This is a genomic window from Collinsella sp. CLA-AP-H1 (assembly GCF_040092945.1).
Classification (GTDB): domain Bacteria; phylum Actinomycetota; class Coriobacteriia; order Coriobacteriales; family Coriobacteriaceae; genus Collinsella.
Genome location: NZ_JBBNKO010000005.1, coordinates 55,251 through 111,857 on the forward strand (window position 1 = coordinate 55,251; position 56,607 = coordinate 111,857).

53 protein-coding genes (2 of these 53 running past the window's edge) are annotated in these 56,607 nt (G+C 58.8%); 27 read left to right on the plus strand and 26 right to left on the minus strand.

Annotated elements, in window-relative coordinates; all coding sequences use genetic code 11:
- The 5 genes in view from AAAV44_RS04195 to AAAV44_RS04215 are tightly spaced (at most 45 nt apart) and all read right to left on the minus strand, a layout consistent with a single transcriptional unit that may run on beyond the window.
- Positions 1 to 554 carry the 5' portion of a response regulator transcription factor gene (locus AAAV44_RS04195; protein ID WP_349114702.1) on the minus strand. Its footprint begins 109 nt before the window's first position, so 554 of the gene's 663 nt are visible here — the first part of the coding sequence; the start codon lies at positions 552 to 554; its stop codon lies off the left edge, out of view.
- A 45-nt stretch (positions 555 to 599) separates the two neighbouring features.
- Positions 600 to 788: a hypothetical protein gene (locus AAAV44_RS04200; RefSeq protein WP_349114704.1), complete on the minus strand. Its 189-nt coding sequence runs from the start codon at positions 786 to 788 to the stop codon at positions 600 to 602.
- Positions 781 to 1,596, minus strand: coding sequence for a lantibiotic ABC transporter permease (locus AAAV44_RS04205; protein WP_349114706.1), 816 nt, complete (start codon positions 1,594 to 1,596; stop codon positions 781 to 783). Before AAAV44_RS04205 ends, AAAV44_RS04200 begins: the two co-directional genes overlap by 8 nt.
- Complete coding sequence (locus tag AAAV44_RS04210; RefSeq protein ID WP_055309960.1) at positions 1,596 to 2,366, minus strand: hypothetical protein; 771 nt, start codon at positions 2,364 to 2,366, stop codon at positions 1,596 to 1,598. Before AAAV44_RS04210 ends, AAAV44_RS04205 begins: the two co-directional genes overlap by 1 nt.
- Positions 2,363 to 3,091, minus strand: a complete 729-nt coding sequence (locus tag AAAV44_RS04215; protein ID WP_349114708.1) for a lantibiotic protection ABC transporter ATP-binding protein — start codon at positions 3,089 to 3,091, stop codon at positions 2,363 to 2,365. Before AAAV44_RS04215 ends, AAAV44_RS04210 begins: the two co-directional genes overlap by 4 nt.
- A 194-nt stretch (positions 3,092 to 3,285) precedes the next feature.
- Here AAAV44_RS04215 and AAAV44_RS04220 point away from each other — a divergent pair, with 194 nt between their 5' ends.
- Entirely contained in the window at positions 3,286 to 3,387 is a 102-nt protein-coding gene (locus AAAV44_RS04220; RefSeq protein WP_216596234.1) for a TetR/AcrR family transcriptional regulator, read from the plus strand.
- A gap of 435 nt (positions 3,388 to 3,822) precedes the next feature.
- Here the strand turns inward: AAAV44_RS04220 and AAAV44_RS04225 are convergent, their stop codons facing one another.
- Positions 3,823 to 4,290 (minus strand): MerR family transcriptional regulator, encoded by a 468-nt coding sequence (locus AAAV44_RS04225; protein ID WP_349114710.1) that lies wholly within the window; start codon positions 4,288 to 4,290, stop codon positions 3,823 to 3,825.
- Positions 4,291 to 4,423: 133 nt separating this feature from the next.
- Between AAAV44_RS04225 and AAAV44_RS04230 the strand changes: the two genes are divergently transcribed.
- From AAAV44_RS04230 to AAAV44_RS04250, 5 genes are read left to right on the plus strand one after another with little or no spacing between them, the layout of a single operon-like run.
- Positions 4,424 to 5,146: a RibD family protein gene (locus AAAV44_RS04230; protein ID WP_349114711.1), complete on the plus strand. Its 723-nt coding sequence runs from the start codon at positions 4,424 to 4,426 to the stop codon at positions 5,144 to 5,146.
- Positions 5,147 to 5,168: 22 nt separating this feature from the next.
- Positions 5,169 to 5,600, plus strand: a complete 432-nt coding sequence (locus AAAV44_RS04235; RefSeq protein ID WP_349114713.1) for a cupin domain-containing protein — start codon at positions 5,169 to 5,171, stop codon at positions 5,598 to 5,600.
- 13 nt (positions 5,601 to 5,613) lie between these two features.
- Complete coding sequence (locus AAAV44_RS04240) at positions 5,614 to 5,940, plus strand: carboxymuconolactone decarboxylase family protein (RefSeq protein WP_349114715.1); 327 nt, start codon at positions 5,614 to 5,616, stop codon at positions 5,938 to 5,940.
- Between the two features lie 4 nt (positions 5,941 to 5,944).
- Positions 5,945 to 6,814, plus strand: coding sequence for an aldo/keto reductase (locus AAAV44_RS04245; RefSeq protein WP_349114716.1), 870 nt, complete (start codon positions 5,945 to 5,947; stop codon positions 6,812 to 6,814).
- Positions 6,815 to 6,828: 14 nt separating this feature from the next.
- The gene (locus AAAV44_RS04250) at positions 6,829 to 7,305 is read left to right on the plus strand and encodes a flavodoxin (protein WP_349114717.1); all 477 of its coding nucleotides are present in this window, start codon (positions 6,829 to 6,831) and stop codon (positions 7,303 to 7,305) included.
- Between the two features lie 246 nt (positions 7,306 to 7,551).
- Here the strand turns inward: AAAV44_RS04250 and AAAV44_RS04255 are convergent, their stop codons facing one another.
- A complete protein-coding gene (locus AAAV44_RS04255; RefSeq protein WP_349114718.1) occupies positions 7,552 to 7,905 on the minus strand; it encodes a cupin domain-containing protein in 354 nt (117 codons plus the stop codon).
- Positions 7,906 to 8,056: 151 nt separating this feature from the next.
- Between AAAV44_RS04255 and AAAV44_RS04260 the strand changes: the two genes are divergently transcribed.
- Complete coding sequence (locus tag AAAV44_RS04260; RefSeq protein WP_349114719.1) at positions 8,057 to 8,383, plus strand: helix-turn-helix domain-containing protein; 327 nt, start codon at positions 8,057 to 8,059, stop codon at positions 8,381 to 8,383.
- 616 nt (positions 8,384 to 8,999) lie between these two features.
- Here AAAV44_RS04260 and AAAV44_RS04265 read toward each other — a convergent pair.
- Positions 9,000 to 9,920: an LPXTG cell wall anchor domain-containing protein gene (locus AAAV44_RS04265; RefSeq protein ID WP_349114720.1), complete on the minus strand. Its 921-nt coding sequence runs from the start codon at positions 9,918 to 9,920 to the stop codon at positions 9,000 to 9,002.
- A gap of 321 nt (positions 9,921 to 10,241) precedes the next feature.
- On the opposite strand from AAAV44_RS04265, the gene AAAV44_RS04270 reads away from it, so the two are divergent.
- Positions 10,242 to 10,772, plus strand: a complete 531-nt coding sequence (locus AAAV44_RS04270) for a flavodoxin family protein (protein WP_349114722.1) — start codon at positions 10,242 to 10,244, stop codon at positions 10,770 to 10,772.
- 107 nt (positions 10,773 to 10,879) lie between these two features.
- Here the strand turns inward: AAAV44_RS04270 and AAAV44_RS04275 are convergent, their stop codons facing one another.
- The 4 genes from AAAV44_RS04275 to AAAV44_RS04290 all read right to left on the minus strand — a co-directional run bounded on the left by AAAV44_RS04275 (position 10,880) and on the right by AAAV44_RS04290 (position 18,046).
- Positions 10,880 to 11,974 carry an ATP-binding protein gene (locus AAAV44_RS04275; protein WP_349114724.1) on the minus strand — a complete coding sequence of 365 codons (1,095 nt, stop codon included), beginning with the start codon at positions 11,972 to 11,974 and terminating at the stop codon, positions 10,880 to 10,882.
- Between the two features lie 248 nt (positions 11,975 to 12,222).
- The gene (locus AAAV44_RS04280) at positions 12,223 to 14,463 is read right to left on the minus strand and encodes a DNA gyrase subunit A (RefSeq protein WP_349114725.1); all 2,241 of its coding nucleotides are present in this window, start codon (positions 14,461 to 14,463) and stop codon (positions 12,223 to 12,225) included.
- A gap of 45 nt (positions 14,464 to 14,508) precedes the next feature.
- A complete protein-coding gene (locus AAAV44_RS04285; protein WP_349114726.1) occupies positions 14,509 to 16,506 on the minus strand; it encodes a toprim domain-containing protein in 1,998 nt (665 codons plus the stop codon).
- A 157-nt stretch (positions 16,507 to 16,663) separates the two neighbouring features.
- A complete protein-coding gene (locus AAAV44_RS04290; protein ID WP_349114727.1) occupies positions 16,664 to 18,046 on the minus strand; it encodes an ATP-binding protein in 1,383 nt (460 codons plus the stop codon).
- A gap of 256 nt (positions 18,047 to 18,302) precedes the next feature.
- On the opposite strand from AAAV44_RS04290, the gene AAAV44_RS04295 reads away from it, so the two are divergent.
- Together AAAV44_RS04295 and AAAV44_RS04300 are read left to right on the plus strand one after the other, a co-directional pair.
- Positions 18,303 to 18,533 (plus strand): helix-turn-helix transcriptional regulator, encoded by a 231-nt coding sequence (locus AAAV44_RS04295; RefSeq protein WP_055286736.1) that lies wholly within the window; start codon positions 18,303 to 18,305, stop codon positions 18,531 to 18,533.
- Between the two features lie 9 nt (positions 18,534 to 18,542).
- A complete protein-coding gene (locus tag AAAV44_RS04300; RefSeq protein WP_349114728.1) occupies positions 18,543 to 19,127 on the plus strand; it encodes a hypothetical protein in 585 nt (194 codons plus the stop codon).
- Positions 19,128 to 19,216: 89 nt separating this feature from the next.
- On the opposite strand, the gene AAAV44_RS04305 is transcribed toward AAAV44_RS04300, so the two are convergent.
- From AAAV44_RS04305 to AAAV44_RS04320, 4 genes are all read right to left on the minus strand, one after another.
- Positions 19,217 to 23,584: a hypothetical protein gene (locus AAAV44_RS04305; protein WP_349114729.1), complete on the minus strand. Its 4,368-nt coding sequence runs from the start codon at positions 23,582 to 23,584 to the stop codon at positions 19,217 to 19,219.
- 155 nt (positions 23,585 to 23,739) lie between these two features.
- Complete coding sequence (locus AAAV44_RS04310) at positions 23,740 to 24,744, minus strand: LuxR C-terminal-related transcriptional regulator (protein ID WP_349114730.1); 1,005 nt, start codon at positions 24,742 to 24,744, stop codon at positions 23,740 to 23,742.
- Positions 24,745 to 24,811: 67 nt separating this feature from the next.
- Positions 24,812 to 25,963: an ATP-binding protein gene (locus tag AAAV44_RS04315; protein WP_349114731.1), complete on the minus strand. Its 1,152-nt coding sequence runs from the start codon at positions 25,961 to 25,963 to the stop codon at positions 24,812 to 24,814.
- On the minus strand, positions 25,960 to 26,634 hold the full coding sequence (locus tag AAAV44_RS04320) for a response regulator transcription factor (protein WP_349114732.1): 675 nt from the start codon (positions 26,632 to 26,634) through the stop codon (positions 25,960 to 25,962). The genes AAAV44_RS04315 and AAAV44_RS04320 overlap by 4 nt, the downstream gene beginning before the upstream one ends.
- A gap of 90 nt (positions 26,635 to 26,724) precedes the next feature.
- Here AAAV44_RS04320 and AAAV44_RS04325 point away from each other — a divergent pair, with 90 nt between their 5' ends.
- From AAAV44_RS04325 to AAAV44_RS04345, 5 genes are all read left to right on the plus strand, one after another.
- Entirely contained in the window at positions 26,725 to 26,871 is a 147-nt protein-coding gene (locus tag AAAV44_RS04325; protein WP_040219972.1) for a CD1871A family CXXC motif-containing protein, read from the plus strand.
- Entirely contained in the window at positions 26,864 to 27,766 is a 903-nt protein-coding gene (locus tag AAAV44_RS04330; protein WP_349114733.1) for a 4Fe-4S binding protein, read from the plus strand. The genes AAAV44_RS04325 and AAAV44_RS04330 overlap by 8 nt, the downstream gene beginning before the upstream one ends.
- Positions 27,767 to 27,795: 29 nt before the next feature.
- Positions 27,796 to 28,767, plus strand: coding sequence for a TlpA disulfide reductase family protein (locus AAAV44_RS04335; RefSeq protein WP_349114734.1), 972 nt, complete (start codon positions 27,796 to 27,798; stop codon positions 28,765 to 28,767).
- Between the two features lie 254 nt (positions 28,768 to 29,021).
- The gene (locus AAAV44_RS04340; RefSeq protein ID WP_349114735.1) at positions 29,022 to 32,276 is read left to right on the plus strand and encodes an ABC transporter ATP-binding protein/permease; all 3,255 of its coding nucleotides are present in this window, start codon (positions 29,022 to 29,024) and stop codon (positions 32,274 to 32,276) included.
- A gap of 53 nt (positions 32,277 to 32,329) precedes the next feature.
- Positions 32,330 to 33,283, plus strand: a complete 954-nt coding sequence (locus AAAV44_RS04345) for a tRNA-dihydrouridine synthase family protein (RefSeq protein ID WP_271746895.1) — start codon at positions 32,330 to 32,332, stop codon at positions 33,281 to 33,283.
- A 64-nt stretch (positions 33,284 to 33,347) separates the two neighbouring features.
- Here AAAV44_RS04345 and AAAV44_RS04350 read toward each other — a convergent pair whose 3' ends face one another.
- Both AAAV44_RS04350 and AAAV44_RS04355 read right to left on the minus strand, forming a co-directional pair.
- Complete coding sequence (locus AAAV44_RS04350; RefSeq protein ID WP_227790181.1) at positions 33,348 to 33,593, minus strand: glutaredoxin; 246 nt, start codon at positions 33,591 to 33,593, stop codon at positions 33,348 to 33,350.
- A gap of 51 nt (positions 33,594 to 33,644) precedes the next feature.
- Positions 33,645 to 34,472, minus strand: a complete 828-nt coding sequence (locus AAAV44_RS04355; RefSeq protein WP_349114736.1) for a TipAS antibiotic-recognition domain-containing protein — start codon at positions 34,470 to 34,472, stop codon at positions 33,645 to 33,647.
- A gap of 141 nt (positions 34,473 to 34,613) precedes the next feature.
- Between AAAV44_RS04355 and AAAV44_RS04360 the strand changes: the two genes are divergently transcribed.
- The 4 genes from AAAV44_RS04360 (at position 34,614) to AAAV44_RS04375 (ending at position 39,888) form a co-directional block, all read left to right on the plus strand.
- A complete protein-coding gene (locus AAAV44_RS04360; RefSeq protein WP_349114737.1) occupies positions 34,614 to 35,351 on the plus strand; it encodes a TrmO family methyltransferase in 738 nt (245 codons plus the stop codon).
- Between the two features lie 111 nt (positions 35,352 to 35,462).
- A complete protein-coding gene (locus AAAV44_RS04365; protein WP_349114738.1) occupies positions 35,463 to 36,677 on the plus strand; it encodes an aminotransferase class I/II-fold pyridoxal phosphate-dependent enzyme in 1,215 nt (404 codons plus the stop codon).
- A gap of 152 nt (positions 36,678 to 36,829) precedes the next feature.
- Entirely contained in the window at positions 36,830 to 37,699 is an 870-nt protein-coding gene (locus AAAV44_RS04370; protein ID WP_349114739.1) for a transporter substrate-binding domain-containing protein, read from the plus strand.
- Positions 37,696 to 39,888, plus strand: a complete 2,193-nt coding sequence (locus AAAV44_RS04375; RefSeq protein ID WP_349114740.1) for a response regulator — start codon at positions 37,696 to 37,698, stop codon at positions 39,886 to 39,888. Before AAAV44_RS04370 ends, AAAV44_RS04375 begins: the two co-directional genes overlap by 4 nt.
- A 70-nt stretch (positions 39,889 to 39,958) precedes the next feature.
- Here AAAV44_RS04375 and AAAV44_RS04380 read toward each other — a convergent pair whose 3' ends face one another.
- On the minus strand, positions 39,959 to 40,438 hold the full coding sequence (locus AAAV44_RS04380) for a pyridoxamine 5'-phosphate oxidase family protein (RefSeq protein WP_349114741.1): 480 nt from the start codon (positions 40,436 to 40,438) through the stop codon (positions 39,959 to 39,961).
- Between the two features lie 41 nt (positions 40,439 to 40,479).
- Positions 40,480 to 43,284 carry a transporter substrate-binding domain-containing protein gene (locus AAAV44_RS04385; protein WP_349114742.1) on the minus strand — a complete coding sequence of 935 codons (2,805 nt, stop codon included), beginning with the start codon at positions 43,282 to 43,284 and terminating at the stop codon, positions 40,480 to 40,482.
- A 191-nt stretch (positions 43,285 to 43,475) separates the two neighbouring features.
- Between AAAV44_RS04385 and AAAV44_RS04390 the strand changes: the two genes are divergently transcribed.
- The 3 genes from AAAV44_RS04390 to AAAV44_RS04400 all read left to right on the plus strand — a co-directional run bounded on the left by AAAV44_RS04390 (position 43,476) and on the right by AAAV44_RS04400 (position 45,899).
- Positions 43,476 to 43,901: a potassium channel family protein gene (locus AAAV44_RS04390; protein WP_260699011.1), complete on the plus strand. Its 426-nt coding sequence runs from the start codon at positions 43,476 to 43,478 to the stop codon at positions 43,899 to 43,901.
- Positions 43,902 to 43,935: 34 nt separating this feature from the next.
- Positions 43,936 to 44,469 (plus strand): TIGR00730 family Rossman fold protein, encoded by a 534-nt coding sequence (locus AAAV44_RS04395; protein ID WP_349114743.1) that lies wholly within the window; start codon positions 43,936 to 43,938, stop codon positions 44,467 to 44,469.
- 125 nt (positions 44,470 to 44,594) lie between these two features.
- On the plus strand, positions 44,595 to 45,899 hold the full coding sequence (locus AAAV44_RS04400; protein WP_349114744.1) for a chloride channel protein: 1,305 nt from the start codon (positions 44,595 to 44,597) through the stop codon (positions 45,897 to 45,899).
- Positions 45,900 to 45,994: 95 nt separating this feature from the next.
- On the opposite strand, the gene AAAV44_RS04405 is transcribed toward AAAV44_RS04400, so the two are convergent.
- The 3 genes from AAAV44_RS04405 to AAAV44_RS04415 are packed head-to-tail and all read right to left on the minus strand — an operon-like array spanning position 45,995 to position 47,975.
- Positions 45,995 to 46,693, minus strand: a complete 699-nt coding sequence (locus AAAV44_RS04405; protein WP_349114745.1) for an ABC-2 transporter permease — start codon at positions 46,691 to 46,693, stop codon at positions 45,995 to 45,997.
- On the minus strand, positions 46,690 to 47,571 hold the full coding sequence (locus tag AAAV44_RS04410) for an ABC transporter ATP-binding protein (RefSeq protein ID WP_349114746.1): 882 nt from the start codon (positions 47,569 to 47,571) through the stop codon (positions 46,690 to 46,692). The genes AAAV44_RS04405 and AAAV44_RS04410 overlap by 4 nt, the downstream gene beginning before the upstream one ends.
- 23 nt (positions 47,572 to 47,594) lie before the next feature.
- The gene (locus tag AAAV44_RS04415; RefSeq protein ID WP_349114747.1) at positions 47,595 to 47,975 is read right to left on the minus strand and encodes a GntR family transcriptional regulator; all 381 of its coding nucleotides are present in this window, start codon (positions 47,973 to 47,975) and stop codon (positions 47,595 to 47,597) included.
- Between the two features lie 552 nt (positions 47,976 to 48,527).
- Here AAAV44_RS04415 and AAAV44_RS04420 point away from each other — a divergent pair.
- From AAAV44_RS04420 to AAAV44_RS04430, 3 genes are all read left to right on the plus strand, one after another.
- The gene (locus AAAV44_RS04420) at positions 48,528 to 50,141 is read left to right on the plus strand and encodes a peptide chain release factor 3 (RefSeq protein ID WP_055286676.1); all 1,614 of its coding nucleotides are present in this window, start codon (positions 48,528 to 48,530) and stop codon (positions 50,139 to 50,141) included.
- 156 nt (positions 50,142 to 50,297) lie between these two features.
- On the plus strand, positions 50,298 to 51,020 hold the full coding sequence (locus AAAV44_RS04425; RefSeq protein ID WP_349090899.1) for a VUT family protein: 723 nt from the start codon (positions 50,298 to 50,300) through the stop codon (positions 51,018 to 51,020).
- Between the two features lie 9 nt (positions 51,021 to 51,029).
- Positions 51,030 to 51,710, plus strand: a complete 681-nt coding sequence (locus tag AAAV44_RS04430) for an SDR family oxidoreductase (protein ID WP_349114749.1) — start codon at positions 51,030 to 51,032, stop codon at positions 51,708 to 51,710.
- Positions 51,711 to 51,760: 50 nt separating this feature from the next.
- Here AAAV44_RS04430 and AAAV44_RS04435 read toward each other — a convergent pair whose 3' ends face one another.
- On the minus strand, positions 51,761 to 52,486 hold the full coding sequence (locus tag AAAV44_RS04435) for a uracil-DNA glycosylase (protein WP_349114750.1): 726 nt from the start codon (positions 52,484 to 52,486) through the stop codon (positions 51,761 to 51,763).
- Between the two features lie 88 nt (positions 52,487 to 52,574).
- Positions 52,575 to 53,477 carry a DMT family transporter gene (locus AAAV44_RS04440; RefSeq protein WP_349114751.1) on the minus strand — a complete coding sequence of 301 codons (903 nt, stop codon included), beginning with the start codon at positions 53,475 to 53,477 and terminating at the stop codon, positions 52,575 to 52,577.
- A 158-nt stretch (positions 53,478 to 53,635) separates the two neighbouring features.
- Here AAAV44_RS04440 and AAAV44_RS04445 point away from each other — a divergent pair, with 158 nt between their 5' ends.
- Entirely contained in the window at positions 53,636 to 54,502 is an 867-nt protein-coding gene (locus tag AAAV44_RS04445) for a LysR family transcriptional regulator (protein ID WP_349114753.1), read from the plus strand.
- 27 nt (positions 54,503 to 54,529) lie between these two features.
- Here AAAV44_RS04445 and AAAV44_RS04450 read toward each other — a convergent pair whose 3' ends face one another.
- A complete protein-coding gene (locus AAAV44_RS04450; protein WP_349114754.1) occupies positions 54,530 to 55,912 on the minus strand; it encodes an MATE family efflux transporter in 1,383 nt (460 codons plus the stop codon).
- A gap of 178 nt (positions 55,913 to 56,090) precedes the next feature.
- Here AAAV44_RS04450 and AAAV44_RS04455 point away from each other — a divergent pair, with 178 nt between their 5' ends.
- Positions 56,091 to 56,607: the 5' portion of a putative RNA methyltransferase gene (locus tag AAAV44_RS04455; RefSeq protein WP_349114756.1), read on the plus strand. It continues 296 nt past the right edge of the window; the window shows 517 of its 813 coding nt (coding positions 1–517); it begins with the start codon at positions 56,091 to 56,093; its stop codon lies off the right edge, out of view.

Consider the following 56,607-nt stretch of genomic DNA (forward strand, 5'->3'; position numbering starts at 1 on the left):
TCGGCGTCGCTCTCCCAGCCGAGCACCGCCTCGCGTATCTGTGCGCGGCTCATGACCTGCCCGGGGTGGCGGGCGAGGTACTCGCAGATGGCGTACTCGGTGGGCGTGAGCGGCACGGCCTCGTCGCCCACGGCGAGGCCGCGCGCCCCGAGGTCGATCCGCACCTCCCCGAAGGAGAGGGCGTGCGAGCGCGGCCGGCGCTCACGGCGTAGATGGGCCGCGACCTTGGCGCGCAGCTCCGCGGCCCCGAAGGGCTTGCGGACGTAGTCGTCGGCGCCCAGGCCGTAGCCGGCCACGGCGTCCTCCTCGGCCACGCGCGCGGTCAGGAAGATGATGGGCCCGTCGAAGTCCGGGCGGATCTGCCGCACGAGCTCGAAGCCGTCGAGCCCCGGCATCATGACGTCGCAGAGCACGAGGTCGAAGCGCGAGAGGTCCATCTCCAGGACCGCCGTCGGGTCCGCTGCCTTGACGACCTCATGGCCGTCGCGGCCGAGGATGCGCGCGAGCGCGTCGAGGATCGCCCGTTCATCATCCACTGCCAGTATCCTCGCCATGTTCGACCTCCTGAAACTCCCGTCGGCATTGTACTTGCGCCGCGCTCAGCGGTCCAGAGCCCCGCGCGCAGCCGCGGGCGCGGGCGCCCACATGGCGATCTCAGGGTTGGGCAGCACGCGGTCGGCGATCGAGCGCAGCGCCGACCCCCAGCCGGCGACGAGCAGGGCATTCCTGCCCAGGACGAGCGCTGCGGAGAGGAGGGCGAGCACGGCGGCGAGCGGCTTCCTACGCATCTGCCCTCCCGTCCTCGAAGCGGCAGAACCAGGCGATAAGGACGGCGGCGGTTGCCAGGGTGAGCACGAGGCCAGCGAGCGCAGTCGTGAGGAGAGGGCCCGCCGCGCGTGCGGCGTCGATGAAGGCCTCTACCCCGAGCGACCCCAGGCGCGCGGGCCAGGCGAGCGGCACCCAGCTCAGGGGCGTCGCCAGGGCACCGGTGAGCTCGCCGGTCATGAGGCCGTGTGCAAGTCCGCCCACTGAGAAGAACGCGAGGAGCACCCCCGCCGCGCCGGCGCCGATGGTGGCGTTGCGGCCGAAGCGCAGAGCCACGCCGAGCCCCAGCGCGTAGAGGGGCAGGCTGCCCAGCACGATGCCCGCCCAAGTGGCCGCAAGTGGAGCGGGCCCGAGCGGCAGGCGCCCGGCAACGGCGAGCACGACCCCGAACACGCCGAGCGCCACGGCCAGCGCGCCCGCACCGAGCGCCGCAAGGGCGAGCAGCTTCGCCGCGACGGCGCGCCCGCGCGAGGGGACCGCCGTGAGGTTGGCGAGGCGCCCGGCAGCGCGCTCCTCGTCCACGGCGAGCCCGCAGACGATGGCGGACATGAGCGGCATGAGGGCGCCGAGGAACTGGGCGTAGGCGTCTGCGCCCAGCGCCGGGTCCCATCGGGCTATGGAGAAGTACTCGCCGCAGGCAAGACCGGCTGCCAGGCCGCAGACGAGGTGCACTGCCGTGAGCGGGGAGCGCACCAGGCGCAGGGCCTCGGAGAGCAGGGCCCGCGGGAGAGTCATGCGCGGCGTCGGGTCGGAGAGTCGTGTCATGGCCATCACCTCTCCTCGGAGCGTGCGAACCAGGCCGCGCCCGCCGCCGTGAGCGCGGCGAACGCGAGCGCGCAGACCGCAAGGCCCGCCAGTGTGAGCATGCCGTCCGCCGTGAGCGCCCCGCCGAGCGCCATGTCCGCCGCGAGTGGCTCGCCGCTCGGCAGCACGGGGATGAAGCTCGTGGGGATGACCATGCTCGCCGACGGCGGAAAGAGCTGCGGCAGCGGCATCAGCGACCAGGCGAACCCACCCACGAGCTGTGCGGCGAGCGGGCAGAAGATGCCCGCGAGCATGCCGAGCCGCGCCGTGAGGAAGAGCCCTGCGGGGATCATCCACGCCGCGGTCACCGTGTTGGTGAGCGCGCAGAGGAGCATCGTGAGCGTGCCCGCGGCCGTGAGGCCCTGCGAGGAGAACGCCGATCCCGCGAGGTAGATGCCGAAGACCACGAGGTTCGAGAGCATGCAGAGTGCGAGGCACCAGAGCGCCTTGGCCCACCAGGCGCGCCCGAGCGGGAAGCCCAGGCCCAGAAGCCCCCGCATCCGCGTACGAGCGTCCGCCCGCGCGACGCACGCCACCACGAGTGAGAGAGACACGGGCAGGAAGAGCGCGTACCAGTAGTTCCACGCGCTGAAGATCTGCACGCCCCGGTAGGGCATCGCGCCGAGCAGCGGCATCGGCAGCGCCATGAGCACGGCCAGGCGAACCGGTGCCGCGTGGCGCGACTTCAGGGCCTCGGCGCGCAGGCCCGCGAGCAGGCCGCCTTTCTCGCCCGTCATGCCGCCACCTCCCCGCGTGCTCGTCGCCCTTCCCGGCAGAAGCTCATGAAGAGTTCCTCGAGGTCCTGCCCGGGCCGAAGCGCATCCTCGTAGGCGAGGCGCCCTCCGCAGATGATGCCGATGGTGTCCGCCATCTGCTGCACCTCGGAGAGGATGTGGCTCGAGACGATCACCGTCGTGCCCGCCGTCGCGAAGCCGCGGATCTGGTCGCGCAGCTCCTCGATGCCGATGGGGTCGAGGCCGTTGGTGGGCTCGTCGAGCACGAGCAGGCGTGGCCGGGCGATCAGCGCCAGCGCGAGCCCCAGGCGCTGCCGCATGCCCATCGAGAAGCGTCCGGCGCGCTTCTTCCCGGTGTCCGCGAGGTCCACGGCGGCGAGCACCTCATCTACGCGGCTCTCGGGAAGGCCCAGCAGCGTGGTGCGCACGCGCAGGTTCTCGCGCGCGGTGAGGTTGGGGTAGAGCGGCGCCTCCTCGATGAGGCTGCCGATTGCGTAGAGGTCCTCGCGGCGCCAGGCGTGCCCGGCAAAGAGGATCTCCCCGGCCGTCGGCCGCAGCATCCCGCAGATCATCTTGAGCGTTGTCGACTTGCCGGCGCCGTTGGGGCCGAGCAGCCCGTACACCTCGCCCTCGCGGATATGAAGGCTCACGTCGGCCACGGCATCCTGCGCCTGGTCGCCGCGGCCGAAGCGCTTGGTGAGCCCGCGCGTCTCGAGCATGTAACCCATGGGTTCGTCCTTTCTCTTCCGGGCGCGCGGGCCGAGTCGCCGTGCCCGCGCGCCTTACCTTTCGGGTTCACCATCCATGGTGGGACGCGTTTCTAACGAAGCCGTAACGGCCGTTGGGCTCTTTTGACGCCAGCCCTTCTCGACCCGTACGCCACTCATGGTATGTTTACGCGATAACAAGGATGGAGGTGCCCGTGGCACGCAATAAGTACCTGGAGGAGACGGTCGAGAAGATTCTCGACGTTGCCGAGCGGCTCCTCGTGGAGCGCGGCTACGAGCACACCACGATGATCTGAAGAGCAATACGCTAAATCGAAAAAGGCAAACCCTGGAGACGCGATTTTCGCCAGAACGAGCAAGAATATCGAAGATGTCTGCACACCATTGGCGTAGGAAGGGGAACAACCGGCTGCAATCAGCGGACACTCTTGCGCGTATGCGACCGATAGCATTATCCCGAGATACCTAGCATATTTAATCAGGGCTGCCAGTGACAGCGTGAGGGTAATTTAGCGGTGGCGGTTCTGCCCGCTGCCGTCCCGTGCTGATTCTGGCTTGCGAGGCGATTCTGCTATCCTGCGAGTTGAAAAGGTTCCACTCCGGTGACAAGAGCTCCCCTGCTCTTCCGCGAACAGCGGACAGCCGGGGTGGTCGTTTGTTAGTAGTGCTTTTTGAACGATAAAGTTACCGTGATAATCAAGCGGTTGACTGCCGTTGCCTAAGCAGTTTTATCATATCGTTGCCGCAGTCCCCGGCGCAGTGCGCAGCTCCTGCCGAATCTTCCGAAAGCGTTCCGGGACTTCGGCAAGCTCCATCTTCTGCGGGGCATCGACCGTACCCGCTTCCTTCGCCGTTTCGTAATACCAGCACTTGTAATCCACCATCTCCATGGTGTGCTGCAATTCCTCCATCTGTTGTTTCAGAACTTCTTGTTGGCGCCGGAACATGGCAAGGCGCAGATCGATGGTGTCGTCTCCTTGCAGCGCCATCTCGATGTACTGCCGGATGTCCTTGATGGACATCCCGGCTTTCTTCATGCAGCCGATCACCTGCAGCCATTCGATATCCGATTCCCGGAACATGCGAATGCCACCGGAGGAGCGCTCCACGAAGGGCAGCAGCCCCTCCTTGTCGTAGTAGCGCAAGGTGGACGCCGCAACCCCCAGCAGCTTCGCCATCTCTCCCACCGTATAGACCATCTGAAAACCCCTCCGAATTATTCCAGAATCCCCTTGACTTAAAGTTAACTTTAAGTTCTAGGATGCACATGAAGTTCAAAGGAAGCATGCTTCCAAACAGAATGTTTGTCAATCATAAGGAGGGGAATCGAACGTGAACAGGCCGTATGTTTTCTGCCACATGATGTGCGCTTTGGACGGAAAGATCATGGGCGGTTACATGGGAACGCCGCAGGGCAGAGTGGCGGGCGATGCGTTCTATGACATCGCCTTCGGGAAAGAGCCCTTTTACCATCACCAGGGCTGGCTGTCCGGCAGGGTGACGACGGACGACAACTTCACCTTCTACAGGAAGCCGGACCTGGACGAAGATGCGCCGGCCGTTCCGGCGGGTGATTTCATCGCACAGCCGGACTTCGGAATGTTCTATGTCTCCGTGGACCCCCACGGCAAGCTGGGGTGGGAAAGCAGCACCCTGCGCTATGTGGACACCACCGCCCATGTCGTCGAGGTGCTGACAGAGCAGGTCGGCAACGCCTACAGGGCATTTTTGAGAAAGCTGGGAATCTCGTACATCATCGCGGGAGAAGCGGAGCTGGATCACGGTCTGGCCCTTTCCAAGCTGAAAGAAGAATTCAGCATCGAGACCCTGATGCTGGGCGGTGGCGGCGTGCTGAACTGGTCGTTCCTGCAAGCGGGGATGTGCGATGAGATCAGCATCGTGTTGGCGGCGGCAGCAGACGGGAGCCCGGATACGCCTCCGGTTTTCCGAGCCGCAGAAGGCATTTCGGAGAGCAAGGCCCTTGGCTTCACGCTGAAAGAGGCGAAGGCCATGGACGGCGGGGCGGTCTGGCTGCGCTATGGCGTGAATCGATAATCCTTAGCAGGAGGTTTAGATTATGAGGTATGAACAAAAAGAGCAGTTCGAGAAGGTCAACGCATTCGGCACGGGAACGGCGAACACTGCCTATGCCCCGTACTTCACCGGCGATTCGTTCCTGAATCCGCTGACCGATCCGGAAGGCGGCCTGTTCGCCGCCAACGTGACCTTCGAGCCGGGATGCCGCAACAACTGGCATATCCACCACGCGGACAAAGGAGGCGGTCAGCTCCTGCTCTGCACGGCTGGCGAGGGCTGGTACCAGGAGGAAGGCAAGGCCGCCGTCAGCCTGCACGAGGGCTGCGTCGTGATGATCCCCGCCAACGTCAAGCACTGGCACGGAGCGAAGAAGGACAGCTGGTTCAGCCATATCGCCGTGGAGGTTCCCGGCGAGAATTGCGAGAACGAGTGGTGCGAGCCGGTATCCCATGAAGAGTACGCAAGGCTGTAGGGAGGAACGAAACATGGCAGTCAAGCAGACGGCAGGCAGAGATGCCCTGGGCGAATTCGCTCCGAAATTCGCGGAACTGAACGATGACGTGCTCTTCGGAGAGGTCTGGAGCCGAGAGGAGCAGCTCAGCCTCCGCGACCGCTCCCTCGTGACCGTCGTCGCGCTGATGGCTCAGGGGCTTACCGATGAGAGCTTCCGCTATCACCTGACGACGGCAAAGAAGAACGGTATTACAAAAGAAGAAATCGCGGAGGTCGTGACCCATGCAGCCTTCTACTGCGGCTGGCCCAAGGCGTGGGCGGTTTTCCGCATGGCAAAGGATATCTGGGGCGAGGAGTAGAACGATGATCTTGAATGAAACCTACTCGTTGGCAAACGGAGTTCAGGTTCCCAAGCTGGGACTGGGCACCTGGTTCATCGACGATGCCGAGGCGGCGGAAGCCGTTCGCGAGGCGGTAAAGCTGGGCTATCGCCTGATCGACACCGCGCAGGCCTACGGAAACGAACGCGGCGTCGGCGAGGGCGTGCGCACCTGCGGCGTTCGCCGGGAAGAGCTTTTCGTCGCCAGCAAGATCGCGGCAGAGCTGAAGACCTACGAGGATGCGGCGAAGTCCATCGATGAGACGCTGGAGAGGATGGGGCTTGGCTACCTCGACCAGATGATCATCCACTCTCCCCAGCCGTGGAGCGAGTTCCGTGTGGAGAAGCGCTATTTCGAGGAGAACAAGGAGGTCTGGCGTGCGTTGGAGGATGCGCGGGCGGCGGGCAAGGTCAAGGTAATCGGCGTGTCCAACTTCCTGCAAGATGACCTTGAGAACCTCCTGAGCTCTTGCCGCGTGATGCCCATGGTCAATCAGATCATCCTGCACATCACCAACACCGATTCGGCATTGGTGGACTTCTGCAAGGCGCAGGGCATTCAAGTGGAGGCATACTCTCCCATCGCCCACGGCGAGGCGCTGAAGAATCCGGCGATCGTTAAGATGGCAGAGAAGTACGGCGTATCTGCCGCCCAGCTCTGCATCCGCTATGTCCTTCAGCTTGGAGCCGTCGCGCTTCCCAAGACGGCAGATCCCGCCCACATGGAAAGCAACGCGGGCGTGGATTTCGCAATCTCCGAGGAAGACATGGAAACTCTCAAGAACATGGAGCGCATCGCCAACTATGGTGAATTCAGCGCATTTCCCGTGTTCAGCGGAAAACCTCTTGCATGAGGAGAAAGCGTGAAATGAAAACCTTGATTCTGTACTACTCCTACGGAGGCAACACGAAGCGCATCGCCGAGATGATCCAGAGGGAAATCGGCGGGGATATTGCTCGTATGGATACGGTTGTTCCCTACGATGGCGATTATGATGCAGTCGTCAATCAGGGGCAGCGTGAGATTGCCGAGGGTTATTGCCCGGAACTGAAGCCGCTGCACATTGGCTGGAGAGATTACGACACCATCATCCTGGGTTCTCCTGTCTGGTGGTACACCTTTGCGCCCGCCATGCGCAGTTTCCTGGAGCGGGCTGACCTGACCGGGAAGATCGTGTATCCGTTTGTCACCAATGGCGGCTGGCTGGGACACGCGCTGAAGGACTTTGAGGAAGCCTGCAAAGGCGCAATCGTGAAGCCGGGCCTCGATGTGCAGTTCGATGAATCCATGCTCCGTACTTCTGAGAAAGATATTCAGGCATGGATTAATACAATCCGCAGATAATCGATCTGCAGCTTTCGGCATCCGCCACAGAGCTGGCAAGGGTTTGGGGCAAAACGAAAGCTCAACGCCCCGAGTTTGAAGTGATTTTATTGTAACTGTCTTGGCTTTTATTCCCGGAACCGACAAAGCGTGCCTCCGCCTCTTTTGCGTGAAGACGGCTGGGATGTGGGGTAGCTTTGCGTCAACAGATTAGCGTAAGGGGCCAACGGGCGGGGCTTCATTGGCCCCTTGCGCATCGATTGCGAATTAGAACATGATAGCGTCGTCGGCCGTGAAGGCATTAAGGGACCCCTGCTTGACCTGGATGCAGACGTATGTGATGCCCGAGTCGGACGCGGCGCGGAACTGGCGGTGTGCGGCGGGGGAAATGCGCAGCCAGTCGCCGGCTGCAAGCTCGATTTCCTCACCGTCGATCGTGACCGAGCCCGCGCCCTCGAGCACGCCATAAATCTCCTCTTTTTCCTTGTGTGCATGGACGAACGGAACGCCAGCGCCGGCGGGAAGATTGCTGACACTCACCTCTGCCCCGGTAAGCCCGAGCACCTCGTGCAGCTCGACACGGCTCTCATTTCCGATGTGGGTCTTTGCATAATTAGCCATAATGGTTCCTCTCTTTGGGTTGATTTACTTTGCAGGCATCTCCTGCGCGAGTTATATTCAACGCGAAGGCGCATGCAAATACGAGTACGCACATATTTGTAACTGCATACCTTTTTGTGAAACCGGTATGGTCGAGGAGGTTGGGTCTCCCGTGATGGCGAAAGAGGAGCTTCCGGAGTGTTCGGTCGCAACGGCGGTAGCGCTCATTGGCGGCAAGTGGAAGCTGCTCATTATCCGTAACTTGCGCGTACGCCCTTGGCGTTTCAACGAGTTGCGCCGCAACCTTGAGGGGATCTCTCAGAAGGTGCTTACCGACAGCCTGCGGCAGATGGAGGACGATGGGCTGGTCTTTCGCCATGACTATGGCGAGAATCCTCCCCGCGTTGAGTATGGCCTTACCGAGCTCGGCCGCCAGATGATGCCCATCATGGACTCGCTCGCAGACTTCGGCGCTTATTACAAGACGGTCGTTTCGTAGCGGACACGCTGCTTAGGGGGCGGAGAACCGCTACGAGTACGATAGCGATTCTCCTGCGGCTGCCGTCGATTCCGTAGTTATAGAGCGGAAGGAGACTGCAATGGGGTCGTCCGCCCTACAAGAAGGCCCTCCTTTCCCGGTATGGCGCCGACATGCGCACGCTGGCTCAAACTGATCGATGCACGAAGTGTTGTTATGGCTTCACTCAGCCTGCGGACGCCCAATCATCCGCGCACCACATTCTGCCCATGTGCATGGGCGGCTGCCCCCACTGCCATATGGTCTCCGGCGTGCGCCGTTGCCCCTGGTTCAAAGACGACCCCGATGCCTACGTCCTCGCCAAAACTCGCGCCGCCCGCAAGAGCCGCCAATAAAACCTCCGGCCCTGCTTGGCCCTGGGAATAAAAGTCAAACTTGCCCGATCCACGCCTCGCGCAAGGGCCGTTCTACTTCCCAAACCTGATCTGCCTGTCGCACAGCTCGAGGGCGACAAGGGAAGCTTGGGCCACCTCCTTGATATCCTCTGCGAACTACTGGAGTGCGGTACAGTCGGATGACTGGACTGTTTTCGTTGGACCTTGGTTGTTTGCCTGTGTGAATGGCGTATTTGTTTTAGCTAGCGGTTGCGACGCCTTGTTGCGGAAATACCAACTGCTGCAACTGCGCCACCGGCAACACTCAGGGCGACAGCCATCGCACCGTTGTCGCCCGTCGCGGGTAGGGTGGTCCTGGCTGGTTTAACCGCCGCTACTGCCTTAGTGGAAACGGGATTTGCCGCGGGCTTTTCTGCCTTGGGCTGCGGTGTGGGCTCGGGCTTGGTTTCTGGTTCTGGTTTGACCTCTGGGCTCGGTTTAACACTTGGATCGGGTTTGGAACCGCTCGCATCGGTTGCAATCAAGTGCACGTCGCTGTCGAAGACGTAGCGGATGTAGTAATCGTGCCGCGTCTCGTGCGTAATCCCCTGCCCGCTGTCGAAGTCGCGGTCAACGTGTGTGCCGAGGCGGGTTGAGCTGGTGAGGTTCAGTCTGTAAGGGATTTGGTCGTCGGCGTAGCCGCCTGTAAAGACAGCGGTTGCTCTAACGTGATTGTCGATCATGGTCAGGGCAATAGAGACGCTGGCCTCTTCGGGGTTCTCGGTTTTTATAAGGCCTTCGGTATCGGTGTCGATCTTGAAGAGATGGACGGTGTCGTTAAGCCCGTAGATGAAGTCCTCGGGTTTGTCGGGGAAATCGTATACAAACGCCTCATTCTGGACCAACATGAAGGCGGGAGGGAGCTCCAGGTCATAGTTATGGTCGACAACGGTGGTAGCTGTGAGGCTGCCTTCCGCGTTGGCTTCGTCGCAGGTAATGGGTGCTGCGACATCGGTTTCGGGCATTTCGGTCGCCAGTGCTGCGCAGGGTAGCAAAAGCAGTCCTGCCACAAGAATGCTTACTCCGAAGGCGGCGATTCTGGCGTCTGCATGATGCTTGACGTCGCGGATAGACAGGCCAGTCCGTTTGTTATGGGTCTGCGGTGCAACATGCTGTCCATACATAAGACGCTCCTTGTTCGTAGGCCGGTTTCCGCGGATCTATATTGCGCCTGGCCGATGCGGCTAGGCTCTTTCACGCGAACGCTTATGCGAGCAGGGAGAAAGCTCAAGCTAATTTTCTCACAGTCGATACTTTGCGAGCAACGATTTGCTGTTCAATTCTCGGAGAGAGAATCAAGGTGGCCGAGGAGTTATCAAGCAATGAGATTGTGTCTAGAGAACACGAACGAGAGATGCGATCTACAGACGACTGAATAGCTCCATCCGTTTTGGTTACAACGAAATGTATGCCGCGCGCCTGCGGCATGAAGAAGGGAGATTCTTATGAATATCGTTGTATTGAGCGGTAGCCCGCGCAAGGGCGCCAATACCGACACCATGGTCGAGGCGTTTGCTGAGACCGCGCGTGAGGGTGGCCATACGGTCGAGGTCATCCGCGTTGCCAGTAAGAAAATCGCTGGTTGTCTGGGGTGTCAGTATTGCTTCGCCCACGAGGGCACTTGCGTGCAGAAGGATGACATGGCCAACGTGATCGAGTCGCTGAAAGACGTCGACATGGCTGTCTTCGCTTCGCCTATCTACTGGTTTGATATCACTGCGCAGGAGAAGGCCGCCATCGATCGCCTATACGCCTTCGGTGCTACGGGCTTCCCGTTCACCAAGACGGCCCTTTTACTCGATAGCCACAGCGAGGGCGTCTATGATGCGGCGATCGCTATGTACAAGTCGACCTGTGCGTACTGCAAGTGGGAGGACCAGGGCATTGTCGCCATCAGCGGTATGACCGAGCGCGACAGCATGGCATCGTCGCCCAAGTTGAAAGAGGTGCGAGAGCTCGCTCGCAAGCTCGCCTAAGGACAAGAAGAACGCATGGCAATCAGCGTTGGCGGAAAGCCTACTTCCCTTACCAAGAGGATTACTGATTGCCATGCGTTGATGTCCTTATGGACAATCTCCGCGTGCTAGGAGACTTTCTCGCTCAGGAACTCCCTGAATGCGGGGATGTCAAAGCCAACGAGACCACGCCCACGTTCCCCGATGACGCCGTCCTCGAGAAGGCGGCGTTTGTATTGGCTTGCGTAGTTGCTGACGACGCCCATGCGTTTGGCTATCTCCGAGACCCTGCTGGGGCCAGAATCGGGCAGCATCGCGAGTAAAAACTCAATGTCTTTATCGGAAAGCTCTCGATAGGTCGTTTCGAGAATGCGATCACGCAGCTCCATGCGTGCGAGTAGGGAACCCTGCTGGACATCGGATGCACTGATTTGGGGCGAGTTCTCCGAAACATCCCAAGTGCGATATCCGACGAGCTGCATCATGTAGGGGAATCCGTCGACGGCCTTCACAGCATTCTCGAGCGCTTCTGGTGTGATTGAACGTCCTCCGGCCTCAACGGTTTTGCGAAACGCGTTTGCAATTTCAACGTCAGTGATTCGTCCTAACTGATGATATTGGGAACGCCTGAGGAACGAGACGGAATCGTTACGCAGCAACGCCGATACTTTGTAGGGCAGTCCTGCCATGAGTAGGGCAACTTTTTTACCTTCGCGTACAAAGTGCTGGTAAACAGAGGCAAATTGAAGCATTTCTTCGAGATCGACGGTGACTTCATCGATGGTAATGAGAAGTCCGATGTCATGTTTTTCGAGTTGCTTAAAGATGCCATTCATGCGTGTGCGCCAGTTGCCCTGGACCTCTTGAGCATATGTCCAATCGATGCCCACTGGACCAATTTGAACGCCGTTTATGCGCGCATGAGGCTGTGAGAGGTAGCTATCTGCGGCTTCTTTGGTTCGCTCGATAATATCTTCGAGCATGCCTGGCATGGCGGAGACATTTGCTGCGATCCAACCGTGTTCAAGCGCCGTTTCTGAAAGGAGCGAGAGAAGCGCCGTCTTGCCCGTTCCCCTTGCGCCCGTAAAAATAGTCGACAGGTTTGGATCTCCCGGGCCGTTGATAAAACCACGGTTGATGTCACGCAGAATATGCTCGCGACCCGCTAGAAAGGGAGGGATACTTCCGAACGTCGGGGTAAAGGGGTTCTTGCTGTACTCCATGGTGTCTCCTTTGCAAGTTTTGCTAATTTTTGCAAGTTTTGCTAATTTTTGCAAGTTTTGCTAACGACCGACCAAAGGGCATCGAAGCAGTGACGCTGACATTTTTTAACGCAGAAAAATAAGCAGAAATCAATTAATCTGCGTTAAGAAATAGTTGAGAAGAAAAACGACGAGTCCCGGGCGCAATGCCGTTGCGCTCCGGGCCTCGTCGCTTTGCGAAGTATCTAACGGTCTCGTTGCCGTGGTACCTAGTCAAACAGGCTCGGCATGTCGTTTTCCTTCATGAGGGCACCGGCGGAGGGGAGGCTCTGCGCGGTGAACTTCTCGGCCGAGACGCCGGCGCCAAGGATTTCCTCGGTCGTGCCGACGGTGGTGACCGAGCGGCCCTTCTTGGCCGTGAAAGCCTGGACGCCCTGCGTGTTGGTGGTCGTCTTGGTCTTGAGCAGCGACGTGTTGAAGTTCATCAGGCGGTAGTCGCTCGAGACCAGCGCGATGTCGCGATCTTCCTTGAGCACCTGGGCATACAGTAGCTTGCTGCCACCGTAGATGGCGTTCTTGAGGCGCTTGCGGTTGGTCTTGGTGACGTATCCAGAAAGCGCGATGCGCACCACGCGGCCGTTCTCAAAGACGAACAGCACGTCGGCCTTGTAGTCCTCGGGGTCGATGACCCAGATGACGCTCTCGTCGGGTTCCATCTCAAGATCGGTCGGCAGGTACGAGCCCAGCTGGGCCGACTTGGTGTCCTCAAACGCCGCAACCTTGCACTTGTACACCTGGCTCTTGTTGGTAAAGACCAGCAGCTCGTGGGTGTTGGAGGACGGGAACTCGATAAAGGGTTTGTCGCCGTCCTTGTACTTGAGCGTGGTGGCCTTCTTGAGCACGCGGTCCGTCATCTTCTTAAGGTAGCCATCGCGTGAGAGCATGATGGTCACCGGGTACTCCTCGACCTCGGGCTCCAGGCTCACCTCGACGACCTCGTGGGGCTCGATCCTGCCCGTGCGGCGCGGCATCACGTAATTCTTGTTGACCGCGGCCAGCTCGTTGCTGATGACCTTCTTGATGTTCTCCTCGCTGGAAAGGATCTCCTCAAGCTCGGCAATCTCGCCCTCAAGCTTGGCAATGTCCTTGGTGCGGTTGAGGATGTACTCCTCGTTGATGTTGCGGAGCTTGAGCTCGGCAACAAACTCGGCCTGGGTCTCGTCGATGTCGAAACCCTTCATAAGGTTGGGCACGACCTCGGCTTCGAGCTTGGTGCCGCGGATGATGGCGATGGCCTTGTCGATGTCGAGCAAGATCGCCTCAAGGCCGTGCAGCAGGTGGAGACGCTCGGACTTTTTGCCCAGGTCAAAGTTAATGCGGCGACGCGTGGACTCAATACGCCACTTGACCCACTCGTGCAGGATCTGACGCACGCCCATAACGCGAGGGTAACCATCGACCAACACGTTGAAGTTGCACGAGAACGAATCCTGCAGCGTGGTCGAGCGATAGAGCTTGGCCATGAGCTTGTCGGGGTCGACGCCGCGCTTAAGGTCGATGGCGATGCGCAAGCCCGAGAGGTCGGTTTCGTCGCGGATGTCAGCGATCTCCTTGACCTTGCCCTCTTTGGAGAGCTTGACGATGCGCTCGATGATGACATCGGTCTTGGTGGTGTAGGGGATCTCGTACACCTCGATGATGCGCTCTTCGGGAATCCAGCGCCAGCGGGAGCGGATCTGGAAGCTGCCAAGGCCGGTCTCGATAATCTTTTCCATCTCCTCGCGGCGGTAGATAATTTCACCGCCGGTCGAGAAGTCGGGCATGGGCATGTACTCGAGCAGGTCGCAGTCGGGATTCTGCAGGTAGTGCATCGTAGCGGTGCAGACCTCGTTGAGGTTGAAGCCGCAGATGTCGGACGCCATGGCGACGCCGATGCCCTTGTTGGCCGAGACGAGGATATTGGGGAACGTGGTGGGCAGCAGGCGCGGCTCCTTCATGGCGCCGTCGTAGCTGTCGACGAAGTCGACCGGGTCCTTGTCGATGTCCTTGAAGATCTCGGCGCTGATGGGGGAGAGCTTGGCCTCGGTATAACGCGAGGCGGCGTAGCTCAGATCGCCCGAATAATACTTGCCAAAGTTGCCCTTCGACTCAACGAACGGCGCGAGCAACGCCTCGTTGCCGGTTGCCAGACGCACCATCGTCTCGTAGATCGCGGCATCGCCGTGCGGGTTGAGCTTCATGGTCTGGCCCACAATGTTGGCGCTCTTCTGGCGCTCGCCCTTGAGCAGACCCATCTTGTACATGGTGTAGAGCAGCTTGCGGTGCGAGGGCTTAAAGCCGTCGATCTCGGGGAACGCGCGCGAGACGTTGACGCTCATGGCGTAGGGCATGTAGTTGACCTCGAGCGTCTGCGTGATCGGCTGGTCGGTGACCTCGGAGTGCAGGCCGATGACGTTCTCGGCGTTAACCTGCTTTTTCTTTGGCTGGTTCTTCGTCTTCTTCTTTGCCACGATATCCTCTTGAACTTCTTATGGGCCGTCGTTATCGATTTGCTGCTACTGCAGGTCCAGCTGGTCCAGGTATTCCTTGCCGTGCTCGGAGATATGGCGCTTGCGGCCTGCCTCGTCGTTGCCCAGCAACAGGTTGAACATAGTTTCCATCCTGGTGACGTCCTCGGGCTCTACCTTGATCAGACGACGCGTCTCGGGGTTCATGGTAGTGAGCCACATCATGTCCGGATCGTTCTCACCAAGACCCTTGGAGCGGTTGATGGAACACTTCTGGTCGCCGATCTCCTTGAGGATGCCGTTCTTCTCGAGCTCGGTGTAGGCAAAGTAGGTCTTCTCTTTGCAGTTGATCTCGTAGAGCGGCGACTCGGCGATATACACGTAGCCCTCGTCGATAAGCGTGGGCACCAGGCGGTAGAGCATGGTGAGTACGAGCGTGCGGATGTGGTAGCCATCGACGTCGGCATCCGTACAAATGATGACCTTGTTCCAGTTGAGGTTGTCCAGGTCAAAGGCACCGAGGTTCTTAATGCGTTTGTCTTTGATTTCCACACCGCAGCCCAGCACACGCATAAGGTCCATGATGATGTCGGACTTAAAGATGCGCGGGTAGTCCTCCTTTAGGCAGTTGAGGATCTTACCGCGGACGGGCATAACGCCCTGGAACTCGGCATCGCGCGAGGTGCGAATGGCGCCTGCTGCCGAGTCGCCCTCTACGATGTAGATCTCGCGGCGGCTCTTGTCCTTGGAGCGGCAGTCGATGAACTTCTGCACGCGGTTGGCCATGTCGGTCTTCTGCTGCAGGTTGGTCTTGATGCTCTGACGCGTCTTCTCGGCGTTCTCGCGCGAGCGCTTGTTGATGAGCACCTGCTCCATGATCTTGTTGGCGGCGTCTTTGTTCTCGATCAAGTAGGTCGAGAGGCGTTCCTTAAAGAATGCCGTCATGGCCTGCTGGATAAAGCGGTTATTGATGGCCTTCTTGGTCTGGTTTTCGTAAGACGTCTGGGTAGAGAAGCAGTTGGTCACCAGCACCAGGCAGTCTTGGACGTCCTGCCACTTAATGCCGCTCTCGTTTTTGTTGTACTTGCCCTGTTGCTTAATGTAAGCATCGATGGCGCTAGTGAGGGCGCTGCGGGCAGCCTTCTCGGGCGAGCCGCCGTTCTCGAGCCAGGAGGAGTTGTGGTAGTACTCCTGCATCGTGAAGGTGCGCGAGAAGCACATGCACGCGGTGATCTTTACATTGTAGTCGGGCAGGTCCTCGCGGTCGCGACCGCGGCGGTCGGCCTCGATAAAGAAGGGCTCGGTAAGGTAGTCGGTACCGACCTTCTCGAGCACGTAGTCCTCGATGCCCTTGGGATAGCAAAAGTCCTCTTCGGAAAACTCGCCATCGTCGCCCTCGATGCGCAGGCGGAAGGTCACGTTGGCGTTGACTACGGCCTGACGGCGCATGGTCTCGCGATACCAATCGTGGGGAATGCTAATCGAGGTAAAGACCTCAAGATCGGGGCGCCACTTGATAGTGGTGCCGGTGCGGTTCTCGTCGCTAGGCTCAATCTCGAGTGCCTTCTTTTTGGCGCCGACGACCTTGCCCTTCTTAAAGTGTAAGGAGTATTTGTTGCCGTCACGCCAGACGGTGACGTCCATGTACTCGGAAGCGTACTGGGTCGCGCACGAGCCCAGGCCGTTGGTGCCGAGCGAGAAATCGTAGTCGCCGCCCTGGTTGTTGTTATACTTGCCGCCGGCATAGAGCTCGCAAAAGACAAGTTCCCAGTTAAAGCGTTTCTCGGAGGGGTTCCAGTCGAGCGGGCAGCCGCGGCCGTTGTCCTCTACCTGAATGGAGCCATCGCGAAAGGCGGTAAGGGTGATGAGCTTGCCGTAGCCCTGGCGCGCTTCGTCAACGGCGTTGGACAGGATCTCGAAGGCGGCGTGTGCACAGCCATCGAGTCCGTCCGAGCCGAAGATGACGGCGGGGCGTAGACGTACGCGCTCCTCGTCCTTGAGCTGGCGGATACTGTCGTTACCATAGTTTGCGGTGTTTTTTGCCATACTCGCTCTCTCGGTGCTCCTTTGCTGCGTTTAAGTCATATAGATAGTCAAGGTAGCATAGCCCAGCCCATAGGCGATTCCAACCAACACGAAATCCATCGAACAATCGTTCGATTAGATAATGAATGCTTGGAATGCGGGAGGGACCTGTCCTGTCCTATCCAAACATCTGCGGCAGGTCGATGAAGACGGTTCGATCGCTTTCGCCAGCTTCGAAGCCCGAACGGGAGAAGAATCCATAGCGATGGCACTTGAGTCCCGTTGCCTCGACTTGGGCGATTTCCTCGTCGACCATTTTTTGCGTGATGGGGGATTTGCGGAACTTTGCTTCGTAGAATGCGTAGCCCTCGGGGTCTTGCGTTACCACATCGAATTCGCCGTTCGTTTTGTTTGCGGGGTCGTCGTACCAGTACTTGCCTATGGCGTCGAAAGCCGGTTCGATCTTGCCGGTCCTGTTCTGCCGCACGAGGTATTGACGGCAGATCTCCTCGAACATATGAGGAACGTAGTTTTCCTCGAAGTCTTGGGAGACGTGACGATCATAGAAGACTTCTGGGTCGAGCAGCTGACGCGCTGAGGCATTGCGGAAAACATAGCGATAGTAAAAGAGCGAAAGCGGATCCACTACAAAGTAGCCAGACTTGCGCTTGTTCGTAGGGTCGTTGATGGGTGCACGCTTTTGGACGATTTCGAGTGACATGAGCTTGTCGAGCACGTCTGCCATGGCCGGACCGCTCGAGACGTGCGACTGTGCCAGCACGTCCCCCCAACGGGAGTAGCCTTGTGCGAGAGCCCCGAAAACTTCGTTGGCGTTGGTCATCTTCGAGATCTCGGCGTTGAGATAGGACGGCACCTCGCTTTCTAAGCGGGCGCCAGGTTCCGTGACGAGTTCGATGATGTTGTCGCGTACGCTTTGGGATTGATCGATGAGGCGATTGTAAAAGGGGATACCGCCAAAAACGCTATAGAGCCGCACCTTGTCCTCGGGCGAGAACGCGGGATAGAACTTCGCAGCGTCAAAGTAATCCATGGGCTTAAGCTCAAGCGCGAGATCAATTCGCCCGTAGAGGGGGCTTTCATGCTCGATGAGGGATTTCATAATCTCAACGTAGGAGCCGCACAGGACAATGTTTAAACGTGAGTCTTCCCTGTGGGCGTCGATTGAGGTCTGAAGAATGCTGTCTAAGCCTTTAACCGCATCTCTCAAGTAGGGGTATTCGTCGAGAACGAGGGTAATGTTCTTGTCTTTAGCTTGGGCAAACAGAAATTCGATGAGCTCGCGGATGCCTGTGAAGGCGAGCGGAGGAAAGCTCAGCGCTTCAGCAACAAGGACGGACAGACTCTCGAGGTTGTCTGCCTCGGAGGTTTGGCGGCACTCGTAATAGACCGTTGCGACGTCCGACAAATCGGTTAGCGCCTGCTTGATGAGCTCACTTTTTCCGACGCGACGCCTGCCGTAAATGAGAACATTGCGCTGCTCGGGTGCTTTGAGCGTTTTCTTAATACGGGCGAGCTCACGCTCCCTGCCAATAAATTCCACTTACTCGGTTCCTTCCGACTCGGTTTTATCCGAGTTAATTATATCGCATGAATCAGATTATGCTCGAGATTACTCGGACAAAACCGAGTCGGTTCTGTCCGAGTAAGTTTGAATAGTGAACCGAAGTTGTAATGTCCGCATGGCGATGACGAATATGGTTTTCATAATGACAGATATAGTTGACATTGTCTGATATATGCAATATATTTCTGTCATGTTGCAACGGATATCTGTCCATTACTACGAAAGGAACTCCATGCCGGGCAAAAAGAACCTCCGCATGAAGGCGGCGCGCGCGGCGGTTGGCCTTTCGCAAGCTGACTTGGCCGAGGCCGTGGGCGTTACGCGCCAGACCATCGGCCTGATCGAGGCGGGCGGCTACAACCCCACGCTCAATTTGTGCGTGGCAATCTGTAAAGCGCTACGCGTTACGTTGAACGACTTGTTTTGGGAAGACGAGAGCGACGTCGACCCTGACGCTCTTTAGGAGTTTGCTATGAAATTTGAAGATTTAAAACTCGTGCAAAAGTGGCGTGAATATGCCGGCCCAAAGGATGAGCGCCTGGAGGCTGAGAGCGCGAAGATCTACAAGATTGGTTTCGTGCTGCTTTCGTTTGGCATGTTGATGATATTTTTCTACCAGTTTATAGCTCGACAGGTTGCGTGGGTTCACAGCGACGCCAGTGAAATGCCGCATTGCTTTGCAACGCCGTTCGAGGCAGCCATGTATTTGTGGCTCGTTCTCGTGATGTTGATTTGCGCAGGACTGCAAACGCGGAAGGGCTATGTCGATACCAATCGTTTTGGGCAAACCGAGCATCTTCCTGTTGGATATTTCCTGCTTCTCAGCGGTCTTAGCGGCGCCTCGTTCGCGCTTGTTATTGCCGCAATGCGCTGTATCGCTGAGGCGCAGATCGTACCGCTCGAAAGCGTCTTTTGGTTGGCGAACCTGGCCACGGGCGTGTTCTGCGGTGCGACGATTTTCGCGGCCACGTTTGCTGGCCTGTGCGCAACGTTTTTCACGGCGAAAAGACGCCGTGCCAAGCTCGAGGCAGAACTCGACTCCACTGACGATAACTAATGCGCAATGGGCTGGCTCTGGGTATCCAGAACCAGCCCATTTGATGTTCGACGAGCCGAGTTGGCGTCTCTCACAAAAGTAACTAGGAGCTAGCGAGGCTTATCAGAATTGACCTCATCGGCGGTGTCGTTTTCGAGGGCCGTGCGGCGGGCGCTGTAGGCGATGAGGCCGGCGCCTGCCGCGGCGAGTGCTGCAGCGGCTGCCGTCAGGGGAGCGTTGGCATCGCCCGTGCCCGCAAGCGCGCCCGCTTTTCCGGAGCGCTTGTTAGTGCCGTGGTCCTTGCCACTGCTGGAGCTGCTTCCGCCGGAGTCGCCGCCCTTGTCAGTACCGCCGCCACTCGAGCTGCCACCGCCGTCCGCCGTCATCGGTGCATCGTGAAGCCCCGTCGTATCCGCGTTGTCGCATACGCCGACCTGAACTTCTGAGCGTTCGCATGCCGCGTCGGGCACATGAAGCTCGTGCAGTACGGCACCCAGCGCCGAGTTTGCCCCCGGTCGAATTTCCTCGAGCGTTACGGGATCGAGCGCCACCAGATTACGCGCCTTCGCATACAGCGTTACGCGTTTGCCAACTTCGTCGCTCCAACTCTCGGGAATGGCGAAGCTCATGCGGAACTGTGCCGTGCAACCCGGTGCCAGCACGGCGTTGCCGTTGTCGGCTACCAGCGGGTGCGTTGCAAAACGTGCGCCCAGCGTCTCGAGCGCGTACTTCACGTGTGCCATGTCGTTGGCCGAAGCATCCTCGGCAAGCTCCGGATCGTAGATCGATGCCATGCGTGCGTTCGCTCCGAACCCGATGGATGCGCTGGAGAACGGCTGGCTGGAGCCCTCTCGGTACAGATCGATCGTGCCGGCGGTCAGCAAGGTGTTGCCGTCGTTTCGCACCGTGACCATGAAGGATTCGCCTGCTGCTCCGGGCACCACCGCGCCCGAGGTAGCGACCGCGCCCGTCGGAGTGGCACACGCCACCAAGGGCACTTCGATGCCGTGTAGTTCTGCCTCGCTCTTCTCCGCGCTCACAATGTGCGTGGCGAGCGCGGAGAGCATGCTCCCCGACGTCAAAAATGTCGTTATCTGATCGACGGGATGGTCCAGCTCGCACATCACGAACGGCTCCGTAAACAGATCGCCTGACAAGGTGCTGGCGAAGATGCGGAAGTGCTTGCCCATCACTGCTACCGGGTTGCCTTCTTCGTCGTAGGTTTGCCCCACCTTGCCATCGGTGTTCTCTACATAGAGCACGCACCTGCCGTTGTTGCTTACGCTAAACGATGCCGGGCCACAGCCTGCGGCACCCACGGGCTGCGTTGCAAATGCCGATGCGCCTCGCGTCCAAGTAATATGCTGCAGTTGCTCGTTGACGGTAGACAAAAAGCCCGTGTGCTGCGGCCACGGCACCGCGTGGGGTACTGTGGCATCTGGCGACATAACGCCCCAGCCCGCAATGGACTGGCCGATCACGGCGTACGATGCACAGCCACAACCGCCTGCGGTCTCGTATGCAACGGGCACCACCATTTTGCCGTTGATATTCTCGGGCGCGCCGAGCTCGATGCTCGACGGTGCCTGTGGAAAGCGGAGGACCTGACGGAACGTGAGACTGTCGCCCGAAACGTCCGACCACAGGGTAAAGCACTCCAGCGCAACCTCGGCCTCGCTGCCGAGCGCCTTTTCTGCGGTGGTTCCGCGGCGGTGGAGGTAGGCGCCCGACAGGCGCCCGTCGACAAGTGTCTTGCCCACCGTGATACGTGGGCACTGCAGGCAATGGTAGCCATCCTCCTGAAGGCGGCCGCGCGAGATGCTGCGCCACGACGTGTGCGATATCACGCGAACTCCGTCGTTGCTTATGCGCAGGCGCACAACGGACAGTATGCCGGATGTGCTCGCCGTATCGAAAAGGGTGTTGTCACCGGCGGGGCGCTCGCCCGAGACCAGCAGCACGTAGGCGTCCTGGTTTCCTCTTCCGTCCGTATATTCCACCACGTCGAAGTCGTAATCGTATATGCCGTCGCACTCCACGTCGCCCTCGCCAAACCCAAGGGGAAAGTCCACAGGCGTGGGAGCGGACCACGTTCCGTTTGCCTTTGTGTGTACCACCAGGCGCGAGCGACCATTGTCGCCGTATCGCACCGAGGCGATACGGAACAGGCATTCCACGCCGGCAATCATTGCCAGCTTCATGTGGGCTTCGCTGAGCACGCCAGCAAACAGCACGTTGTCGCTCGAGGGTTTTACGCCGCCACGCTCGTCCTCCGACACGCCGGCAGAATTGGCGTTCGGGTCGGCAACGGTGTTCGTTGCCTGACCGATGTAGGTGTACTCATACATCGGCGCGGCGTTTTCGTCGTTCTCCATCAGCACGTGGACGAAATGCTCAATCTGTCCCGTGTCGTCGCTTTCTGCATCCGCCTCGAGCTCAATGCGCGTGACCGCCCGCTCCCAATCGCGCACGACAGGCGCGGCGTTTACGGCAGTGGCCTTAACCTCGGCGCGTGCGAGCAGTTCGGCGTTGGTGACGATGGTGGCCGATGCGATAAATTGCGGCACGCCGCCCGCCTCAATGTTGCCGGCCGAGCCGAAGCAGACATCCAGCGTATAAGGCGTATCTCCACCCAATGCGAGCTCAGAGCGCTGGAGCACATACTGGTCGCCATTGTTCATCGACATATTCCACGAATCGATGAGTGTGGGCCACGACCCCGACCAAGCCTTGGTGGTCCACTTGAACATTACGAACTGGAGTATCACGTCGACATCGACGTCTGCACCTACGCGCAGTCGCGGAAGCTGGTGTCCATCTGCCTTCTCGTACCCAATGAACAGCGTGAGGGATGCGGCGCCGCGCACGGCAGACGAAGCGACGCCTGCAACGCCGGCGCCAAAGGTGACGGCAAGCCCGATCTGGATGGTGAACGAGCCCGACGTGTTGGAATAGTCGAGCGAAATGTTTTTAAAAAACGCCGCGCCGCTGCCGTGCGTGTGGGCACCCACGGCGAGCGCCAGTTTTGCCAGCACCCAGGGATTGACGTTTAGGAAAAATGGCACCGGTCCTAGGGTAAACTGCTCGGTCCAATTGAGGTCGGTTCTTACCTGGAAGAGGGCCTTAATATTGCCGTATGCGGGGTCGTTGTTGTTACCCCAGGTTTTGCCCACCCAATCGTAGGCGAGCGAGCCGTACAGCTGTGTGGCGATATCCATCGTGAACAGCGGCGTGCAATGGTGGCGAAGGAGCTTGGTGTTTCTTGGATCGGTGCCCGATCCGGCACTCATACTCTTGTACTGATTCCACTTCCCCTCCATCTCGTCGAGGTAGCGGTTTGCCTGCTTGGCGCCCGACTCGCGCGGCGATTTCTTCCAGTATTCCGGATCAGGGTTGCCCGAATCGTTCATATAGCTGGCTGGTTTGTATCCTCCGCCAAACAGTACGTACCCGGCAAACGAGAAATCGAACAAAATGGGGAACGAGGGCATCCAGCACGTGAACTTATTGCCGCCGATGCCGGGAAACGCCGCCGGAAAATCAAACGGAGTGATCTCTTGGTCCATGGTGGTGGGAATGATGGTGGTCGAGCCTGATTCCGCCTTTGCGGCCGGCGCGGTGACAACGGCCATGGGGGAGGAGAGCGTGTAGGTTTTGCCCTGATAGTCGAGGACAAAGCGCAGCTTGCACCCTTCTTCCAGAAGGCCCGATGCCGCATCGAGGAACTTGTCTTCGAGTGTGAACGTTGCCAGATTATCCGCGCCCGATGCGCTGGCCTTGACTTGGCCAATCTGCGTGACGGTTTCGGGTGAGTTGCCCGCGGCAGGTATTACCTTGTTGATGTGCAGCGTTGCCTGTCCACCCTGTGGCAGATGAGCCTGCACAGTGAAAGCGTGCGTGTCAGGCTGCTCGTTTGCAGTGTCGTCCTTCGGCATTGCCATGAATGTGGCGTCGGCGTACTGGATGTCCCAATCGTCGAATGTGAGCTGGCGAAAGTACGGCTCGCCGTCGGAAAGCGGACGCGTGGGCGCGGTTATGGCGGTGCCACCCTGGATACGCGCGAGGGGAATCTCGACATCGCGGTAGCCTGCCATGCTAATGGAGATGCCGCCGTTAAAGTCGTACGCGTCGAGAAGCGTTGCCTCGTCCACGTAGCCTTCTGAAAGAGGGGCGACCTCAAAGATGGCCGTGCCTTCGTCATCGGTCGTGGCGGTGAGCTGCTTGCCTGCGGCGTAGCGCGACGTGAGCGTGACCTTGGCGCCTGCGATGGGCGTATTCTTGTTGGCGACGTCGACCACGACCACACCAAACATGGTGCGCGAGAGAACGAGCACCCTGAAAGGGTCTTTTTCGTCGGCATAGGCTTCGGTGGGCGCGAACGGCAATATGAAGGCGTTTGCGCTTCCCGGCACGCGCGGCAACATAATGCTCGCCAGCGAGGACGCTCCGGCAACAAGTAACGAACGGCGATCAAGCATCTTTGGCTCCCATCCCGCAGGCATCGGTGGAAATAATCCAATTTTGCGAGAAGGCGTCACGTGGCGGTAGTGCCGTTCAAGGGTCAAAATGTCCAAATTAATCGAGCGAAGCGCCGGGTTCCGGAACGCGTTCGATGCGCTTGGCAGCCCGGTCGCTAACGCAACATATGCGCGACCAGCTCGGCGCGAGTTCCGATACCAAGCTTGGCATACACTCCTGATAGGCGGTTTTTGACAGTACCCGGCGATACTTCCATATGGCGAGCGATTTCGGCGTTGGTCCATCCGCGGCAGGCGAGCATGGCCATGGTGAACTCTGTGGTCGTCAGGTCGTCAGCCACGTCCTCGCCCGAATCGGGGTTGTGGATGCGCCGCCAGCCGTAGCTGAATCGATACGTAATCTCGATGATGCGTGCGAAATCGTTAGGGTATTGCGATTTTAGACATGCCTCGATGAGCCCCTGCAAAAGGCCGTGGTGCTCGCCAATGAGCTCGATAAGGCCGTCGGGGCGCGCAATGTCCCAAGCAGCTCCGAAGTGCGTTTTTGCGGCGTCGATGTCCTTGAGGCTCATGCATGCCATGGAAGCTGCCAGGTGCAGGAATAGTTCCGAGATCGGATAGCTTCCCTGTTTCATAATCAGGGCGTTTTCCGCCATGCCTAGGCTGCGGCCGTATTCGCCGCGCAGATACAAGGCGTGCGCCATCACGTAGCTGGCAAACAGGCGCAGGCCTTCGGGCAGATGCGCCGCAAGTGGATAAAACTCTTCGGCGGAATACGGGGAACGCAAGTGCAGCAGGACGCTCGCGGCCGAGGCGAACAGGATATGTGTGGCGTGGACGGAGGGCGACTCCTCGTCAGTTGGCGTATCGAGGATGCCCGCAAGGCACCGGCGGGTGTCGGCGATACGGTTGAGCGACAGGCTGGCGTATCCGCAGATAAAGCATGCGGAATAGCGCAGTGCGGGATCGGTGGCGTCAAGATAGGGGCGCGCCGTCTTGGCGGCGAGGGCGGCCTGTCCGCGAAAGTACAGCGCTTCTGCCGTGGCGATGGCGCGCGAATCGGGGTCGGAAATGCCTGCAACCGCAGCGTCAATCTGCCCCGGCACAAAGGCGGTGCACATCAACGGCATGGGAACGCATGGGTGGCCATCGCAGTCCATCTTCCATCTCCCAACAGCTGGCAACAATGCAGCAATTGTACTCCTGTTGCTCGGGACTCCTTTCGTTTTACTGTTCGGTTGACGCTGCGGATCGTTTTGGAAGGCTTACGAGCATGGTGGTCCCGTTCTCGGAACTTGCTTCGACCTCTACCGTGCCACCGTGAAGCGCTGCAATCTCCCAAACGAGCGCTAGTCCGAGTCCTGCGCCGCCGTATACCCTACTGCGGGATTTATCCAGGCGAAAGAACGGTTGGAAGATGCTCTCACGGTACTGCTTGGGTATTCCCGGGCCCTCATCTTTGACTCGTAGGAGCACGTGGCTGTCGCTGTCGCTGATGGAGACGTTGGCAGTCGAGCCGGAGTGGCTGTAACGGATGGCATTTTCGACCAGGTTAAACACCAGCCGATAGAGGAGCGCATCGTTCCCGATTACTAAAGCGTCTCCAGCACAATTGAGGGCTATGCCCTTATTTTCGGCAAGTGGCGCAAGGTCGGTGAGGACCTCTTCGGACAAGGGGCCAAGTTCCACATCGTCCTCGCAAGGAACGCTGCGGAGCTCACTCATCTCGAGCAATACCTTGGCCATTCGAGACATGCGCTCGGTTTGTTCTTGTAACAGGCCGAGCAGTTCGGCCGTTTCGGGTTGCAAACCGGGGTGCTCGGAGATGAATAGTTCAATCTGTGCTTGCATAAGGGCGAGCGGGGTGCGCAGCTCGTGTGCGGCGTTGCCGGTAAACTGACGCTGTGCAGAGAACCCTTCGCCAAGACGGGCGATCATGTCGTTGAAAGAGGCGCTGCATCGTTGTAGCTCGGTGGGCACATCTTCACTGAGTCTGATTTCGCTTAGGTTGTCAGGCTGCACACGCTCAACCTGGGCTGCAAAAGCCCGTAGCGGTTTGAGTGCACGGCCGCTCACAAAGTATGCCAGCGCGCCGCCAAGGAGTGTGACTCCAGCCGTGATGTACCAGGCTGTCGTGCCAAAAGACTCTTGCGCGTCGTTTACGACGATCGTGACCTTGTCATCGAGGGCCGCTTTCGTTGGGTCGAACGCCCAGAGCGAATCTTCGCCGGTTGCGTTAAAGGCCGAGATGTCGCTGCCGATGGCATCCATGTAGCGCATGCCCGTATAGCCGACCAGACAGTTCGTCAGCACGCACGCCGCACACGTCAGTAGTGCCGTCATGATCGTTATGCGCCATTGCAGCGAAAGCCCTTTCATTCGCCATCCTCCATAACGTAGCCCTCTCCAATCCGATTGCGAATCGGGTCGTATCCCAAAGCGCTGCGTAGCTTTTTGCGGAGCGACGAGATGTGAACGCGGGTTGCGTTGCTAAAGCTGTTCACGGTGCTATCCCAAACGTGCTCGATAAGCTCCTCTTGGCTTACCGGTCGCCCCTGATTAAGCATCAGGTATTCCAAGATTCCCGTTTCCTTGCGTGTAAGAGATAAGGCCTCGCTGCCCACGGAAGCGATGCGCGCCTTGGTGTCAAAGCTGAGTTTTCCGCAGGTTAATACTATGTCGCTTTGTGCGAAGCGCCTGAGGGTAAGGCTGCGGATCCTTGCTGCAAGTTCGTCCAGATGAAACGGCTTGGTGAGGTAATCGTTGGCGCCGGCATCGAGTCCGTCGACTTTATCGGATACTTCGCCACGCGCGGACAGAATCAGTACCTTGGTCTCGCAATCGGTTTTCCTAAGTTCCCTGAGCACGGTCATGCCGTCGACATGGGGAAGATTGAGGTCGAGTACCACGAGGTCAAAGACTTCGATGCCCAGCAGGTCGAGCGCCTCCCGTCCATCGTGACAGCAGTCGACGCTGTACGCCAAGTTTCGCAAGCTGCGCGCGATTGCATCGCACAGTGCTCGCTCGTCTTCGACGGTCAAAATACGCATAACAGTCTCCTTGCACATTCCAAATCGCGCTTAACACGGATTTTATAGCCGATATGGTCCAATGGTCGCGTAACGAAAGGAGTGGTCAGGTTGTTCAAAGCGGTAAAGCCCGTGGTACAGGTCGCTTTGTTGATCGTCGGAATTGCCATGGTGTGCTTTGGTGTTATGCGTGGCGAGGCGGATGCCGTGCTGGCCAAAGCGATTAGGCTGTGCTTGGAGTGTATCGGAATTGGATAAAAGAGAAAACACTGCGTCGCATGTTTTGGCCCGATTTCGCGGATTCATTCAGGCGGCGGCGACGCTGGTCACCAACATTCACCTGCCAAACTTTGCCAAAGGCGGCATCTATCAGGGCGCGGGAAAAACAGTCTGCGTACCTGGACTTAATTGCTATTCGTGCCCCGCGGCATCGGGTGCGTGCCCCATCGGGTCGTTCCAGTCGGTGGTAGGTTCATCCAAGTTCAACTTTTCTTACTATGTTACCGGTACGCTCATTTTGCTCGGCGTGCTGCTGGGACGCTTTGTATGCGGCTTTCTGTGCCCGTTTGGCTGGCTGCAGGAGCTGCTTCATAAGATTCCCGGCAAAAAGTTCTCCACGAAAAAGCTCAAGCCGCTCACGTACATCAAGTACGTCGTGCTGCTGTTTGCCGTGGTGCTGCTGCCCGTCTTGGTGGTTAACGACGTGGGCATGGGCGACCCGTTCTTTTGTAAGTACATCTGTCCACAGGGTGTGCTCGAGGGCGCCATTCCGCTGGCCATTGCCGACGCCGGCATTCGATCTGCGCTGGGGCAGCTCTTTACCTGGAAACTTGCCGTTCTCATTGCCGTGGTAGTGCTGAGCGTTTTGTTCTATCGCCCCTTCTGCAAATGGATTTGTCCACTTGGCGCATTCTATGCGCTCATGAATAGGGTGTCCCTACTGGGGATTCGGGTTGACGCATGCAAATGTGTCTCGTGCGGCAAGTGTTCAAGGGTTTGTCAGATGGACGTTGATGTGGTCCGCGCGCCCAATCATGCCGAATGTATCCGGTGCGGAAAGTGCATCGGGGCCTGTCCTGTCGATGCCATCAGCTATCGCTATGGCCTGGATGTGTCGGCGGAAAAGCTTCCCTTGACCGCCGATAAAAAGTAAACAAGCTTCGACAAAACGGAGGAATGACTATGAAGCTTTCTAAGATTGCGGCCCTGTTTATGGTGCCGGTATTGGCCTTGTGCCTTGTGGCATGTTCGGCGCCCGGTGGCAATGTGAGCGAATCTGCGAGCTCCGATCCTAAGATCGCAGAACTCACTGCGCAGAAGCCGGCCAATGCCGACGAGGCCGCCGAGCTGTATGCGAAGCTCATGCAGAAGGAGAACGAGATCTTTTCGAGTGATAACGCGCTGTGGGAAAAGGTATTCAATGCGGCAAATAAAGACTCGACAATGATTGAGGACGGCAGCAATTACGGCGATTTCTTGCTCAAGACCATCGACGGCGCCAAGGATGAGTTTACGGCGGATGAGCTTAAGACGCTCAAGGCCGGTGCGCAGCAGATCAAGGAAATCGAGGACAAGCTCGAGAGCTTGGAGAAGGAGTTCCCCGGCTGTGGAAGCACGCCGAGCGCAGGCGAGAGCGTCGACGCTTCGACCGCTGGCATGACGGCTGGTGCCAATGCTTCGAGCGAGGCGACGAAGTTCCCCAGCTTTACGGGCAAGGACCTGGACGGCAACGACGTGAGCAGCGACGAGCTGTTCTCTAAGAACAAGGTTACCGTCATGAACTTCTGGTTCACCACTTGCAAGCCGTGCGTGGGTGAGTTGGGCGATCTTGAGAAACTGAATCAGGAGCTTGCCGAGAAGGGCGGCCAGGTCGTGGGCGTCAATTCCTTTACGCTCGATGGCAACAAGGGCGAGATTGCAGATGCCAAGGACGTGCTGAGCAAGAAGGGCGTGACATATAAGAACATCTGGTTCAAGTCGGATAGCGAGGCCGGTAAGTTTACGTCAAATTTGTTCTCGTTCCCGACAACGTATGTCATCGATCAGAATGGCAACATCGTAGGGGATCCAATCGTGGGAGCCATCAGCTCCGCCGAGCAGCGCGCAGCACTCGACAAGCTTATCGACCAGGCGATTGCGAATAGCGAGCAGTAGAAAACGCGTAAAGCATGGCGAAGATCGTGCGCCGCTGCGCGAAGTAGTCCGCTACCTTTCAAGATAAACTCCACCATATAGAGGTCCCGCTCGGGACCTCTTCTTTTGGGCGCCGTCCCGTTCGTTTTTTGGCACGCTTCGTTACATTCCTCACTGGCTCCGGCAAAAAATGGGGATAGAGTAGGACAAACGCGTCGAATACGAACGACGGGGGAGAGCGGGCAAGTGCGCCCGCGTGGGAGAGGTTGCCGTCCATGTTGGAGCTCAAAGGTATTTGCAAAAGGTACGTTACGCAGTCGTTTACGCAGGTGGCGCTCGACAGCGTAAGCCTGTCTTTTCGCGATAACGAGTTCGTGGCCATTCTGGGACCTTCGGGGTCGGGTAAAACCACGATGCTCAACGTTATCGGTGGGCTCGATCATTTCGATTCCGGCGACCTGCTGATCGACGGTATTTCGACCAAGGATTTTCACGATCGCGATTGGGATGCCTATCGCAACAACCGCATCGGCTTTGTGTTCCAGAGCTATAATCTCATTCCGCATCAGACCATTTTGGAAAACGTGGAGCTGGCGCTCACGCTTACGGGCGTGGGGCATGCCGAGCGCCGCCAGCGTGCGCGCGAGGCGTTGGAGAAAGTTGGCCTGGGCGAGCACGTGAACAAGCGCCCGAGCCAGCTTTCGGGCGGACAGATGCAGCGCGTGGCCATTGCCCGCGCCCTGATCAACGATCCCGAGATTGTGCTGGCAGACGAGCCGACCGGCGCTTTGGATTCAACGACATCCGTACAGGTCATGGACCTGCTCAAGGACGTGGCGCGCGACCGCCTGGTCATCATGGTCACGCACAATCCCGAGTTGGCGTACCAATATGCCACGCGCATCGTCAATCTGACGGACGGCAAGATCACCGACGATTCCGATCCCTTCGATGCTGCCAAGGCCACGCGTCGCGAGGCAAAGCCTACGCGCAAAACCTCGATGAGCTTTGTGACGGCGCTGGGGCTTTCTGCCCGAAACCTCATGACCAAGAAGGGCCGCACGGCCATGACTGCCTTTGCGGGCTCGATTGGCATTATCGGTATCGCGGCGATTCTGGCGCTGTCCAACGGCGTAAACGGCTACATCAAAAAGGTCGAGGAGGATACGCTCTCGAGCTACCCGCTCACCATTTCCAAGCAGGATTACGACCTGTCGTCCATGATGGGCGGGCAGGGAACTGCGGATGATGGCTCGTCTGAAAACGTGGATTCGTCCGACGACAGTGCCGGCGGCAAGGCTCAGGGAACCGATAAGATTCCTGTGGTCACGGCCGTAAAGGATATGTTTGCGAGCGTTAAGTCCAACGACATGACGAGCTTTAAGGCATGGCTTGACGACGGCGGCGACGGCATCGACAAAGAGGTCAACGCCATCCAGTACGGCTACGGTGTGACGCCGGTTGTCTATCGTGCGGGTAAGGGTGACGAGAAACCCGTTCGGCTTGTTCCCAACGCCATGACCGAGGCCATGAGCGGAGGCGCGAGCTCGGCGGCAACGGTGAGCATGGAATCCATGGGAACCTCGGTCTTTAACGAGATGATCGACGACCAGAGCCTGCTCGACAGCCAGTACGATGTCGTCGCCGGTCATTGGCCCACGTCCGCCAACGAAGCCGTAATGGTGCTTTCGAGCCGCGGCACGGTGGGCGACTACACGCTCTACAGCATCGGTGCGCTGGATATCAATGAGCTTAACGATCTGGTAAACAGCGCTATGACGGCTGACGGTGGGGTCGAAACGCCCGAGACCGGCACCGACTTTACCTACGACGATGCGCTGTCTACCACGTTTAAGGTGCTGTCGCCGGCCGATGCGTATCGCAAAAACGAAGAGACCGGCATGTGGACTGACATGTCTGACGATGCCGACTTTATGACGGCCAAGGTTGCCGACGGTATTGACGTGCGCATTGTGGGCGTGGTGCGACCTAACGAGACGGCCAACGCGAGCGCATTGACCCCGGGCATTGCCTATACGCATGCACTGACTCGCCAGCTTATGGAGCGCGCCGCCGATTCGCAGATTGTGCAGGAGCAGCTTGCCCACCCCGAGACGGATGTCTTTACGGGCAAATCTTTCGATGAACTGCAGGGCGAGGCAAAACAGGGCGTGGATCTGGGCAGTATGTTCAGTGTGGACGAGGCGGCGCTCAAGAGCGCATTCTCGTTCGATACGTCTGCACTCTCGGGTGCAGGCGGCGGTATGGACCTGTCGGGTCTTGACTTGTCCGGGTTGGATATCGACCTTTCGGGTGTTGGGAAGGACATCGACTTCAGCGACATCATGGCAAAAGCGCCAACCCCAGATCTCTCGGGTATCTTTGACGGTCTGGAACTCACGCCCGAGCAAATGCAGCAGGTGGGAACGCTTGCCAACCAGCTGTTTGAGGGATTTTTGCAGTCTGATCAGTTTAAGGCGTTGACGCCCGATGATCTTAAGGACGCGTCAAAGCTCGCCGCCGCATTCTCGACGTATCTTGAGAATGATGCCGCAGCCCAGCAATACCTGGCTCAGCTCAAGGCACTCGGTGGCGATGCCCTGGTCGAGCGTCTGCAGCGGGCGATGAGCGACTATGTGCAAAAGCAGCTGGCTCCGTATCTGCAGCAGGCTATGGATCAGGTGATGAAGGCAATCAGCGAGCAGATAGCGTCGACGGTATCATCCCAGCTCAAGGCGGGCGCGGCAGGGCTTATGGACCAGATGGCGACGCAGATGTCTTCGAGTTTTGCTAACCTGGCGAGCGCCATGCGCGTGGATGCGAGTGCCTTTGCTCGTGCTATCCATTTCAACATGGACGCCGAGGACCTGAGCTCGCTCATGATGAGCTATGCCAAGGCGTCGAAGCTCACCTACGACAACAATCTGACCACGTTGGGCTATGCGGACGAGGCAGACCCCATCTCGGTCAAGATTTTCCCGCGCGACTTTGAGGCCAAGGAGCGCGTGCTCGATCACATCGACGCGTACAACAAGCAGGTCAAAGCCTCTGGCCACGATGAACAGGCAATCTCATACACCGACTACATGGGCATCATCATGGGCTCGGTGACCGACATCGTGAACACCATCAGCTTGGTGCTCATCGCATTCGTGAGTATCAGCCTGGTGGTGAGCTCCATCATGATCGGCATCATCACGTACATCAGCGTGCTGGAGCGCAAAAAGGAGATTGGCATTCTGCGTGCGATTGGCGCGTCGAAGCGTAACGTGGCAAACGTGTTCAACGCCGAGACCTTTATCGAGGGCCTCATTGCCGGCGTCTTTGCTGTTGTCGTCGTGGTGGCCGTGAGCTTCCCGGTCAATGCTTGGGCGCTTGCGGCCAAACAGGTCCCCAACCTAATGAGTCTGCCCGTGCAGGATGCGCTGGTGCTCATTGCAATTTCGGTGCTGCTGACGGTCGTTGCTGGCCTGCTGCCGGCCCGTAGCGCGTCCAGGAAGGATCCCGTGGAGGCCCTGCGCTCCGAATAATGTGACAAAGGGGCAGTCCCTTTGCCACGTTCGTTGATATGAGAGAAGAGTAGATGATTCTATCGTTGGCCCCTATGGAGGGGATTACCGGGCATGTGTTCCGTCGCGTGCATGCGGAGTGCTTCGGCGCGCTCGATTGCTATTACACGCCGTTTTTGCCGCCGCCGCGGGTGGGAAACCGCTTTGGCGGCAAGGCGTTTAAGGAGATTGATCCTGCCAATAACCAGGGGCTCAACGTGGTGCCTCAGCTGATGTCCAAGAACGCGGACGAGTTTGTGTGGGCGGCACAGGTGCTCGCCGACATGGGCTACCGCGAGGTCAATCTCAACTTGGGTTGCCCTTCGGGAACGGTTGTCGCCAAGGGCAAGGGCTCGGGTTTCTTGCGCAATCTCGACGAGCTCGAGGCGTTCTTAAGCGATGTGTGCGAGCGGTCGCCGTTGCCGGTATCGGTAAAGACCAGGCTGGGGTTGGAACGCGATGACGAGTATGAACGTGTGCTCGATCTGTATTGCCGCATGCCGTTGGCAGAGCTGATTGTGCACCCGCGCGTACAGAAGGACCGCTATACGGGCTCGCCGCGCAAAGAGTTTTATGGCGAGACGCTGGAGCGTGCGCCGTTCCCCGTGGCCTATAACGGTGACATTTTTGATCTTGAGGATATGGACGCGCTGGTGGAGGCCTATCCCGGCACGCGCCATGTGATGTTGGGGCGTGGCCTGCTCGCGAACCCCGCTCTGGCTCGCATGGTCAAGGGCGGCCCTGCTGCAACGGCTGCTGAGCTGCAGCGCTTCCACGACACGCTGTTTGCGGCATATGCAGAAGAGATTGGCGGCAATGCGGTCTTCCGCATGAAGGAGTGGTGGTTCTACGCCAAGTGCGCTTTCGCTGATCCCGCTACCGTCCACAAGATCGTACGCAAGACCAAAAAGGTCGACGAATACCGCGCTGCCGTCGAGCGCGTCTTTCGTGAACAGCCGCTTGCACCCACAGCTCGCTTCCACGGCTAACTAGTCATCGGGGGCGTTCTTTAACGACTAGTCATTTATGAACGTCCCCAATGACTATGTTGCACTAGAGCAGGTTTTCCTGCACCCATGCGATGATGTCGCTTGACTCGTAGAGCGGCTTGCCGTCGATGAACAAGCAGGGAACCTGGCGTTTTCCGCCGACGGCGATGAGTGTCTGCTCGGCTTCGGTATCGGTCGAGATATTGCGTTCGGGAATGGTCACGCTGCTATCGGCCAAAAAGCGCTTGACCTTTATGCAATACGGGCAGCCGGTCATAACGTAGAGCACGAGCTCATGATCAGTAGCCATGGGTCTCCAATCGGTTGAGGTTTCGATTGAAATACCCAAAGCCGCCGCGGTCTATGCACGCGTCAACGACGACTCAATGGCCTGTACCAGAAACGCCGTGGCTCCGGTGCCGCAGGGCTTGTCGTAGTAGTCAACAAAGCGCTGGTCGGCAAGATAGCCGTGGGCGAGGCCCAGGTATGCTTCGTCTTGGGGCTCGCATCCCCAGTTGAGAGCAATCCAGCGACGATGCATCGCGACAAGCTTACGAGCCTCGTTGCTCTCTGGGTCGCCAATGCCCATGGCAATCGAGAGCTGGCCCAGAATAGCGCGTTCAAGTTCCTTCATGTCGTTCCATGTCTCGGGGTCCATGTCCAGCAACGCTTCGTTTGCTGCATCGATAGCCTCATCGCCGTAGCGCGCCCGCGCCTCGGCACCGTAGCGCGCCTCGTTTTCCTGCACGGTGCGCCAGCGCTCCAGTTGCGGCAGGACGGCGCCCATGAGCGAGACGGCTTCGTCGAGCGACATGCCGGTGTTTTGTGCCAGGCGCGGGGCACAATCCTCAATCATTGCCTCCATGGTGGTGTCATAGGTGTACTTGCCGTGGTCGTAGCACCACTTGCAGTAATGATCGGTCGCGGTGCCCGTGGCATCGGTGCCGCAGTCGTCGGGCGTGAGTATCATGCCGCAGCTCTGGCAATAGTGCTCAGGCATTTCGAGCAGGTGGGACAGCGGTTCTCCGGTTACGGCGGCGATGAGCTTCATCATGTCGATGCCCGGTGTGACCTCGCCGCGCTCCCACCGGCTGATGGCCTGGCGTGTGACGAAGAGCTTAGCGGCAAGCTGCTCTTGGGTAAGGTGATGGGCGCGACGGACAGCAATGAGCTTTTCTGCAAAGGCCATAGCGGCTCCTTTCTGCTGGTTGATGGCTTAAGCATACGCGGCGGCAGGCGCCCTTCCAAGCAACCGTTGGTTGCACGACGGGGGACCGCGGCGAAGAATTGCGCGCAACGCCCCACGCCTCCATGCCGTACAATGACCGGCATGGAACCTATCGCACGCATACATACCGACCTGCCGCAGAAGTTCGGCATTCCGCGCAACAGCTTTTTGGCGCCTCATCTGCAGGGACGCATCGTTTTTGAGCCGGAATTTGCCTCCAATGCAGCGGTTGAGGGTCTGGACTCCTTCTCTCACCTATGGCTGCTGTGGCGCTTCGAAAACGGTACGCCCGGCGGCACGGCTAAGGACATAGCCGCCGATGCCAAAACGCAGGACAGGTCCGGCGCCAACGCAAAATGGTCGAAAACCGTGCGTCCGCCGCGTCTGGGTGGAGCCGAACGTGTGGGCGTGTTTGCCACGCGCAGTCCGTTTCGCCCTAATCCCATTGGGCTTACCTGCGTCAAGCTCGATCGCGTCGAGCTTACCGACGACGGCCCCATCATCCATGTGCTGGGGGCCGATCTGCGCGACGGCACGCCCATCTACGACATTAAGCCCTACATTCCGTTTGCGGACTGCCACCCGGATGCAACGGGCGGCTGGATTGAGGATGCTCCGTGGCAAGAGCTCGATGTTGAGTTTCCGCAGGCGCTGCAGGATATGGTCTCGCCCGCAAAGCTCCCCGGCTTGGTCGAGGTCCTTCGCCAAGACCCGCGCCGCGCAGGCAGCAAGTACGAGCCAAACCGCGTCTATCACCTGGCCTTTGCCGGGCTCGACATATCTTTTACGGTCGATAAAACCCAGCTAACCGTGGTCGCCGTCAACGACGCGCAAGACTAACCAGCCATTCGTCCGCACCCGTCAAATTAAGCGCCAAACCCCGCGCCAAAACCGCCCACGCTGGTGGACAATAACGCCTACCAAAACAATCACTTTGTACGGGAGCTCAGCATGAAATACGACTTTAGCTCGCTTATCGACCGCCACGGCATGGACTCTATCGCTGTTGACTCTTGGGGTGAGATCCCCGGTATGGCCCCGAACGCACCCGACGAGGGCTTCGACCGCATCCCCATGTGGGTGGCCGATATGAATTTTGCCACGGTGCCCACGGTCCAGGAGCACATCATTCAGCGTGCCCAGCACCCCATGTTTGGCTATTTCAATCCGCGCCCCGAGTATTTCGACCGCATCATCGAATGGCAGAGCCGCCGCAACGGCGTTGAGGGCTTGGCACCTGAGCATATCGGCTACGAAAACGGCGTGCTGGGCGGTGTCGTGTCGACGCTGCGCGCGTATGTCCAACCAGGCGATGCGGTGCTGGTCCACAGCCCTACCTACATCGGCTTTACCAAGTCCATTGAGGCCGCGGGCTATCGCATTGTCCACAGCCCGCTTAAGTTCGACGACCAGGGCGTGTGGCGTATGGACTTTGAGGACATGGAGCACAAGCTCGCCCAAAACCACATCCATGCCGCGGTGTTCTGCTCGCCGCACAATCCCTGCGGCCGCGTATGGGAGCGCGACGAGATTGAGCGCGCCATGGACATCTATCGCCAGCACGATTGCGTGGTGATCTCGGACGAGATTTGGTCCGATATCATCCTGCCGGGGCACAAGCACATCCCGACGCAGTCGGTGAGCGAGGATGCCCGCATGCGCACGGTTGCCCTCTATGCGCCGAGCAAGACGTTCAACCTGGCGGGTCTGGTCGGCAGCTACCACATTGTCTACAACGAGACGCTGCGCGACCGCATGTGCACCGTGTCCAACAAGACCCACTACAACGAAATGAATGTCCTCTCCATGCATGCGCTTATCGGTGCCTACCAGCCGCAGGGCTACGAGTGGGTGGACGAGCTCAACCAGGTGCTTGCCGGCAATATCGAGTACTTCTGCACGTATGCAGAAAAACACTGGAAGGGCGTCGCGTTTTCACGTCCGCAGGGCACGTACATGGTGTTTATTGACTGCACCGAGTGGTGCCGCGAGCATGGCCGCGATATTCAGTGGCTGCTCGACGAGGGGGCGCGCGTGGGCGTGGGGTATCAGGACGGCCGCCCGTTCCATGGACCCTGCCACATTCGCGTGAATCTGGCGCTGCCGCTTTCGCGCGTGAGGGAAGCGTGCGACCGCCTGGACCGCTACGTTTTTAATGCACGGTAAGTGTGCGCTGCATGCGGGGCCTTCTGCCAAGTCGGCTAGAAGGCCCCGCATGGTAGAACGTCTGTAACCATTGGGCACTCGAGTGGTTTCGTTTGCTATTATCTTTAACCATTTCAGTCTGTAAACATGTAAACAGGATCGTCTGGAGCTCGATGAAAAGACCCCGTCGCTCGGTTGCCATTTCGTTGTTTGTCGCGCTTGCGGTGGCGTGCGCCTTTGCCGTAGCGATAGCCGGCTGTTCCGGGTCGAATGACGGAGCCTCGACGTCTGCATTAGAAGGTCTGGATGCCTCGCAGGCCAAAGACGACGACCTTAAGACGCTCAACGTCGGAAGCGACCTCTACCCACCGTTTGTGTATACCGACGAGTACGGCGATATTGTTGGCCTGGATGTCGAGATATTGACCGAGGCGTTGGCCCGCATTGGTTACAAGCCAAAATACCAGCTGATCGACTGGGAAAAGAAGAACGAACTGCTGGCGAGCGGCGAGCTCGATTGTGTTATGGGTAGCTTTAGCATGACGGGTCGCGAAAACGAGTATCGTTGGGCCGGCCCGTACCTTGCGAGCCGCCAGGTGGTCGCGGTCGATCCCCAGAGCGATATCTACACGCTTGCCGATCTTGAGGATAAGATCGTGGCGGTTCAGTCCACCACCAAGCCCGAGGGCATTTTGCTCAATCGCACAAATGAAAGCGTTCCGCAGATCAAGGAACTCTACTGCTTTTCGGACCGTTCATGCCTGAACCCGGCGCTCGTCGAAGGCCTGGTCCACGCCATCGCCGCGCATGAGTCCTTGCTGCTCACCTACGAAAAAGACTATGGCGTAACGTATCGCATTTTGGATGAGCCGCTGCTAGAGGTTGGTTTGGGCACCGCTTTCGATATCAACGATATGCGCGGCATCGACGTCAAGCTCACTCATGCCTACCAAGAAATGCTTGCCGATGGCACCATGGAACGCCTGGTGTCAAAGTACTTCGATGACCCTTCGCCATTTTTGAATGTGGAGGGTCTGTCATGATCGATGCGCCTGACCACGCCGTAGAGGAGCGGGGCAATCGTTCGGCAGGGGCATGGCTCCTTGTCGCTCTGCTGGGGATAGTGCTCTCGGTTGCTGCCGGCATGATGAGCTACGGTTACATGACGGCCCAAGCCGAGCAGCGCTTTGCCGACGTTGTCGATTACGTGGCGACGCAGAGCCTTTCCTACGATGCATTCAATAGCGCCTATACGACCAAAAACCTGATACGCGTTATGGAGATTGCCGGAGAGGCAGCGCGCGATATGGAGCGCGACGGTTCGGTGGATAACGCCATGTTGGAGCAATATGCTGACCAGTTCAACGTGAGTGCACTGATCGTGACGGACGCATCGGGCAATTTGGTGTCCGAGTCCTCGACGGATGGCGTGGGCTACGAGTCGCTCGCTACGTATCTCAAGGAAGCACCCGTGCTGGAGGTGGCAGCCCATCCGCTTAAGTCCTATACCGCCCGCATTACGCTTTCGGATGATTCGGTCGCAGACATTGGCTGCGTAATCCGGCAGGATGACGAGGGCATCGTTGTCGCAGTAAGGCATCAGAGCGCGAAGGCAGTTGCAAGCAATACGCTCAAACTGCAGAGCTTGCTTGATGGCTATGAAACCATCGATAGCGGCAATATCGTGATCGAAAGCGACGGCAAGGTCGTTGCGACCAATGCCGTTGAACCCACCGTATTGGGCGTGTTCGATCTGCCTGCGACGGATGTCTTCATTGTCGACGGTATTAAGGATCGATGCCTGGCTGGTAAGGTCAGATTGGTTAACGCCGACGGCGAGTGGTATTTGGGCACATTTGGAAAAGCGCACAAATTCTATGTGTACACCTATGCCTCGGCGCAGCGCTACTTTGAGGTCGCCGCGGCTGTTGCCGCCGGCGTGCTGGTGCTCTACGGCGGTGTTATAGCCGTTGTTGTGACGGTGCGTCGCCGCGCTGATCGTCGACGTTTGACGGACTTGCTGCAGCAGGAGCGCGACTATGGCGACAAGCTGGCAAAGGCGGCGCGTGAGGCCTCGTCTGCCAACTCGGCAAAGACGGAGTTTCTGCGTCGCATGAGCCACGATCTGCGCACGCCCATCAACGGCATTCGCGGCATGGTCGAGGTCGGCGATGCCAATGCGGACGATCTGCAAAAGCAGACCGAGTGCCGCTCAAAAATCTGGACAGCATCGGGACTGCTGCTCGACCTTGCCAACGAGGCCCTGGATATGAGTCGCCTGGAGAGCGGGCAGGTCGACCTGGAGCTTGTTTCCACAAACTTGGCGACCCTCAACCACGAGGTGCGCGATATTCTGGAGCGCCAGGCCGAGGAGCGTCTGGTGACAATTATCTGCGACCAGCAGACCCTTAATCATCCCTATGCTCGGGTGAGCGTGACGCACCTCAAGCGCTTGTTGCTCAATATTGCCGGCAATGCCGTCAAGTACAACCGCCAGGGCGGCTATGTTCGCCTGGTGTGCCGCGAGGTGGAGCCAGCGGATGGCGTCCCCGTCTATGAATACACGATCGCCGACAACGGTATTGGCATGAGCGAGGAGTTCCAACAGCACCTCTACGAGCCGTTTTGCCGCGAGGAGCAACAGGTGGAAGGCGCTTCATCGGGAACTGGCCTGGGCGCGCCTATCGCAAAACAGTTGGTCGAGCTTATGGGCGGAACCATGAGCTTTACGAGCGTCTTGGGGCAGGGGACGACGTTTACCATCCGCCTGCCGTTTGAGAAATGCAAGCGCTCCGAGATTCCTCAGGCAGTTCGCGCGGATGCGGGCGATGGCGATGCGCTCCAGGGCTTGCACGTTTTGCTCGTAGAGGATAACGATCTGAATGCCGAGATCGCGCAGTTTACGCTCAGCCGTGCCGGTGCCGTCGTGACGCATGCTAAGGATGGCGAGTCTGCCGTTGAGGCGTTTGCCGCGAGCGCACCGCACGAGTACGACGTGGTGTTGATGGACATCATGATGCCTGGCATCGATGGCCTTGAGGCCACGCGTCGGATTCGAGCACTCGATCGCGAGGATGCCGCGACCACGCCGATTATCGCTGTGAGTGCCAACGCCTTTGCCGACGACCGCAGACTTTCGCGCGAGGCGGGCATGGACGCGCACCTGAGTAAACCCGTGAGCTCGCAGGAGCTCGTTGAGGCGCTTGCGCACATAGCTGCCGACGCTTCATAAGCATATGGCCCGGTTCCAAGGTGGGTTGGAACCGGGCCATATTGCTATTTGTGAGTTTTGCTTTTGAGGCTTACTTTTCTTGAATCTGCTTGCCGCAAAGATGCTCAATCGTAATCTCGTAGAGCTGGACGCCCTTAATGTCCTTGGCGATTTCCTCTTCGACTTCCTCGGCGGAAGGGTAGTACTTAAGGGTGAGCTGGCGGACTTTGTCCTCGATAAACGCGGGGGTGTCATTCGCCAGGCGACAGCGGCCAAAGACCACGGTACTCATAACGTAGGGAGCCCAGTCACCGTCCTTGTACCACTCGTTGCCGTAAACGGTAAAGCAGACCTTGTCATCGCGCTTGAGTGCGTCGACCTTGTGGCCGGCCTTGGCGCCATGGAAATAAATCTTGTCGTGCTCGGCGTCGAAGAAGTAGTTGACGGGAATGGCGTACGGGTAGCCATCGTCGCCGTTGACGGCAAAGACGCCGCGCTTGCAGGTGGCGAGCAGTTCGCGCGCTTCCTCGTCGGTGATGGCGCGTTTCTTTCGACGTAAGGGCCTAAACATCGTTGGCGTCCTTTCTGCTGCGTATGGTTGTTGAGCACAAACTATAGCGAAACGGATCCGTTTTTCTTGATGCGGGCGAGTATGTTTTTGAGCTTGTTAAAATCCAGCGGTTTGGACAGATGGGCGTTCATGCCGGCGTCGTGTGCCGCCTTGGCGTCCTCGGCAAAGGCATTGGCGGTGAGCGCGATGATGGGAATGTCGGCTGCATCGACCTTCTCGCTCAGGCGAATCGCGCGGGTTGCCTCATAGCCGTCCATGTCCGGCATCATAATGTCCATCAGAATGGCATCGAAGCTGCCGGCGGGACGGCCAACGTATAGGTCGACCGCTTCGTTGCCATCGGCGGCGCGAGTTACGACAATGCCTTCGCTTTCGAGCAGCGCCTGGGCAATCTCGGCATTGAGCTCGTTATCTTCTGCCAAAAGAACGTTCATGCCGGCAAGCGAGCAGCTGTCTGCTTGCTCGTCCGCGCGTTCTCTTGCCTGAGGGTCTTTGTCGATATCGAGCGGAATCTGGACGTTGAACGTACTCCCCACGCCAACCTCACTCGAAATCTCAATCGTGCCGCCCATCAGTTCAATAAGCGACTTGACGATTGGCATGCCCATGCCGGTTCCTTGGAACTTGCTGCGCGCATCGTCACCTTCTTGGGCAAACGGCTCATAGATATGCTTTAAAAACTTGGGAGTCATACCAATGCCGGTGTCCGAAACGCTAAAGCAAAAGAGAGCGCGCCCGTTATCGAGTGGCTTGGTCTTTGAGCTAAAGGTGACGGAGCCGCCGTGCTTGTTGTACTTAATGCTGTTGTCTAACAGGTTGATCATGATCTGTCGGATATGGGTGGGACTGCCGATCATGTATGGCCCCGTGGCGTACGGCAGACTATTGTCCTGCATTGTGATGCCGTTACTGGACGCGCGGAGCTTGCACAGCACCAGTGTATCGTCACAGAGCTCTTTGAGGTTAAAAGGCGTATGCTCCAGTGTTAGCTTGCGGTCTTCGATTTTGCCCATCTCGAGGATGTCGTTGATCAGCGAGAGCAGGTGATTGGCGGCAACGCGCGCCTTGGCACGGCTTTCGCGGGCGACCTGGATATCGCCTTCCTTCAATTCCTCGATCTCGATAAGGCCCAGGATACCGTTGAGCGGTGTACGGATGTCGTGGCTCATGCGCGTGAGGAATGCCGTCTTAGCGGCGTTGGCGGCATCGGCTTTTTTGCGCTCGGTTCGAGCGCGCACGAGTGCCCAGATGAGCAGGACGATGCCGACCGACAACATACCGATGAGGGCAGCTGCAACGGCGGCACGGTTGCGATAAAGGAATTGAAGCGTGTTGGATTCCTGGGCCGTGTACGACGTGGAGGAGTAATTGCTTGCGGAGAGCGATTCTCCGGCATTGATGATGACCTTGTTGATGATTCCCAACAGCTCGGGTTTTCCGCGCGAAATCCAGCACGAGAGCTCACAGGTGTCAGGGAGCTCGGTCGTCTCGTAGCCTTCGAGATCATAACGGTCGCCGATGGTTTTTACACGTGAACTGGGAGCGACGATGCAGTGTGCCGTTCCCTTCCTGAGGGCGTCGAACGCTTCGTCGGCGGATTGGTATTCGGTCACGGTCGCTGTGGGGAACAGACTTTCGAGTACATTTCGGTTGATAAACGATGATTTGGTGCAGGCGATGTTCTGAAGGTCTTTGTTCAGGTTGCCGCCGGTGTGGATGGCGGTGAGGGACACGGTTCCCAACGATACCGACTGCACAACGCCAGATTGCTCGGCAAACCAGTAATCTCGGTATACCGGCAGCGCAGCGTCGATGCTTCCCTTTGACAGGGCCTTTGACATCATCTTGTAGCTATCAAAGGCGACGGTTTTGACCGTAATGCCAAATTTATCGTGCAACGTCGTCGCAAGCGATGCGAGCGAGCCTTCCATTTTGCCGTCTTCGTCTTCGTTGCAGTAGGGGAGTTTGCCCGTAATGTAGCCAAACGTGATGGTGTTGTCATTTGCTTTGAGCCAGGAACGTTCGGGGCCGTTGAGCGATGATGAACCGCTGTTTTGGGCCGAGTAGTTAGATTTGACTTCGTCGATATAGCGTGGGTTGACGCGGGCGATTGCCGACATGGCGGCATTGATGTCGTCCATCAGGTCGGGGCGGCTTTTGGGGACGGCAAAATAGTAGTCACTCGAGCCAACGTAGAACATGGGGGAGGCATCGGGCGACGAAATGGTGTCGTTCATGATGACGGCATCGACTTCGTCGTTTGCGAGCGCGTCAAAGAGCATGGATCCCCCGTCATACTCCCTGTATGTGCAGGTAATGCCTTCGTTGGCGAGCCACTGCTGGCCAACGAAGGTTTGCATAACGTCGGGGTTGTAGCCGATGGTAAGGCCTTGGAGCGCTTGGGGGTCACCCTTGGTCAGGTCGTCGCGATCGGGCTTGGCGTAGATGTAGTAGCGCTCGGTGCCCTCGGGGTTCGAGGAAAAGAGCAGCTTTTGGGCGCGTTCCTCGGAGTAGGAGATGTTGGGCATGAGGTCGATTTCGCCCGCCTCGAGCATGTCCATAAGCTCGGTGAAGGTGCCGGAGACGTATTCGTACCGCCAGCCGGGCGTGTAGTACGACAGGGTCTGGAGGTACTCGTAACCCCATCCCGAGAGACGCTCGCCGGGGGTGCCGTCCTGGAAGCCCTCGTTGTTGACGAGCCAACCAACGCGGACCGTCTTGACTGGCTGACTAGAGTCATCGGCAAAAGCCTGGACAGGCGCGATAGAACTCAGCACGGCAAGCGCGGCAAGCACAATGGCCAGGGTGCGATATATAACTGAACGAAGGACAGTGGCAGCTCTCACATGTAATCCTAACGAATCGAGACATTACCGCATAAGGATACCAGCTCAACCTGCCCAGTCGGCAGCTGCACCGCTAAACGCTCCCGCCCGGCAGTCATTGGGGACGTTCTTAAATGACTAGTTTCGTTTGCGGGGGAGGCGTGGGACAATACCGAGCGAACGTGATTGGGCGTCTGGGAAAAGGGGTCGCGATGAACAAGTTGAGGACGCTTGCCGACGTGTTGCGCCAGGCTGGCTTTGCGCGCATCACGGGCCTGTTTCTTATCTTCTATCTGCTGTGCTCGACGGCCGTTTGGCTGTCCGAGCCCACGACCCTCACGTTTGGCGATGGCCTGTGGTTTAGCTTTGAGACGGTCTCGACCATCGGCTTTGGTGACATTCCGGCCGAGACACCGGTTGCCCGCGCCATTACCGTCATTCTGAGCGTCATCAGCATCTTCTACATCGCCATGCTCACGGGTGTGGCGGTGAACTACTGCAATACGCTTATCAAGATGCGTCAAAAGGACACCATGGCGCGCTTTATGGATGATCTGGAGCATTTGGAAGAGCTCGATCACGACGAGCTTGCCGATCTTTCGCGTCGCGTGCGCGAGTATCGTCGACGCCAGCGCTAAGACGAACGTCGTGCGCCACAACAGGGGGGCAAATATGAACATCACCGTGTATCTGGGCGCCAACGCTGGCAATGACCCGGTGTTTCTGCCTGCAGTGCGAGAGCTCGGCACGTGGATTGGCTCCAACGGCCACGCGCTGGTATACGGCGGCTCCAAGTCGGGCCTGATGGGTGCGCTCGCCGATAGCGTACTCGAGGCGGGTGGACACGTGACGGGTGTTGAGCCGAGCTTTTTTATCGAGGCAGAGTTTCAACATGACGGTATCGATGACCTCATCGTGACGAGCGATATGGCGGAGCGCAAGGCCAAGATGATTGAGCTCGGCGATGCGTTCATCGCCTTTCCCGGTGGGACGGGCACGCTCGAGGAGATTGCCGAGGTCATGTCCGCGGTGTCGTTGGGACACCTGAGTGCTCCGTGCATCCTGTATAACCTGGACGGTTACTACAACGACCTCAAGGCGCTGCTCGGGCACATGATTGATAAAGGACTTTCGAGCTCGAGGCGCCAGCACGGCATCTACTTTGCCGACGACTTGCGCGAGATTGCCTCGATTATCAACGGATAAGTCTTGAGCCTGCCCCACTATGGCTCCCAATGGTGCCGTTTGCAGCGCAGATGGTTAGCTTGTCTGGGCCACACTCGCTCTACAATAAAACGTATCTATGTCGACTTTGACCGCGGGAGGACCCGATGGATAACCTTGCCAAACCCACAAACCGCGCGCTCTTTTTAGTTAGCGTTGCCGTGACCGGTGCGTTCGCAGGTGCCGCGGTCTGGCTGTTCTTTTTTGCGATGGAGCACGGTATCGACTATCTATGGACCGAGATTCCGCACGCGCTGGGCGTCTCTTCGCCCGAGCTTGCCAGCGGCCCGTTTGGCTTTTTGCCGTACCCGTTTTTTGTCTGCCTGCTGGGCGGCCTGTTAATCGGTCTGTACGAAAAGATGACAGGCACCAAGACCGATGACCTCAACCAGGTGATGGCTAAGGTTAAGCAAGACGGGCGCTACCCGTACGACAACCTGGGCAAGCTTTCGCTCGCGGCATTGCTGCCGCTGCTGTTTGGCGGAAGTATTGGACCGGAGGCCGGCCTGACCGGCGTTATCGCGGGCCTGTGCAGCTGGGTCGGCGACCGTATGCGTCGCTTTGGCGCCGAGTTTAGGGAGCTCACGCTGCTGGGCACCCAGGCTGCCCTGACGGCGCTCTTTACTGCACCCGTCTTTGGCTTTGTGGCACCGCTTGCCGGTAGCGCCGACGGCCAGGGCGAAGACGCCGACGATGAGTCTGCGTCCGGCGAGATCACCATCAAGCTGCCCAAGGCGCAAAAGACGGTGGTCTACGGCATTGCGATTGCCGGCGGTCTAGGCACCTACCTGTTGCTTGGTCAGCTTGTGGGCGGCGGCATGGGCATGCCCAGGTTCGAGTCCGCCGAGGTGGGCAACCTGGAACTTGTCTGGCTCATTCCGCTGGCGTTGGTCGGTACCGTATGCGGTTGGCTGTACTTTGTCTCCGAGCATGCAAGCGAGGCGCTGTCCCATGCCCTAGGGGAGCGCCCTGTCGTCAAGGCCATGCTAGCCGGTCTGGCGCTCGCCATCTGCGGTACGGCTCTGCCCTACACCATGTTTGCCGGCGAGACGCAGGCCGACGTGCTCATGGAAACCTATCTGACCATCCCCGCCGGTGTGCTCATCGCGACCGGTCTTGTTAAGGCCATGCTGACCCCCACCCTCATCAACATGGGCTGGCGCGGCGGCCACTTCTTTCCGGTTATCTTCTCGGGCGTGAGCCTGGGTTATGGCCTTGCCATCCTCACCGGCGCAGATCCGGTCTTTTGCGTCGCCGTCTGCACGGCATCGACGATGGGCGCCGTCATGCGCCAGCCTGTCATGGCTGTGGGCCTGCTGCTTATGTGTTTCCCGCTCAAGGGCATCGTCTGCATGATCATTGCCGCAGCCATCGCCGCCGGCATTCCGCTGCCCAAGCCGCTGCGCAAGTAACGTGGTGGTGCGCGACGGGGACATGCCATTTGTCACGGATTTACGGATGGGCGATTGCGACCGATTGTGGCCAGCATGGGTCAAGTTCCGCGCGGCTACAGATCGCGTGCTCGATAGACCTTGGTGCTGACGGTGCAGCTGATTGCACCTAGCGCGAGGGCCAGTACGGCAATTCCTGCGCACAGACAGCCCAGAACGGCAGGATCGGGATTCACTCCGGCTATCGACATGAGCCAGTTGCTGATGGGGTTGGAGGAGCTCAGCGTGGCCATGGTGCCGCAACCAAGCAGGGCAAACAGGCCAACGGATAGGCGCAGCGCCTCCATGTGTCCAAATCGAAAGAACAGCGGCTGCGCCAAAAACACCATCATGAGGGAGATGAGCATCGATGCTGCCGAGGCGATTGCGATTTCAAAGGCCGTCTGTCCCGTCGAAGGAATGCCCGCGCTGTTGAAGAGCGGGATGGCGACGATACTCAAAAGCGTAGCTGCACATGCCATGACGGCGGAGAAGGCAATAACGCTCAGGTAGCGTGCGCAGATGATGTCTTTGCGCGAGAAGGACAGCGTTGCGCGATAGCGTTCCCATCCGTTTTGATTGTCGTAACCGGCCAGTGAGTTCATGAATAGGATGGGCGACATGGCACTGACGGCGCAGGCGCCGGCGCTCATGCCGGAGTCGCCACCCGACGTGTTGGCAAGCGTCAGCACAACGAATATGAACAGGCCGACGCCCGCGATGCTCGGGATGAGCGTGCGAACGATGGCGAGCTCGGACATAAAGGCGCGTTTCATTTCGAAGCCCCTTTCAGCATGAGGCGCAGATAGTCATCAATGGTTGCCCGATCGCAGGGAATCTCGGGGAAGGCCTCGAGCGTTTCGCGACGGTTGGGCACGAGCACGTCCACGCTATAGGCGTGGTGGACGGCACGGGCGCCTTCGACGCAAGCCATAAGCTCGGCGGCCTGCGCTTGGGTGCAGTGGGCGATGCCGGCGCGGTCGGTAATATCCTCGCGCGGCAGGTCAAACACAATCGAACCGTTATCGATACAGATGACGCGGTCGGCGGCGCGATCGAGGTCGGACGTAATATGGCTCGAGAGCAGCACGCTGTGCTGGCCGTCGGCGACAAAGGCAAGCAGCTCATCAAGCAGTTCCTCGCGTGCCATGGGATCGAGGCCCGCGGTGGCTTCGTCCAAAACGAGCAGCTTGGCATTGTGGCTGAGTGCACAGGCAAGCTGCAGTTTCATGCCCATGCCGCGGGAGAGGTCCTTGACCTTTGTCTTGGAATCGAGGCCAAATCGGTTGATGAATCCGGCGAACGTTTCGCGGTCCCACGTGGGGTACGCCGGGCCTACGAGCGACTCGATCTGGCCCACCTTGAGCGTGGAGGGGAAGGGGCACGTGTCCAGCACGAGGCCGACGCGAGTACGCAGACAACGCTGCGTCTCATCGGGCGCGTCGGCGCCACAGCGCTGCCCAAACAGGTGCACTTCGCCGGCATCGAGTTTGATAAGCCCAAGCGCGACGCGAATGGTCGTGGTTTTGCCGGCGCCATTTGCGCCCACAAAGCCAACGATCTGGCCAGGCTCCACGACAAGCGTGACGTCGCGCAGTGAAAAGCGGTCGCTCACACGGCGTGAGATATCTTTGAGTTCTAGCAACTTTTGCATGGTATAGCCTTTCTTGCAGATGGCTACTGCATGGTTTCGGGGGCTACGAGGTCGAGCATTTCGTGCAGCTTGTCGCGCGTGACGCCCAAGGCTTCGGCTTGGCTTGCCGCTTTCGCAAGCAGCTCTTCGATATGGCAGAGCTGGTTTTCGCGTAAAAGCTCCTGGTTGCCCTCGGCGACAAAACAGCCCTTGCCCTGCACGGTGCAGATAAAGCCGAGCTGCTCCAGATCGGCGTAGGCGCGCTTAGTGGTGATGACGCTCACGCCAAGATCGCTCGCGAGTGCACGGATGCTGGGGAGTTTGGCTCCCGCAGCGAGCGTGCCCGAAAGGATCTGAGCTTTGACCTGCGAGGATATCTGTTCGTAGATGGGCTTATCGCTCGAATTGGATAGGATGATGTCCACAGCGGCTCCTTAGCTGTTGGGCTACACGTGTATATAACCGGTAAGCACAGTATATATACACTATGCACAGTTATGCAAGAGGTAAATAGGGATTGTCCGCTCGTTCGTTCATCTCAATCTGTAACATCTGGAGCCGATTTGGACGGCTACCTGTTATAGATTGAGATTTTGCTGGCGGGCCCCACCTAGTTGTCTCAATCTGTAACAACTGGAGAAGTTATTGGCTGCTAGATGTTACAGATCGAGACATTGGCCACCCGTCTATCCTTATATCTCAATCTGTAACAGATGGACCCGTTTTGAGTGGCTAGATGTTACAGATTGAGATCTTTCTGGGACGCCCAACTGTTTGTCTAAATCTGTAACAGGTAGAGGTTCAAAAACCGTCTAGATGTTACAGATCGAGACAAACTGCTGCGGAGTGCCGCCATCGACTGCTACCCCATGCCCCATCTGATGAATTTGTCCTGATAGGTGCCCTAGAGCGGGATTTCGCGGCTACAATAGTGCGGTTACAACGACGTAATGCACTCAATGCAAGAAAGGATCCGCATGGCAAGCCTGTCGGATGAAATCTCGTCGCGCCGCACATTCGCGATCATCAGCCACCCGGACGCCGGTAAGACCACACTTACCGAGAAGCTGCTGCTCTATACCGGCAGCATCCAGACCGCCGGATCGGTCAAGGGCAAGAGCTCGGCCAAGCATGCCGTCTCGGACTGGATGGACATCGAGAAGGAGCGCGGTATTTCCGTTACCTCCTCGGTTCTGCAGTTCACCTACAACGGCGCCTGCGTCAACATCCTCGATACCCCCGGCCACCAGGACTTCTCGGAGGATACCTACCGTACCCTTATGGCCGCCGACGCCGCGGTCATGGTCATCGACGGCGCCAAGGGCGTCGAGGCCCAGACCAAAAAGCTCTTTAAGGTCTGCACGCTGCGTCACATTCCCATCTTCACCTTTGTGAACAAGCTCGACCACGAGGCTCGCGATCCGTTTGAGCTCATGGAAGAGATCGAGAACGTCCTGGGTATCAATACGTATCCCATGAACTGGCCGATCGGCAGCGGGCGCAACTTCCGCGGCGTGTTCGATCGTCAGACCCGTCGCGTTATCGCCTTTGAGGGCGACGGCCACGCCAACGCCACCAAGAAGGTCGCCGAGGTCGAGGCCGAGCTGGGCGATCCTTCCATGGACGAGCTTATCGGCGAGGAGAACCATAAGAACCTGATGGACGACATCGAGCTGCTCGATGGCGCCGGCGACGAGCTCGACTTGGATGCCGTAGCCTGCGGCAAGCTGAGCCCGGCGTTCTTTGGCTCGGCGCTCACCAACTTTGGCGTGGAGCCCTTCCTCAAGGAGTTCCTGCGTCTGGCCCCGACGCCGCGCGCCTATACCGATACGCTCACCAGTGAACCGGTCGATCCCTGCCGCGACGACTTTAGCGGCTTTGTGTTTAAGATCCAGGCCAACATGGACAAGAACCACCGCGACCGTATCGCCTTTGTGCGCATTTGCTCGGGCAAGTTCGAGCGCGGCATGGATGCCTTCCACGTGCAGGGCAACCGCAAACTTAAGCTTGCCACGGGCACCTCGATGATGGCCGATGACCGCGCCATCGTGGACGAGGCGTACGCGGGCGATATCGTGGGCCTGTTCGACCCGGGTATCTTTAGCATCGGTGACACCGTGTGCTCCGGCAAGCGCCACGTGCAGTATCCGCAGATCCCGACGTTTGCCCCCGAGATGTTCGCTCGTATTACGCAGGTCGACACGCTCAAGCGCAAGCAGTTCGTCAAGGGTATGGAGGAGCTTGCCCAGGAGGGCGCCATCCAGATCTTCCGCGAGCTGGGTGCCGGCATGGAGAGCGTCATCGTGGGCGTGGTCGGCGTGCTGCAGTTTGAGGTACTCGAGCGCCGCCTCAAGGCCGAGTACCGTGTTGAGGTTCGTCGCCAGCCGCTGCCCTATACGGACATCCGCTGGATCCAGAACGACCCCGATACCATCGATATCCCGGGCCTTTCGCTCACGCGCGACACGTTGCGCGTCGAGGACATGCGCGGCGGCAAGCTGCTGCTGTTCACGAGCCCGTGGAACGTGGATTGGGCAACCGACCACAACCCCGACCTTATCCTGTCGGAGTTTGGCAACGTGGCCTTTTAACGCATCGACGCGGTGGCCCTGCGGGACTGCCGCGCCGTTTGCTTGCCTGATGCCGTGTGAGCGGCTATCATACCCACCGTCGTCTCAAGACCGAGACGTCCGAGCAGTTCGGGTCCGATATCCTGCTCGTTAAACCTAAAACCAAAGGAGTACATAATGATCAAGAAGGTCATGGAGGACTATAAGGTCCTGTTGCGGAGCATTCCCGCGGCAACGGTTTCGCTGTTTTTCGTGAGCGTCATCATGATGAACCTGCTGGCCAACAAAGAGCTTATCAGCCTGCCGTATCTGGCGCTCGACTGTGGCTTTGTGGTGAGCTGGGTCTCGTTTTTGTGCCAGGACATGATCTGCAAGCGCTTTGGCGCCAAGGCATCCATCAAAATCTCTATCCTCGCGCTGCTGGTCAACCTGGCCGTGAGCCTGTGCTTTTGGGCATGCTCGCTCACGCCCGGCATGTGGGGCGCCTACTACGACACGGGCATGATCGAGGTCAACACCGCCCTTAACGCCACCATCGGCGGCACCTGGTACGTGGTGCTGGGCTCTTCGCTGGCCATGCTCGTCTCTGCCGTGGTTAACTCCACGCTCAACCAGTCGCTCGGCCGTATGCTCAAGAAGAATAACTTTGCGAGCTTTGCCTTCCGTTCCTATGTGTCCACGGGTGTTGGCCAGTTTATCGACAACCTGGTCTTTGCCATTGTGGTGAGCCACACGTTCTTTGGTTGGACCTGGGTGCAGGTCCTTATGTGCTCGCTGACGGGTGCCATCGCCGAGCTGCTGTGCGAGGTCTTCCTGAGCCCCGTGGGCTATAAGGTCGTGCGCGGCTGGGAGCGCGAGAATGTGGGTTCCGAGTACCTCGAGCGCCACGCAACCGCCTAAGGAGCAAGTATGCGGGTTTTGATCACGGGCGCTTCGGGCGGTATCGGAGCCGCGTGCGTGCAGCGCTTTTTGGATGAGGGCCACGAGGTTGTGGGCTTTGATCTTTTGCCATCGACGATCGAACACGAGCGCTACCGCCATCTGATCGTTGATGTCCGCAAGCCGGACGCGTTTCCAGACGACCTTGAACCCCAGGTAATCGTGAACGTTGCCGGTACGCAGGATTCGGCCGACGACATCGCCGCCAACCTGTGTGGCACCATCAACGTGACCGAGCGCTATGCCTTTGTGGGGGAGGGGCTTGCCGCCAAGCCGGCGCCGACTATCAAATCCGTGGTCAATGTGGGGTCGGCGAGTGGGCATACGGGATCGGAGTTTCCCGCCTATGCCGCCAGCAAGGGCGGCGTTATCGCCTACACCAAGAACCTTGCAAACCGTCTGGCGCCGCAGGCCATCGCCAACAGTGTGGACCCGGGCGGCGTTATCACGCCGCTCAACCGTTGCGTGATGGAAGACGAGCACCTGTGGAACCAGATTATGGAGCTCACGCCGCTTAGGCGCTGGGCCACCGCCCAAGAGATCGCCGAGTGGATCTACTTTGTGGGCGTGACCAACCGGTTTATGACCGGGCAGAGTCTGCTGATCGATGGCGGCGAGGCCGGTCGCACACAATTTATTTGGCCCGAATAGAAAACGCGCCCGATGGAAAGCCGTCGGGCGCGTTTTTGATGTATCGATTTTTAGCCGAGGCAAGTCCAGTTGACGGGGGCCGAGCCGTGCTGTTCGAGTAGCCGATTGGCTGCCGAGAAGGGGCGCGATCCCATAAAGGCGGGGAGTTCTGCCGTGGCACGGTTGGCCGAAAGCGGCGAGGGGTGCGTGGATGCCAGGCAGAACTTGCCGGTTGCCTTGCCCGCACCGGTCGCGGCGAGCTTGCCTTCGACCATCTGCTGGGCAAAGCGGCCCCATGCCAAAAAGACTACCGGTTGGGGCAGCCGACAGCAGCGTTCGATAACGTAGTCGGTCAGGGTGCTCCAGCCCAGTTTGGCGTGCGAGTTCGCGGCATGCTCGCGCACGGTGAGCGTAGTGTTGAGGAGCAAGACGCCCTGCTGTGCCCATGGCGTTAGGTCTCCCGTGGCGGGAATGGGGCAGTCCAGATCGGCATTGAGTTCCTTGTAGATGTTGCGCAGGCTCGGCGGCAACTTGGTTTGCGTCACGGGAACCGAGAACGACAGTCCCATGGCCTGGTTAGGTCCGTGATAAGGGTCCTGACCCAAGATGACAACTTTGACCTGGTCGGCCGGCGTGTAGACGAGGGCATTGAGGATGTCGTCTTGTGCCGGGTAGATGGTCTGCTCGGCACGCAAAAGGGCGATGCGCTCGAGCAGCTGGTTCGTCGTGTCACATACCGGCTGCGGCGCATCGCCCAACCAGGTTGCTATGTTGCGGTCGCGGGTCGCGGCGTCCATGGGGCTCCTTTACGTCAGATGCTCTGTTTGCATCTATTGTAAAGGCGCACCGGTTGCCTTTATGCCACGGCTGTATGAAGAGCGGGGTCTACGAGACGTGCTCGGGCGCTCCCGCCATGCGAGCCTGTCCATGCGCGCGGAAGCGCGGGAGCTCGACGGTTGCCACCATGACGCCGGTGAGGATGAGGGCGGCGCCAAAGAAGGCGATGGGGCTCAGGACCTCGCCAACCAAGAAGAACGAAAAGATGGCGGAGCAGACCGGCTCGAGCGAGAAGGCGAAGCCAGTGGTCTCGGCGGGCACGTGGGGCTGCACGAGCGTCTGGGTGATAAAGCCGTAGGCAGAGCAGATGAGCGCGAGCGCGACGACGACCACGATCTCGCCCGGCGTGCTGGGAAGCGTGAAGCCGCCAAAGGTGAATGCCGCGACGCCCGAGAACAAACCGCCAAAGCCCAGCTGCCAAACGCCCAGGGACAGCGGATCGACTTCTTCGACAAAGCGCTTGGCCACGATAATGTGGCTGGCATAGATAAAGGCCGAGAGCAGCATGATGATTGCGCCGGGATTCAGGCTGGTAAAGTCGGCGCCCGAGAGCAGCAGCATGCCGCAGGTGACGATAGCCGTGCCGATGAGCACCTTGCGCTCGGGGGCGCGACGCAGCAGAGCTGCGTTGGCAAACGGCACGATCACGACCGTCAGGCTCTGCAAAAAGCCGGCAGTGGAGGCAGAGGTGAGACTGGAGCCCAGGCACATGCAGGTGAGCTCGGTTGCCATAATGGCGCCGATGATGGCGGCACGGACCATAAGGTCGCGGTTGATGCGGAAAGCGCGCTTGTGGAAGAGCAGCAGGCAGGCAACAAAGGCGATGATGCAGCGCAGCGCAACGATGCTCGTGGCGTTCATGCTGTCCATGCCGATCTTCATGAGGGGGTACGAAAAGCCCCATGCGACGGGAACGGAAAATGAGAGCGCGATTGCTTTTTTGCGATCCATGGGACTCCTTTTGTTACAGAACGGTTTCGTAAAAAGGATTCTGCTCTCAGATGTGGATGTAGTAAAGCGAATGTATCTTCAGTATGATTAAGAAATGCTAAAGTGGGTGCGAAAAGCGCTGACAAAACGTTTTACGGCTACATCGATGGGGAGGCACGATGGCATCGCGGTATCAGATTGTTTGTATGGTGGTCGATCGCGGCAGCCTGAAACGTGCGGCGGACGAGCTGGGCTATACGCAAAGTGCGGTGAGCCAGGCTGTCAAGGCGCTCGAGCGCGAGTTGGGCACCACGCTTATCGAGCGCGGAAAGCAGGGCGTTTCGCTTACGCGCGACGGTAAACAATATCTGCCGTACCTGCGCCAGATTGTGACCGCCGAGGCCGAGCTCGAGGGCAAGCGCCAGGAGCTGCTGGGGCTTTCGTCGACCGATATTCGCATCGCGACGTTTACCAACGTGAGTCGTACCGTGCTGCCGCGTGTGATCCGCGACTTTGGAGCGCTGCACCCGGGTGTGCACTTTACCCTCAAGCAGGGCGATTACACGCGCAACGCCCAGTGGGTGCACGATGGCGTGGTTGACTTTTGCTTTACGGCGCGCGGATTTACCGCTGGGCTCGAGAAGCGCGTGGTCTATCACGACGAGTTGGTGGCATTGTTGCCGGCCGCGCATCCGCTGGCGGCAAAGGAAAAGATGACGCTCGCCGACCTGGCGTCCGAGCCGTTTGTGCTGCTGGATGAGGGCGAACAGAGCCTGGTGCTCGATGCATTCGCGGCGCATGGGCTGTCGCCGCACGTGACGAGCGAGGTCACCGACGACTACACCATTATGGCGATGGTGGAGGAGGGCCTAGGCGTGAGCATGCTCTACCGTCGTACTGTGGAGGGCATGCAGGCCGATATTCGCGTGCGGCCCATCGTGCATGCTCCCTCGCGCGACGTGGTGGCCGCCTGGCGCAGCTGGGACACCATGCCCATCGCCACGAGGCGCTTTATCGACTATATGAGCTCGCATATTGTCAATTAATGACTGGCGTGGCGTTGAGTGCGGTGTTTAGCGGGCTGTCGCTTTGGCTTGGGTGGCGCGATAGGTGCGTGCCGGGTGGCAAAGTAGCACCGCTACGACCATAAAGAACGCCGTGGTGCCCAGGCTGATGGGGTAGACCATCATGATGTTCGCAAAGGTGCGGAAGTGCGGGAACACGCAGAACACCCAATAGAAGCGGATACCGCAGACGCAGATCATGGTGATGAGGGCGGGCGTGAGCGAGATACCAAAGCCGCGCAGGTAGCCTGACATGTTTTCGTAGAACATGCTAAAAGCGTACGCCGGGAAGATCGAGCACACGCGGATATAGCCAATCGAGACGATGTTGGGATCGCTGTTGAACAGCGATAGGATCTCGCGCCCCAGGCCGACAATAACGATAATCGTGGTGAGTGCAACGATACCGCCTTCGACCAGGCAGACCTTGAGCGTCTTGGTGCAGCGGTCGATCTGGCGGGCACCGTGGTTTTGTCCCACAAAGGTGGTGCAAGCTTGGCTAAAGCTGTTGAGCAGGTTGTAACACACGTACTCCAGGCTCATGGCGGCGCTCGATGCCGCCATGACCTCGGTGCCCAGGCTGTTGATGGCAGACTGGATGATGATGTTGGCGACGGCAAAGACAGCGCTTTGGATGCCGGCGGGCAGGCCGATCTTGACGATGCGCTTGAGGGCGACGGGGTCGATAGCCAGGTCGCGTGGGGTGACGCGGACGACGGAGTCGGTCTTGAGCAGGCGGATAAAGAGCGTTGCGGCGCTGACGGTGTAGGCGATGGCGGTGGCGATGGCGACGCCCGCGACGCCCCAGTGGAGTACAGGGACAAAGAAGAGGTCCAGGCCAATGTTGAGGACGGTGGACACGGCGAGCGCCTGCAGCGGCATGCGGGTGATGCCGACGGAGCGGAAGATCGCGGCCTCAAAGTTGTAGAGCAAAATCGAGGGCATGCTGAGCAAAAAGACGCGTAGATAGAGTGAGGCGAGCGGCATGGTCTCGGCGGGAACGTTGAGCGCGGCGAGCATGGGCTCGGCAAAGATCTCGCCCAGCGCGATGACGACAAAGCCCACGAGTGCCATTAAAATCGAGGTATGGACGGCGCGTTTGACCATGTTCTGATCGTTGCGGCCGATAGCGTTGGCGATGACCACATTTGAGCCAAGCGACATGCCGATAAACAGGTTGAGCATAAGACTGGTAAGCGGAACATTGGAGCCGACCGCCGCCATGGCAAGGGTTCCCTGGTCGCCCGAGAAATTACCAATGATGACCGTGGCGATGAGGTTCGACAGCTGCTCCAAGATGCTCGTGGCGGCCACGGGGAAGGCGAACAGGGGAACATTGCGCCACAGCGATCCGGTGGTCATGTCAATGTGCTTAGATGCGGTGTCAGCCATACGCTCTCAATCTCTAACATGCTATTTTGTGCTTATTTGCGCAGACGATGATACTCCTAATCGACTAGTCATGGGGGACGTTCTAAAACGACTAGTCATTCAAGAACGTCTCCAATGACTAGGTGGGGAAGGCGTGCGACAATGGTGGGCGTTGTGTAGTCCGCGCTAAGGAGTTGCCATGTTGTTGTGTCCCGTTTGCCATGAGCCGCTGGTGGATGACGAACGCGGTGCTGTGTGCGCGGGCGGACACCGGTTTGACCGTGCGCGCGAGGGCTATCTATATCTGCTGCGCTCGTCCAAGAGCGGCGACTCCATGGGCGATCCCAAGTCGCAGGCACGCAGCCGTCGCGACTTTCTGAACCGTGGATACTACGCGCCGTTGCGCGATGTGATGGTCGAGCTGGTGCGCAAGCAGGCGTCTGGGCGCGCCGCGTCTACGAATGGCCCCATGACGCTGCTCGATATTTGCTGTGGCGAGGGCTACTACACCAGCGCCATGGGCGCGGTGCCGGGCGTGGACGCTTACGGGTTCGACTTGGGCAAAGAGATGGTGCGCCTGGCCGCCAAGCGCGGCGATGCGACCTATTTTGTGGCCAACATGAAGGATATCCCCGTGGCCGATGGTGCCTTCGATATGGTGACCGAGCTCTTTGCTCCCTTTAACGAGCGCGAGTTTGCCCGCGTACTGGCGCCCG

Bases quoted from the DNA above. Each gene is read 5' to 3' on its own strand.
- AAAV44_RS04200 (WP_349114704.1), bottom strand. From the start codon at position 788: ATGCGTAGGAAGCCGCTCGCCGCCGTGCTCGCCCTCCTCTCCGCAGCG.
- AAAV44_RS04205 (WP_349114706.1), bottom strand. From the start codon at position 1,596: ATGGCCATGACACGACTCTCCGACCCGACGCCGCGCATGACTCTCCCG.
- AAAV44_RS04210 (WP_055309960.1), bottom strand. From the start codon at position 2,366: ATGACGGGCGAGAAAGGCGGCCTGCTCGCGGGCCTGCGCGCCGAGGCC.
- AAAV44_RS04215 (WP_349114708.1), bottom strand. From the start codon at position 3,091: ATGGGTTACATGCTCGAGACGCGCGGGCTCACCAAGCGCTTCGGCCGC.
- AAAV44_RS04225 (WP_349114710.1), bottom strand. From the start codon at position 4,290: ATGGTCTATACGGTGGGAGAGATGGCGAAGCTGCTGGGGGTTGCGGCG.
- AAAV44_RS04235 (WP_349114713.1), top strand. From the start codon at position 5,169: ATGAGGTATGAACAAAAAGAGCAGTTCGAGAAGGTCAACGCATTCGGC.
- AAAV44_RS04240 (WP_349114715.1), top strand. From the start codon at position 5,614: ATGGCAGTCAAGCAGACGGCAGGCAGAGATGCCCTGGGCGAATTCGCT.
- AAAV44_RS04245 (WP_349114716.1), top strand. From the start codon at position 5,945: ATGATCTTGAATGAAACCTACTCGTTGGCAAACGGAGTTCAGGTTCCC.
- AAAV44_RS04250 (WP_349114717.1), top strand. From the start codon at position 6,829: ATGAAAACCTTGATTCTGTACTACTCCTACGGAGGCAACACGAAGCGC.
- AAAV44_RS04255 (WP_349114718.1), bottom strand. From the start codon at position 7,905: ATGGCTAATTATGCAAAGACCCACATCGGAAATGAGAGCCGTGTCGAG.
- AAAV44_RS04265 (WP_349114720.1), bottom strand. From the start codon at position 9,920: ATGTATGGACAGCATGTTGCACCGCAGACCCATAACAAACGGACTGGC.
- AAAV44_RS04270 (WP_349114722.1), top strand. From the start codon at position 10,242: ATGAATATCGTTGTATTGAGCGGTAGCCCGCGCAAGGGCGCCAATACC.
- AAAV44_RS04275 (WP_349114724.1), bottom strand. From the start codon at position 11,974: ATGGAGTACAGCAAGAACCCCTTTACCCCGACGTTCGGAAGTATCCCT.
- AAAV44_RS04285 (WP_349114726.1), bottom strand. From the start codon at position 16,506: ATGGCAAAAAACACCGCAAACTATGGTAACGACAGTATCCGCCAGCTC.
- AAAV44_RS04295 (WP_055286736.1), top strand. From the start codon at position 18,303: ATGCCGGGCAAAAAGAACCTCCGCATGAAGGCGGCGCGCGCGGCGGTT.
- AAAV44_RS04300 (WP_349114728.1), top strand. From the start codon at position 18,543: ATGAAATTTGAAGATTTAAAACTCGTGCAAAAGTGGCGTGAATATGCC.
- AAAV44_RS04305 (WP_349114729.1), bottom strand. From the start codon at position 23,584: ATGCTTGATCGCCGTTCGTTACTTGTTGCCGGAGCGTCCTCGCTGGCG.
- AAAV44_RS04310 (WP_349114730.1), bottom strand. From the start codon at position 24,744: ATGGACTGCGATGGCCACCCATGCGTTCCCATGCCGTTGATGTGCACC.
- AAAV44_RS04315 (WP_349114731.1), bottom strand. From the start codon at position 25,963: ATGAAAGGGCTTTCGCTGCAATGGCGCATAACGATCATGACGGCACTA.
- AAAV44_RS04320 (WP_349114732.1), bottom strand. From the start codon at position 26,634: ATGCGTATTTTGACCGTCGAAGACGAGCGAGCACTGTGCGATGCAATC.
- AAAV44_RS04335 (WP_349114734.1), top strand. From the start codon at position 27,796: ATGAAGCTTTCTAAGATTGCGGCCCTGTTTATGGTGCCGGTATTGGCC.
- AAAV44_RS04340 (WP_349114735.1), top strand. From the start codon at position 29,022: ATGTTGGAGCTCAAAGGTATTTGCAAAAGGTACGTTACGCAGTCGTTT.
- AAAV44_RS04345 (WP_271746895.1), top strand. From the start codon at position 32,330: ATGATTCTATCGTTGGCCCCTATGGAGGGGATTACCGGGCATGTGTTC.
- AAAV44_RS04350 (WP_227790181.1), bottom strand. From the start codon at position 33,593: ATGGCTACTGATCATGAGCTCGTGCTCTACGTTATGACCGGCTGCCCG.
- AAAV44_RS04355 (WP_349114736.1), bottom strand. From the start codon at position 34,472: ATGGCCTTTGCAGAAAAGCTCATTGCTGTCCGTCGCGCCCATCACCTT.
- AAAV44_RS04360 (WP_349114737.1), top strand. From the start codon at position 34,614: ATGGAACCTATCGCACGCATACATACCGACCTGCCGCAGAAGTTCGGC.
- AAAV44_RS04365 (WP_349114738.1), top strand. From the start codon at position 35,463: ATGAAATACGACTTTAGCTCGCTTATCGACCGCCACGGCATGGACTCT.
- AAAV44_RS04370 (WP_349114739.1), top strand. From the start codon at position 36,830: ATGAAAAGACCCCGTCGCTCGGTTGCCATTTCGTTGTTTGTCGCGCTT.
- AAAV44_RS04375 (WP_349114740.1), top strand. From the start codon at position 37,696: ATGATCGATGCGCCTGACCACGCCGTAGAGGAGCGGGGCAATCGTTCG.
- AAAV44_RS04380 (WP_349114741.1), bottom strand. From the start codon at position 40,438: ATGTTTAGGCCCTTACGTCGAAAGAAACGCGCCATCACCGACGAGGAA.
- AAAV44_RS04390 (WP_260699011.1), top strand. From the start codon at position 43,476: ATGAACAAGTTGAGGACGCTTGCCGACGTGTTGCGCCAGGCTGGCTTT.
- AAAV44_RS04395 (WP_349114743.1), top strand. From the start codon at position 43,936: ATGAACATCACCGTGTATCTGGGCGCCAACGCTGGCAATGACCCGGTG.
- AAAV44_RS04400 (WP_349114744.1), top strand. From the start codon at position 44,595: ATGGATAACCTTGCCAAACCCACAAACCGCGCGCTCTTTTTAGTTAGC.
- AAAV44_RS04405 (WP_349114745.1), bottom strand. From the start codon at position 46,693: ATGAAACGCGCCTTTATGTCCGAGCTCGCCATCGTTCGCACGCTCATC.
- AAAV44_RS04410 (WP_349114746.1), bottom strand. From the start codon at position 47,571: ATGCAAAAGTTGCTAGAACTCAAAGATATCTCACGCCGTGTGAGCGAC.
- AAAV44_RS04420 (WP_055286676.1), top strand. From the start codon at position 48,528: ATGGCAAGCCTGTCGGATGAAATCTCGTCGCGCCGCACATTCGCGATC.
- AAAV44_RS04425 (WP_349090899.1), top strand. From the start codon at position 50,298: ATGATCAAGAAGGTCATGGAGGACTATAAGGTCCTGTTGCGGAGCATT.
- AAAV44_RS04430 (WP_349114749.1), top strand. From the start codon at position 51,030: ATGCGGGTTTTGATCACGGGCGCTTCGGGCGGTATCGGAGCCGCGTGC.
- AAAV44_RS04435 (WP_349114750.1), bottom strand. From the start codon at position 52,486: ATGGACGCCGCGACCCGCGACCGCAACATAGCAACCTGGTTGGGCGAT.
- AAAV44_RS04440 (WP_349114751.1), bottom strand. From the start codon at position 53,477: ATGGATCGCAAAAAAGCAATCGCGCTCTCATTTTCCGTTCCCGTCGCA.
- AAAV44_RS04445 (WP_349114753.1), top strand. From the start codon at position 53,636: ATGGCATCGCGGTATCAGATTGTTTGTATGGTGGTCGATCGCGGCAGC.
- AAAV44_RS04450 (WP_349114754.1), bottom strand. From the start codon at position 55,912: ATGGCTGACACCGCATCTAAGCACATTGACATGACCACCGGATCGCTG.